This is a genomic window from Saccharospirillum impatiens DSM 12546, assembly GCF_000423605.1.
Taxonomy (GTDB): Bacteria; Pseudomonadota; Gammaproteobacteria; order Pseudomonadales; family Natronospirillaceae; genus Saccharospirillum; species Saccharospirillum impatiens.
Genome location: NZ_AUIH01000010.1, coordinates 57304 through 114974, shown reverse-complemented (window position 1 = coordinate 114974; position 57671 = coordinate 57304). Strand labels below are relative to the sequence as shown.

Below are 57671 nucleotides of genomic sequence, written 5' to 3'. Positions count from 1 at the left end.
GTGCAGGTCCGTTAACGGGGTCGTTTTCAAAGAGTCTGTGTTATCAGTCATAGATCACCTGTTGGCGGTTGAGCAGCCCGGAAGCCCATTCAAAAAAGTAGAGTGAACCGCATAATGCAACAACAACACCGTGTTTCCAATAGGAAACTCGAGAAAGTCAGTGGCAAGCTCCGGAGTTCGTTATATTCAGTGCCAGTGGTCCGTGCGAGATGCCGGGTATCCCTCTCTGGGGTCGGCGTAAATCCATCCATGGAGCCTAGACCACAGCATCCATGCTGTGGACTACCCCAGAGAGGGATACCCGGCACCACGCACTCAATCCTGTGGGAACTCCTTTGATCGACAGCCCCAATGAAAACTCATTTAATCCACACTGAATTAAGGTCCATCAGACCAGCGACGGCGGGTGGGTAATGGTTTGGCGGGACGTCGGTCCCCATGGATGGGGACCGCCGAGCTTACACGGACGTACTTGCAGCGACCCGCCAAACCATTACCCACCTGCCATAGCGGACTCCTGGCAAAGTAGGTTATTCAACCCGCCCCAATGAAGCCTCCCAGCCACCCATTAGGCAGTCACCCACAACACCTCAGCATCCTGCTCGCTGGTAGAGACCAGGGCGTGGCCCATGGTGCAGTCGTAATAGGCGGAGTCGCCTTCGTTGAGGGTGACGGGTTCGTAGAACTCGGTGTAGAAGAGGATTTCGCCCGACAATACGTAGAGGAACTCTTCGCCCTCGTGACGGATCCATTCATCGAATTCATCAAAGGTGCGGGTATGCACCCGGGTGCGAAACGGCACCATTTTCTTTTGCGTCAGCTGGGTGGCGAGCAGTTCGTGCTCATAGGTGGGCGTGGGGTGCGGTTTGCCCTCACCTTTGCGAGTGATGTCGCGCCGGCCCCCGGCACTGGCTCCGGTGCGTGGCTGGGCGAACAGTTGCGGAATATCGATGCCCAGGCCGTGTACCAGCTTGTTGACCGCGCTGAACGTTGGTGAAATCTGTTCGTTTTCGATTTTCGACAGCGTCGACCGGGCCAGTCCGGTGCGCTTGCTGGCTTCTTCCAGAGTCAGGTTCTGGCTGAGGCGAATTGCGCGCACACGCTGCCCCAGCTGCAAGGGCTCCAGTGTGGCTTCAGTCGCGCTTTTACGCGCAATGCGCATGGCTTTGGTCTCGCTCTCGTCGGCTGTTGCCTGCTTGAGAAAATGAGGTTCGTCTGACATGCGCTTCGGGGCTCGCTGCAAAGGTGGGTGGTTAGCGGTATGGCGTCGAGTATCGCACAGGCACCTCAGGCAGGGAACGCTCGGTCCCCGATGCTCTGCTCTTGTTTCCTATAAGAAATATTTGTTGTCAACGCGAAAGGCCGTTGCTACCCTTTAATCAAATTATTACTGGCAACCCCAACTACTGAATACGGGTTACCTGCGCAAACCGGCGTCCGCGCCGGTTTTGTGTTTCCGGGCTTGCCAAACCTGACCTTCAGATCAACTTTCGAGGATACTCCGATGACCGCCATCCCGACCGAACTGAGATACGCGAAAAGCCACGAATGGGTGCGCGATAACGGCGATGGCACCGTCTCCGTGGGCATTACCGACCATGCACAGACTCAGCTCGGCGATGTGGTGTTTGTGGAATTGCCGGAAGTCGGCCAGGAACTGAGCGCCGGTGGTGAGTGTGCCGTGATCGAATCGGTCAAGGCGGCCAGCGATATCTACAGCCCCATTTCAGGCACTGTGACCAGCATTAATGAACAGCTTGAAGACGCGCCCGAAACCATAAACGAAGCCTGCTACACCGATGGCTGGATCTTTACCCTGACGCCCAGCGACGATTCAGAACTGGACGCCCTGCTGACGGCGGATCAGTACCAGGCAAGTACTACTTCGTCGGACGCTTAGCCGCGTCCGATTTGGAGGTTGGTTTTACTATGGTGCCTGGTTCCCGTGTCAGGCACCGGGTATGCCGCTCCGGGGTCGTACGGGATGCCGCCCACTCAACCCATCCATGGGGCCTAGACCGCAACATCCATGTTGCGGAATTCCCCGGATCGGCATACCCGGCACCTGACACTCAGTTGATTGCAAAGTCAGAACTTAACATCGACAGGCACTTTTTTTACTGTCAGTTCCACTCTCTTACCCCGAGGCACCCTCATGAACGCCAAGTTGCCACTTACCCGTAAACCCCTCGCCCAACTGGTCGGTGCCAGCTTTACCCAGCGCCATATCGGACCGGATGCGGCTGAACAGGCTTCCATGCTGAATACACTCGATCTGGCGACCGTCGGTGAACTGATCGACCAGACAGTCCCGGGTGCCATTCGGTTGCAACGCCCGCTCGCCGTCGAGGCAGGCCTCAGTGAAGTCGAGGCGCTGGCGGAATTGAAAGAGATTGCCGGGCAAAACCAGGTGTTTCGTTCTTACATCGGCCAGGGGTATTACAACACCCAACTGCCAGCCGTGATTGTGCGTAACGTGCTGGAAAACCCGGCCTGGTACACCGCCTATACACCCTACCAGCCTGAAATCTCCCAGGGTCGGCTCGAATCGCTGCTGAATTTTCAGCAGATCATCATGGATCTGACCGGGTTGGACCTGGCCAACGCCTCCCTGCTCGATGAAGCCACAGCCGCCGCCGAAGCGATGACACTGTGCCAGCGCGCCAACCGCCGCTGCAAGAGCAATGTCTTCTTTGTGGCCGACGATGTGCACCCGCAAACACTGGCCGTGCTGGAAACCCGCGCCGAGCATTTCGGGTTTGAACTGGTGGTCGCGCCGGCCGCTGCCATCAGCGAACACAACCCCTTTGGCGCTTTGTTCCAGTACCCCGGAACCGACGGCCAGATTGCCGATTTGGGGACGCTGATTGCCAGTGCCAAGGCACAGGGGGCCATGGTTGCAGTGGCCAGTGATTTGCTGGCGCTGATGCTGCTCAAATCACCCGGTGAGCTGGGCGCTGACATCGTATTGGGTTCCGCGCAGCGCTTTGGCGTGCCCATGGGCTACGGTGGCCCGCACGCGGCTTTCTTTGCTGCCCGTGAAGACCTGAAACGCCAGGTGCCGGGGCGCATCATCGGCGTGTCGGTCGACACCCGGGGCAATACTGCCCTGCGCATGGCGATGCAGACCCGTGAGCAACACATTCGCCGTGAAAAGGCGACGTCGAATATCTGTACCGCTCAGGCATTGCTTGCCAACCTGGCTGCCTTTTATGCGGTGTATCACGGCCCGGAAGGCCTGACCGCCATTGCTGAACGGGTGCATCGCCTGACCGGTATTCTGGCGCTGGGTTTGCAGCAAAAGGGTATTAGCGTGCCGACTTCGTACTTCGACACTCTGGCGCTGACCGGCTTCGATGCCAGCGTTCATGACCGCGCGCGCGGCAAGTCGATGAATCTGCGTGACTTTGGCGACGGTCGTATCGGCATCAGCCTGGATGAAACCACGACCGAGGCCGATGTGCTCGACCTGTTCCGGGTGTTGCTCGGCGACAACCACGGGTTGTCTGTCGCTGAACTGGATGCGCAGTTGCTGGCGGACACTACACCTGGCACGGCACCCGGTATCGACCCGGCCCAGCGCCGCAACGATGCCGTGCTCAGCCACCCGGTGTTTAACCGTCACCACAGCGAAACCGAGATGTTGCGGTACATTCGTTCGCTGGAAAACAAAGATTACTCGTTGGTTCACGGCATGATTCCGCTCGGCTCCTGCACCATGAAACTGAACGCCACTGCCGAAATGATTCCGGTGACCTGGCCGGAATTTGCCAACATGCACCCCTTCGCGCCCGTCGACCAGGCACAGGGCTATGCCCGCTTGCTAGCCGACCTGGAGCGGGACCTGGCTGAGATCACCGGCTACGATGCCATGTCGCTGCAGCCTAACTCAGGGGCCCAGGGTGAATACGCTGGCTTGCTGGCGATACGTCGCTACCAGCAGGCCAATGGCGAAGGCCAGCGCACGGTGTGTCTGATTCCCGCCTCGGCCCATGGCACCAACCCGGCCTCCGCCGCGATGATGAGCATGGACGTGGTGATCGTGAATTGTGACGATGAAGGCAACGTCGACCTGGCCGATTTGCGCGCCAAAGCCGAAGCCGCGGGCGATAAGCTCTCGGCCTGCATGATTACCTATCCCTCTACGCATGGTGTGTACGAGGAAGGTGTGCGTGAACTGTGCGACATCATTCACCAGTTTGGCGGCCAGGTGTATCTCGACGGTGCCAACCTGAACGCCCAGGTGGGCCTGACTCAGCCCGGGTTTATCGGTTCTGATGTCTCACACCTGAACCTGCATAAAACCTTTGCCATCCCGCATGGCGGTGGCGGCCCGGGTATGGGCCCTATTGGCGTAAAAGCGCATCTGGCGCCTTACCTGCCGGGCCACAGTGAAACCGAAGGCTCGGGCGCAGTCTCGGCGGCACCTTACGGTTCGGCTGGCATTCTGCCGATCACCTGGATGTACAACCGCATGCTGGGTCATGAAGGGCTGCGTCAATCGTCTGAAATCGCCATTCTCAATGCCAACTATGTCGCAGAGTGTCTCAAAGACGACTACCCCGTACTGTACCGGGGCCGTAACGGCCGGGTCGCCCACGAGTGCATTCTGGACATTCGCCCATTGAAAGCAGACACCGGCATTACCGAGGAAGACATTGCCAAGCGATTGATGGACTATGGCTTTCACGCCCCCACCATGAGCTTTCCGGTGCCAGGCACCTTGATGATCGAGCCGACAGAATCGGAATCACAGGCTGAGCTGGACCGGTTTATCGAAGCCATGAAAGGCATTCGCGCTGAAATAGAGGCGGTCAAATCGGGCCAGTACAGCGAAGAGCAGAGCCCGTTGCGTCACGCGCCGCACTCGCAACTGGATCTGATTGGTGAGTGGGACCGGCCCTACAGCCGCGAGCAGGCGGTATTCCCGACTGCGGCCACGCTTGCGGCCAAATTCTGGCCTGCCGTAAACCGGGTCGACAACGTACATGGTGATCGCAATTTCATGTGCAGCTGCCCGAGCATCGACAGCTACCGCACACCCTGATAGTAAATGGTTAAACTCACTAAATGCAGGCCGCAGCTGCGGCCTGCATGAATCGATGCTACATTAGATAGACACTTGATTATTGCAGTAATCTGCTTTGTGTCATGCCTGAACCGTTATCGCCCTTCTCGCCTGGGCTGAACAAGCCCAACCCCGATTCATCCGGTTTATTTCTGGCGGTTTCTCACGCGGCTCGCTATCTGGGTTCCGAGCGGGGGTGGCGACATGGTATCGCCGATTTCCTGGCGGAACTGGGAGAGGCCACGTCGTCTAATCGGACCTGGATGTTTGAAGTACTCGACCAGGGGCCGAACCATTACGTCACCAGCTTTCTTTATGAATGGGCGTCAGAACCACAATATTCCGAAATTAATGACCCGCGCTTTAATGAGCATCGCGTGGAGGTCGGCAATGAAGACATTCGCTCGCTTTATCAGTCGCGTTTGAACGGTGACGTGCTCAGGCACAACATCGCGACGGTGGGCCCTTTTTTACAGTACGAGTTCGAGGTTCAGAACATTAAGTCGATGCTGACCATCCCCATCATGGTCGATGGTGCCTGGTGGGGAATTCTCGGTTTCGACGATTGCGACGCCCCGCGCGACTACTCCGACAGCATGGTCGCCGCCCTCGAAGTTGCTGCCACTCTGATCACCAACGGCATACTGCGCGAGCGCCTGGAATGGGAGGTCAATCACGATCACCTGACCGGACTGCACAACCGCCGCGCTCTGATTCAACGCATTGAACGTGCGTTGAAAACGTCGCCGGATCTCGGGTCACTGATCATTATCGACCTTGATGACTTCAAGCGCATCAACGATACGCTCGGCCATCAGGCCGGTGACGCTGCCCTTAAATCAGTGGCCACTGCGTTGAAGTCAGCGCTACCCAAAGAAGCGACACTGTCACGATTTGGGGGCGAGGAATTTGCGCTCTGGTTACCGGCAGATGGAAAGACGGCAAGCTCACTGGCCGAAACGCTGCGTGAAAAGCTCGAACAGCACAGCATCACCTGGAAGAACACCCGGCTAGCTATCCGTGCCAGTTTTGGCGTTGCGCAAATGCGCCCCTGCCCTCACCACGAAACTACTCAGACCTTATTCGACAAGGTCTTCGCCCGGGCCGACCAGGCCTTGTTTGAGGCCAAAGCCAGCGGGCGAAACCGGGTCGTGTATCACGACTGACAACTACCTCGCCGAGCCCAGCTTGAACTGGCTGGCCAATTCCTGCAATTCGACGCCCAGACGACTGAGCTCCTGATTCGACTGCAACGTTTCTTCACTGGCTGTTGCCGCTTGACCGACGATACCAGCGATCACGCCCAGTACCGACCCGGTGTTGTCGCTGTCTTCTTTCAGTTCAACAATCGCCTGAGCAGCCTCTTTCACTTCATCGGCAAGATCTTCGGTCTGCTTGATGTTGTTGCGCACCAGGCTGCCGCCTTCGCGAGTAAGCTGTTCGCACCCTTGCGCCGAGCCGGAGGCTTCCTCGGCATTCTGCGCGCCTTCCCGGGTCGTGGCTGTCATTTCATTCATGGCCGACGCGACCTGGTCCGTCTCATTTTTTTGTTCGGTGATAATTTTGGTATTCTCCTGGGCGACCGCCGACATCTGCTCACTGGCTGATGCCAGTTGGGCAGTGCCCGACCCAAGACGAGCGATCTATTTCACTCGTTTCTATTTTTTCGAAGTTCAATAACGAATACTCTTCTTAACGTAAAAAGCCTTTGTAGAAAGGACTTCAGTGACATCAGTGATGGTGGACAGCCAAAACGCGCAGGGCAAGGCGCTGTGTTCGCTAACTCACATTACGCGCCTACCTCACCCTTGCCTTAGTCCAGCCATAAACAGTGCGGCAAGCGAACCTGGCGCTCAACTTAGCGCTTAAACCGATTGACCAGCTCGTCCAACTGCTGGGCAACCTTGTGTACCTGCCCGATTCGTTCAGCCGCGTGGGTCGACAAATCGCTGTTGCTGGAAGCCAGGTTAGAGATCGTCACAATTTGCTGGTTAATTTGTTCCGACACCTGTGCCTGCTCTTCAACGGCGGCGGCCATTTCCTGAGACATGCTCGCTATGCCATCTACCGAGGCGGCAATGCTGTCCAGTTTATCTGACGAAATAGCGACCTGTTTCAGCCCTTCTTCCGCGTCTTTCTGGCCTTCACTGGCAACCGTAATGGCCTGTTTCGCCCGGTTCTTAAGCTCTGCAATAATAGAGTGAATTTCCTGGGTCGACCCCTGCGTCCGTTGTGCCAGTTGACGCACCTCATCAGCCACAACGGCAAAGCCGCGACCCGATTCACCCGCCCGCGCGGCTTCGATTGCCGCGTTAAGCGCCAGCAAGTTGGTCTGTTCAGCAATTTGCTCAATGATTTGAGCAGCGCCCATGATGGTTTCGGTTTGTTTCGACAAGTCGCCAACCGCCTGGCTGATGCCATCGACCTTGGCTTTCAAATGCTCAATCGCCTGATGCGTTTTACGCGAGACCGATGCACCCTCTTTCGCCAGACCCCTGGCTTCTTCGGCTTTATGAGCCGTTTGCTGCACATGGTCGGAGACTTCATTAATGGTCGCTGTCATCTGGTTCATTGCGGCGGCAACCTGGTCAGACTCGTCCTGTTGCTTGCGCATTTCAGCCTGGGCCTCACTGGCCATACTTAAGGCTTCAGAGGCATCTTTCTCTGCTCGAATCGACGCATCCTGTATCCGCGTCAAAACGGTATCGAGGTGCGCCTGTTCACTCATAATGGCGACTTTCAGGCGACCCAGATCGCGGGCATCGTCTGTGTAACTTTTAACAGCCAGATCGTGTTTGAACGATTTTTCCAGCAAGGTGTTGAGCCCTGCCATCAGCGAACGTCTGGACAGCACCCACCATGCAGATAAGCTAGCCAGTGCCCCCACCACCAAACCATAGGCAATCGTAGGCTGGCCCGAGGCAAACAGTGCCAGTGACGCCAGAACAACAGCAGCCGTCGCGATGGTTTGCCGGGGTGGAAACGCCGGCCCTGGTTTAAAGCCTGACTTTTTGATCCGGCCGTAGAGTTTTTCAGCTCGCTCTATGTCGCTGCGCTCTGGAACCCGGCGAACCGATTCATAACCAATGACAGTACCGTTGTCGGTGACGGGTGTGACATAGGCATTCACCCAATAATAGTCGCCGTTTTTACAGCGGTTCTTAACCAGACCCATCCAGGGTTGATTGGCCTTCAGGTGCGACCACATAACCTCGTAGGCTTCAGACGGCATGTCGGGGTGACGGATGATGTTGTGGGGCTGGCCAATGAGTTCTTCACGGGTAAAACCACTGACGCGTTCGAAGGCATCGTTGCAGTGCTTAATTCGACCTTTCAGGTCGGTAGACGAAATCAGTTTTTCGTCGGTTGAAAAAGTGATTTCCTTATCGGTAACCGGTTGATTGTTTCTCACAGCACACTCCGTTGCACATTGCAGACTGATACACTATAGGTTTCGGCACTCCGAAAAACGGTGTTCTGATGCCAAAACCCGGGTTGAAATATCCTACAAACCGTCGAACTTGCCCTGAGAATCATCTACATAGTTCAAGATACGCACAGCACTGAGACTCGACGACCTCTGGGTTTTCGGCGCGCCTGTTAAAACCTTAAACAGACGATAGCTCAAAGCACGCGCTTTTCTTGCGAAACTCAAAAAGCCACCGATTAGGCACAAGCAGTAACATGTATAGATCAGGCTACAGCAATGCGCAAAGGTGATTAGTCGGCTGACCAGGATTAAGGGTAATGCGGGAGAAGTGACTCTCAAGAGAAGCGGGTGCCTTATCGTTCGGGACTTGGGTTCAGGGTTCGGACCCCCTCACGATACCCAGCCGCGGAGCAATAGAGTAGCCTGCGTTGACAGTGCCAACTCCACCTCCTTCGGCTTGAGTACCGATAAAACTTGCATAAAACACGACTAGCTCGACCCGAGTTGAAATTTGCCGGAAAGCTCCTGCAGGTCGACACCCAGTCGACTCAGTTCCTGATTCGCCTGCAGGGTCTCCTCACTGGCCGTTGCTGACTGATCGGCGGATTCCGAGATGGTCAGAATGCTTCTGTTGATCTCTTCGGCTACGGCGCTTTGTTCCGTGACCGCCGCCGCTATCTGCTGGTTCATTGCCTGTATCTGAGTAACCGCCGCAGTAATCGACTTGAACGCCTCACGAGCTTGGGTTGCCGGGCCTTTGGTCGCCTCAGCCCGCTCGGAACTTAACTTCATTTTCTCAGCCGTTTGCTCCGCATTTTTCTGCAGATTGTTGATCAGCGCTTCAATCTGCTCGGTAGAGTCCTGGGTACGCTTAGACAGCCCGCGCACTTCATCCGCCACTACCGCAAAGCCTCGTCCGGCTTCGCCAGCACGGGCCGCTTCAATGGCCGCGTTCAACGCCAGCAAATTCGTTTGCTCGGCAATGCCGGCGATCACATCCAGCACCGTACCGATCTTATCGCAGTCAGCCTTAAGCTCTATGATCGCCTGAGTGGCAGCGGCAACCTCGTCGGCCAGTTCTTCGGTCTGCAGAATATTGTTGCGCACCAGCTCACCGCCTTCACGAGTCAACTGCTCGCATTGCTCGGCAGAACTGGAGGCCTCTTCGGCGTTCTGCGCGACTTCGCGCACCGTGGCCGTCATCTCGTTCATGGCCGTCGCCACCTGGTCAGTCTCATTTTTCTGCTCGGTAATCAGGCGGGTATTTTCCTGGGCAACCGCTGACATTTGCTCACTGGAAGAGGCCAACTGAGTGATGCCCTCTCCCAGTCGTCCGATCAACTGCTGCAGACTCTGAATAGTGGCATTGGTACTTGTCATCAAAACGCCAATCTCATCGGATCGTTTGGTAACCAATACCTGATCGAGATTGCCGGCCGCCAGCTCCTTCATTACTGCGACCAGCTGCGAGAGAGGTTTGCTGATCATCGCGGTGATCACAATGGTAATGAGCACCCCCAGCACAAGCGCGATCAAAGCCGCTGCGATAATCACTAATTCAGCTCGCTGAATGATCTGAGTGATCTCAAACTCCCGCGCCTGCGCGTACTCGTTGATGACCTCCTCCAAATCACGTGCACTGGTGAGCAACGCTTCGTTAAACTGATCCATTTCAGCGTCACTGGCGTTGTTTTGCATACCTTCAATCAAAAGTTCGAAGTCAGCTTCATAAGACTCCAAATCTTCAAAAACCGTCATCATGACTGTTCGGGTAACTGGATCATCCGTTGTATCCAACATGAAATTCGCTTCGTTACGAATATCGTCCAGCAACACTTCCTTTTCATCGAGATAACGCTGTTGTTGCCGGATAATATAGTTCTTTTCGGCAATCCGGGCATTGGCCATGCGTGCGCTTAATGAATCCAGCAATCTCAATCGCTGGTATTCTTCAGCAACCACATTGAGGTTCTGGAACCCGGTAACCGCAATACTGACGGTCAGCAGAAGGATTAATCCAAAACCGGCAAAGAGTTTCATGCGCGTTGACAGGTTATATATAGGCTGGGTTAATCGATCGATCATCTCTTCTGTCCTGCTTAATAATCTGGTGAAACACCTTGATTCACCTACTCTTTTAAGCCTATCAGCTAAAAACACACAGTGGAGGCTAGGCTAATGGGTCACATTTTACGCTGGACAGTCTTACCGACATTTTCCTGACGATCGAAACTCAGCAAGGGTTCAAAAATGTGACAGTTTTTGCCCGGAACTCAACTAAGAGTCTCCAGGCAATAAAGAAAGTCTCATTTATCGATACTCAGCAACCCCTTCCGAGCAGCTGGAAAATCGCTGTGTAAATTAGTAATCCAAGGTGATTTAAGTCTTATAATGTGATCTGGTTCACATTTTTAATGGGATTTAATGCAGAAGTGAGCTATCGATCACGCAAGAAGCATGCGCCATTTCGGTGCGCGGCCTGGGTTTTACCTTAAATTCTCGGGGCATGATTGACCCATCAAACATCCGTTTCTTCGAAACAGTCAGGTCACTGCCTGCACAACGAATTTCAAAGCCCCTTATGGGAGGTAACGACTAAACAGGTGAACGTATTAACCTGACTCATCAGACAATTTATCTGAGCGATCTTTGGTTGTTGGGTAACCGCTTGAAATTCCAGAAGTATGCCGTAGAGTAAAAAGTGGTCCAGCAGCCCCAGGAGTCAGCACGCCACGTCTCAGCTACAGGCAAACAGCTCACCTCAGAATTCTGATTCAGCATTAGGGTCACCGAGCAAGCCGACGTAGATGTTCAATACTAAACCTGATCAGATAAAGCGAATGGTCAACCGTTCCAGCCTGACGTTTCATGCAGCACAAATCGCCATGATCGTTTCTCTACTAATGCCAGGTAGCCTCTGTGCTACTCTTCTTTCGTGGTCAGCGTGGGAACGCCCAATGGTCTAATCTGGAAGCGGTGATCAGGCTGTTATCGCAGTTCTGTGCGCGGATTATCAAGGCTGGAGCAAGTTGATGTCTATATCCTTCAAGGTAACCACCGCGATAATTTGTATGGCTTTGCTCCTTGGGCTTTCGATGTATGGGCTACAGCGATTGTTGGTTTTCGCGGAGTTCAAGCAACTTGAGGATCAATACGCCCGCCTGAATGTCGACCGGGTTTCCAACCGGTTTTCGGTTGAGCTGGCCCGGATCGACGCAACCGTTTATGACTGGTCTGCCTGGGACGATACCTACGCCTTTGCCGAAAATCGAAATACCGCCTATGTGGAATCCAACCTATACTCGGAGAACTCCGGTGACGAGCCGCGACGAGGTGGGCCAATTGGCCATGGAGTTTAATGCGCTCATGAAAACGGTTGAGCATAAAACCCGGGCACTGCATGCAACCAACCATCAACTTGAAATTAAGCATCACCACCTGGTCGACGCTCAAGCCCATTTGAAACAAGCCAATTGGGAGCTGAAATCGTTGTCGGAGAAAGATGCTCTGACTGGCCTCTATAATCGCATGGCATTGGAGCGCAAACTGACGCGAGAGTGGAGCATACTGCGCCGCAGGCAAGCGCCCATATCTATCTTGCTGATCGACATCGACCGGTTTAAGGAATACAACGACCAATATGGGCATCAGGCGGGTGACGATTGTCTGCGCCAGGTAGCTTTCGTTTTCTCCTCCATCACTCAGCGAGCTTCAGATATGGCGGCTCGCTATGGCGGTGAAGAGTTCCTGATCATTCTTCCGGGTACGGAACGTGAAAACGCTGTCCAGCTTGGCTTGCAATTAATGCGCAAAATTAAGGAAGAACACATAGTGCATGCACACAGCGAACACAATGGTTGGCTGACCATCAGCATTGGTGTCTCTTCTATCATTCCTGAGGAGGCGCTATCGGTCCGTGACCTGATTCAGAACGCTGACGAAGCCCTTTACCGCGCCAAGAAACTTGGCCGCAACCGGCTGTGCGACGGCAGCAAAGAGTTCAGTTGACCTGCCGGCAGTGAATACGGCGAAAAACGAACAAGGAAACGGGTAGCAGAGTCAGGGTTGCCGGGCGCGCACCGCGGCCCGGCAACCGCTCTCGCATCAAGCCGTGGCGGAACTGCGCGAGCGCGCAGGTCTTGGTTTGCGGCGTACGCTGGGCTTGCTGGTAGAGGAATCAGTACGGCGATCATTACGATCACCGGCTGAACGCCCCTGGCCATTGTTGCCAGACTGCGGACGCTTGGGCCGCGAGCTGCTGGCTGGGCGTTTGCTGCTGGCGCGGCCTTCGGGAACCCGCTGATCGGGCTCGAAGCCTTCAACTTCTGTGCGTTCGATACGCTGACTGGTCAGCTTCTCGATACCCGCCAGAAAATCCGCTTCGTCGGCGCTGACCAGCGAAATCGCTTTACCTGACGCGCCGGCGCGGCCGGTGCGACCGATGCGGTGCACGTAATCTTCGGCGATGTTGGGCAGGTCGAAGTTGACCACTTGCGGCAGCTGGTCGATGTCCAGACCCCGGGCGGCGATATCGGTCGCGACCAGAATGCTGACTTTACCGGCTTTGAAATTTGCCAAAGCTTTGGTACGAGCACCCTGGCTCTTGTTGCCGTGGATGGCAGCAGCACGGATGTCGTTCTTTTCCAGAAACTCAGTCAGCTTGTTGGCGCCATGCTTGGTGCGAGTAAACACCAGAGCCTGTTGCCAGCCACCGTCGTGAATCAGCTTCGCCAGCAGGGCAGGCTTGCGCTTTTTATCCACCGGGTGAACTTCCTGTGTCACCGTTGCCGCTGTGGTGTTGCGCGGCGTTACGGAGATTTCGACCGGGTCGTTCACCAGGCCTTTGGCCAGTGTGCGAATTTCCGGAGAAAATGTCGCAGAGAACAGCAGGTTCTGACGTTCTTTTGGCAGCACGGCCAGAATTTTCTTGATGTCGTTAATGAAGCCCATGTCGAGCATGCGGTCGGCTTCGTCCAACACCAGCACTTCCAGTTGCTTGAAGTTGACGGCACGCTGGTTAAACAGGTCGAGCAGACGACCCGGTGTTGCCACCAGGATGTCAGCGCCTTTGCGCAGCGCCATCATCTGTGGGTTGATTTTGACGCCACCGAAGACAACGGTTGAGCTGAGGTTCAGGTGACGGCCATAGGTGACCACGCTTTCCTGAATCTGAGCGGCCAGTTCACGAGTTGGGGTCAGGATCAGCGCACGGGTGCTGTTGCTGCGGGCACGTTCGCCATCGGCAAGACGTTGCAGCAGAGGCAGGGTAAAGCCTGCGGTTTTGCCGGTGCCCGTTTGGGCAGCGGCCATCACATCACGGCCGGACAGTACGGCGGGAATCGCCTGGGCCTGAATGGGTGACGGGGTATCGTAGCCTTGGTCAGCAACTGCTTTTTGCAGCGGCAATGACAGGCCGAGAGAGGCAAAGCTCATAGTTCGGAGGTTCTCTATTTAAAAGAAAAGATGGGTGACCCATCCTTTTAACAGGCAGGTCGCGGCGCCCGTTTTCGAGCGGCGGTGCAGCTTACAGGAAGCGACGTTACAACGCCATGATTGGGTAGTAATTAGCCAGGTGGCGTCATGAGTTAGAAATTCGCAGGGTAATTCAACCAGGTGGTTACCATAGACCAGGTGGCTGTCGGACCACCAGGTACGCCTGCTGAAGGTACGCCGTAAACCCTTCCATGGGGGCTCGAAGACAGCATCCATGCTGTCTCACGACCTCCAGAAGGCGTACCTGGTGGTCCTAAGTAGCCCCGTGGTTAACTATTCGCGAATTCCCAACTCATGTTGTTCGACTCATGAAATAGCAAATATACCCTCGCCCTTGTTAAAGGCGAGGGTTAGCCAGTGGGTGGTTATTCCTGGCAGGCAAAACTCGCCGCAGAACTCGCACGACCGCCCTGATACCGGGCTACCTGGGGGTAGGGGCATAGCTTGCGTTCGACGTCACCGAGGCGTGCCACGGCTTCTTCATTACCGGGCATTACGCTGGCGATGATGTCTTCCGGAGCGTTGTCCTGTTCAACCCAGTCGACCAGGGCGGTGAAGAAGTCGAAATCATCCACCGTAGGTCCGCCGGCACCGTGTGGCATACCGGGTACGCGGTAATATCGCGCGAAATCTTCTGCCTGGTCGTTGTTGTTGGCGTCGAGCTTCTGGTACCAGTTTGTGGTGTCATTGACCGAGAACACCGGGTCGCTGACTCCGTGGAAAATGACCATCTTGCCGCCCTGCGCCTGAAAATCGGTCAGCATTGGGTTTTCCGAGTCGGGCGGGGTCATGTAGTCCATGGCGGATTCTGAGTAGCGCTCGGTGGTGGCGTAAATTTTGGGCGCATCGCTGTCGAAATCGAAGTCGAGCAGGTACTGCTCAAGTGCCTGCGGCGTTCCGGCGACCTCGGTTGGCGGGGTGGTAAACAGTTGTGCCAGAGAAGCGGCACCCATGACGCCGATCAGTGGTTGGTTATTCCAGGGCGGGATCGGCGTTTCCAGTTTCCAGAAGCGCCAGTCACCGGAGCCGATGCCAGAATCCCAGGGCCAGTCGCTGTACAGGGGTACGCCCTGAGAGTTGGTTGGTCCGGCGTGAATGGCTTTCAGGGCTGCGACCTGGGCGGCGCTAAGGCAACCTTCGGCCATGGCGGCATCGCACTGCAATGATTCGATGTTGAAGGCTGTTTGGCAGGCGTCTGTGTCGCCGATGTAGCCGTCTTCGAGTCCGTCCAGGTCATCGCAAGCGGCGAGAATGCCGTCGGCTACCCGGGTTAGATCGTCGCGTGAATAGGCGGTTCGTACGTCGCCGTTGATGGCTTTGAATGCCTGGATATCCCAGGCATGTTGCACGGCGGCCCGCGGCAGGTTCAGACCGGGGTAGCCAACCAGGAAACCATCGAATGCTTCGGGCATGCGCGTCGCAGCGACCAGGGCGTGACGACCGCCGTTGGAGCCACCAACACCGTAGGCGTATTCAATGGTGTCGTCGTAAAACCTCTCAACCATGGCTTTGGCCAGCGGGTCCAGCTTGCTGACGGCCGAGTAGCCGTAATCACGACGGGCTTCGGGATCGAACCCGAACCGCGCGCCTCCGGCCAGGCCTGCCTCGGGATTCGCATCACCGCTGTGCCCGGCATCACTGGAGACGACGGCATAACCGCGGCGCAAAGCGGTGTCGGATTCATCACCGCCTTTCAGCTCACCCACGGCAGGAACGACGGAGCCATCGTTGCCGCCATTGAACTGGTGCACAAACCGCTGGTTCCATTGTGAGGGCAAGCGCAGTTCGAAGTTGATGGCGTAGTCGTTGCCGTCCACGCCGGTATGGGCGTGAGTGGCACCTGTTATGTGGCAGTGTTCGATGCCAAACGTTTCACTGTTTGCCACAAACTCGATTCCGGTGACGGTTAAGTCTGCCGTGTCGAGTGCCGCAGCGCTGTTGTCAGTGCAGGCCAGACTCGCCGCAAAGGCGGGGGCTGAACCGGCCAGACACAAACCGGTTATCAGGGTTTTGGTCAGTTTCATACTGTTGTCCTTTTGTTTTTATTGAGTGGGGACTTCCATCGAAAACAGATCAGCGGTTAAACGCCTCTATTACTTCACGGGGAATCGGCTGAGACTTGATCTTGTCGCTATCGTCCGGATCACGCCCAACCCAGACCCGGGTTTCAAACCCTTCTACCGCCAGGGCATCGCCTTTGAGGATACGGTGGTGCACATCGAAACTGCTGCGCCGGAATTCGGTGATGGTCGATTCAATCACCACCTCTTCACCGAAATGCGACGGGATATAGAATTTCGAACGGGTATCGACCATGGGAATGCCGACCATGTCGAACTGCTTGAGCATGTTGAATTTCGGAAAGCCCGCTTTGGCGAACAACTTACCGGTGCAGGCATCGAAGTAGGCAAAATAGCGCGGGTAGAACACGATACCGGCCGGGTCGCAGTCACCCCATTCGATGGTTTGTGTATGACGATTGATGAGCATGCGGTGATCCTTTAGTCGGTCAGCCGGATTACAGCCGGTGAAGGGGTGGGTTGATAAAGGTCGGCGACCGTTTGTGCGCGATTTTCCAATACTGAGCGCTGGTTGATGGAGCCTTTATCGGTGATTTCGTGGGCATCGAGCCGGGGCAATTCAGTGAGCAAAACCAGCCGGTCAACCCGGGTCGAACTGCCGGTGCTGCTGGCTTTGAGGTCGCGCAACAGTTGCCTGAACCGTTCAACGACAGCCGGATGATTCACAACCTCGCTGATATCAGCATCCGCTGGCAAACCGGCAAGCGCCCGGCACTGTTCCCGCTCCGGAAACACCATGGCTGACACAAACGCCTGATCCAGACCGGCAATAACAACGTCTTGAACCACCGGGGCTCCGGCATCGATAATGCGAGCACGCAAGGGGCCAACACTGACCCAGGTGCCGGTGTTGAGTTTGAAGTCTTCAGAGATGCGGCCATCGAATTTCATGCCGCGTTGCGGTTCGTTCGGGTCAATGAATTTGGCGGCATCACCCAGGCAATAGAAGCCTTCTTCATCAAACACCTTGGCCGTCACATCTGGCTGGCGCCAATAGCCGGGCATCACATTCGGCCCTTTGACCCGACACTCCAGCTTGCCGCCATTGGGCACCAGTTTGACGCTGACGCCGAGCGCTGGCAGACCAATCACCCCGGATTGGGATTCTTCCAGCGAGGCAAACATGGCCGAAGGTGCCGTCTCTGTCGCACCCAGGCCGGTGAGCATGCCGACCTTGGCGCCAATCGATTGAATGGCCAGGCTGTCGAGCTTGTCCCACACGTGCTGGGCCAGGCCGGCACCGGCAAAGAACATTAGATTCAGATCGCGGAAAAAACGGTCGCACAGGGCTTTGTCCTGTTCGAGTCGATCGGCCAGTAATTCAAAGCCCTTGGGCACGTTGAAATACACCGTCGGTGAAATTTCCTGCAGGTTGCGAATCGTGTGCTCAAACAAAGCCGGTGTTGGCTTGCCATCGTCGATGTATAAGGTGCCACCGTTGTACAACACGATGCCAACGTTGTGGTTACCACCGAAGGTGTGGTTCCACGGCAACCAGTCGAGCAATACCGGCGGTTCCTTTTTCAGAAACGGCATCACCGCCGCCAGCATTTCCTGATTCGATGCCAGCATCCGGTTGGTGTTGATCACCCCTTTGGGCATGCCGGTTGAACCGGAGGTAAACAAAAACTTGGCAATGGTATCGGGCGTTAATTCGGCATGCGCCTGATCAACTGCATCGGTAACCGGTGTCGACATCAGGCTGCTGAACGGTCGTGCTGCGCCGGTGTAACCGGTGTCATCCAACGCTATCACCTGGGCATCATCTGCGGCGATGGCGTTGAGTGCGTCGCCATAATCGCTGGCGGTATCGACAAAAAAAGCGCCGGGCGTCAGCAGTTCGCAGATGTATTTGGCCTTGCCAAAATCTTTGCTGATCAGGCAATAAGCGGGCGACAGTGGCGCATAGGGAATGCCCACATACATGGCCGCCAGGGCCAGCAGCAAATGCTCGGTGCTGTTACCACTTAAAATGGCCAACGGCCGCTCTGGCGTAAGATTCATATCCAGCAAAGCCTGAGACAATGCACGAACCCGGTTCAGCGTTTCACGATAGGTAACGCTCTCCCATTCACCATCGGCATTGCGTTGGGCAACAAACACCCGGTCAGGCGCAACGCTGGCCCAGTGATCCAGTCGTTCAATCAGGGTATCGGGATAATCCGGCAGTTGCTCAACCGTCTCCAACACCTGAGTACCATCCGGACGCTGCGACAGCTTCGCCGTCGTCTGACCAATTTCTATATCGCGGTAACCTGTTGCCATGGTCTCACCTTCTTGTTTTATGTCTCACGGCTCTTTTTTGATTTGGAGCGAGAGTGTTTACTGTGGTTGACGTTGAATTTTATTCGGTGGCAATGGTTCGGGTTGCAGGCCCGCTTCACTCCGTACCGTTTTGGAGGCACATCCCTGTGCCGCCAAACGGCACGCGGGCGTCCTGCCCGCTACTGCGTGAAACGCCCCTGCAACCCTCTATTATTGCCGCCTTTAACTTTTTTTATCCAGTCACGAAAAACCAACTAAATGAACTGGGCCACTAAATTTCTCTATTGTTTTGCGCAAAGAAACCACCTGCCCCAATTGCTCAAGTATTGGAGTTGGCACCACTTTGAGTGCTGGCTACCGGGTAGACCTATCCGGGGTAGTCCGTAGCATGGATGCTACGGTCTAGGCCCCATGGATGGGTTTACGCCGACCCCGGATAGGTCTACCCGGTGGCTGGCACGAACTCACGGCACCGACGCCAAACTGAACTCCGATACTTGAGCAATGACTCATGGCGTTGATGCTAACCAAACTCATACTCGCGGATGCCTTTGTCCGCATGTTGAACGCGGTCCAGGTGTACGCGTATTTCTGGTAAATGGTGGGCGCAGTAAAACGCCAGCAGTGCCTGGATGTTGTTTTTTTCTTTGGCTGTTACTGTCTCGTTGTCGGCGGCCAGTACTGACAGGGCCAGTTGCCAGCCGAGGGCCAGAACACCGGTGGCTTCCAGCACGGCGACGGAGGCTGCATGCATTAACGTTGCGTTGCTTGATTGTTGTTCCAGCAAGTCACGGACGGTGTTGCGTAACAAATCTGCCTTGCGCGTCAGCAACGCCCAGTCCGATGAACCGGTCGCGTGGTCGCTGAGCGGTTGAATGCTCGTTTTTACCCGGTTCAGCCAATCGAAAAAAACCTCGCCGTTGTCGCGCTGCAGTTTTCTGAACAGGAAATCCTGCGCCTGTATGCCAGTGGTCCCTTCGTAAATGGTGCTGATGCGAAGGTCACGGTAGAACTGGGCAACGCCGGTCTCTTCAATGAACCCCATGCCGCCGAAAATCTGAATCGCATCACCGGCCAGACGATTTGCCAGTTCCGTGACGTGGGCTTTAAAAATCGGCGTCAGCAGATCGAGTTCCTGTTGCGCCTGCCGGGTATTCGGATGACTGCTCTCGCGAGCGCAATCGACCTGGTAGCCCAAATGCAGACCGAGCATTCTTGCGGCGAACAATCGACTGCGCATACCGAGCAACAGACGACGGATATCCGGGTGTTCGACCAGCGCAACCGGGCTTTCGCCGGTTTCCACATGGCGACCTTGCTGACGATCCTGCGCCCATTCAAGCGCGGCCTGGTAAGCACGCTCGCCGACGGCGACGCCCTGCAAGCCGACACTCAGCCGGGCTTCATTCATCATCACGAACATCACCGCTAGGCCGCGATTGGGTTCGCCAATCAATTGGCCCCAGGCGCCCTGTTTTGCGCCCAGTTGCAGTGAACAGGTCGGGCTGCCATGCAGGCCAAGTTTGTGTTCGATGCCCGTGCACAGCACCTCGTTCGGTTGCACATCGCCGTTGTCTGAATCGAGATGACTGGGCACGGCAAACAGGGAAATGCCTTTGCTGCCGGAAGGTGCATCCGGCAGGCGGGCCAGCACCAGATGCAACTTGCGTTCGGTAAAATCGTGTTCGCCGTAGGTGATGTACAGCTTTTGGCCGAACAGGCGGTAACCGCCGTTTTCATCGGGCACGGCTCTGGTTTTCATCAGGCCGAGGTCCGACCCAGCGGCCGGTTCCGTCAGCGCCATGGTGGCCGTCCAGTCGCCACTGACCAGACGCTCGCCATACTGTTCCAACAGCTTGGTGTCGCCACTGGCCAGCAGAGCTTCAACGGCGCCCTCGGTCAGGGGTTGAATCAGACTGAACGCCAGGTTGGCGCCCTGCCAGGCTTCGGTGACAGCCGTTGCCAGTACCTTCGGCAGTGCCTGACCGCCCAACGATTCCGGTAAACAGAGGCCGGGCCAGCCGGCTTCGCGAAATTGCGCGTAGGCATCCGCCCAGGCATCCGGAGTCGTAACGCGACCCTGGTCGAGCCGACACCCCTGACGATCGCCCGGTGCGTTTAAAGGGGCCAGAACCTGCTCGGCAAACCGGGCGGCTTCATCGACGATGGCGAACATCAACTCATCATCAAGTGCGGCACAGGCTGGCAATTGATTCAGCCGATCCCGGCCGATCAGGTGCTGCAAGCCGAAGCGAATGTCATTAACCGGAGCGTGATAGGCCGTCATGAGGTTACCTCGGTGCCATGCGCAGCGCGCCGTCGAGGCGAATGGTCTCGCCATTGAGCATGGGGTTTTCCAGAATATGGGCGGCGAGCGCGGCAAATTCTTCCGGCTCGCCCAGGCGCGCGGGGAAGGGCACTGAATCGCCGAGTGATTGCTGCACCTCTTCCGGCAACACCGACATCATCGGGGTTTTGAACAGGCCCGGTGCTATGGTCATCACGCGGATGCCAAAGGCCGACAGCTCCCGCGCCAGTGGCAGGGTCATACTGACGATGCCGCCCTTGGAGGCTGCGTAGGCGGCCTGCCCGATCTGGCCATCGTAGGCTGCGACCGAGGCTGTGTTGATGATGACGCCCTGCTCCAGCCCATCGTTGGGTGGCGCATGCTGCATCGCTTCGGCGGCCAGCCGAATCACGTTGAACGTTCCGATCAGGTTCACCTGAATCGCACGCTGGAACGTCTCCAGCCGGTGCACACCCTTGCGGCCCAGCACGCGTTCAGCACCAGGAATGCCCGCGCAGTTGACCAGGGTGTTCAGCGGCCCCCAGTGCTGCTGCAGTTCGGCGATGGTGCTGCTTACCTGAGCCTCGTCGGTGATGTCGGTGTGTACGAAGAATGCCTTGTCGCCCAGTTCAGCCGCGAGCCGTTCGCCGGCTTCATCGTTCACGTCTGCCAGTAAGACCCGGGCTCCGGCTTTAACCAGATGCCTTGCGACGGCCTCGCCAAGCCCGGAACTGGCGCCGGTAACCAGGGCGTTGATGTCTGATAGCTTCATAGTCGCCCCTTAGCCCGCGTTTTCCAGCAATACCGAAATGCCCTGGCCACCGCCGGCGCAGGCCGAAGAAATGCCAAACTGCTCGCCGCTTTCTTTCAGTTGGCGGGCAACGGTATGGGTCAGACGCACGCCGGTTACACCCAGTGGGTGGCCAATGGCGATGGCGCCGCCGTTGACGTTTACTTTGGTGCGATCCAGCCCGAGTTCGCGTTCGCAAGCCAGGTACTGGGCCCCGAAAGCCTCATTGATTTCGATACGACCGACATCGGTCAGTGACATTTTCTGGCTGGCCAGCACACTGCTGATCGCCGGGGCCGGGCCGATGCCCATGATTTCCGGCGGTACGCCCACCACCGAACCGCCGACAATGCGCGCCAGTGGTTTCAAACCGTGCGCCCGCACGTAGTCGCCCGAGGCAACCAGCACCGCCGCAGCGCCGTCGACAATGGCCGAAGAGTTGCCGCCGGTCTGTACGCCGCCAAAGGCCGGGCGCAACTTGCTCAGGATCTCGAGCGGGCTTGGGCGAACGTGGCCGTCACGGTCGAAACTTTGTTTCCGGTCCGACAACTTGAGGCCGCGATTTTTGTAGCCTTCCAGCGGGAAGTCAGCGTTGGTTACCGACACCACTTCATCGTCGTAAAAGCCCCTGTCCCAGGCATCGATGGCCGCTGCAAAACTGCGCGCGGCGTAGTCGTCGACTTCGGCCCGGCTGATGCCGTAGCGCTTGGCGAGTTCTTCGGCGGTGTGGCCCATGGCCATGTCCGGCGCGGTATCGATCATCGCTTCCCAGAGGAAATCACCGAACCCGACCTGACCGAGCTTGAAGCCGGCGCGCTGGGTGTAGGACGCCACCGGGTTGCGCGACATCGACTCAGCCCCGGCGCAAAGCACCAGCTTCGCCTTGCCGAGCTTGATCTGGTCGGCGGCCGTCAGAATGGCTTCGAAGCCAGTGGCGCATAACCGGTGCACCAGCAGGGAGGGCGCGGTCTGTTTGACGCCGGAATACAGGCCAATGTGGCGTGGCAACATAAAGGCATCGAAACTGGCCTGGGCGACGCTGCCGGCGATCACGGCATCGACATCGCTCGCCGGAATGCCGCTGTGCTCGAAGGCGGCACGAGCGGCATAAATGCCCAGATCGATCGGTGAGACTTCACGCAGTTCGCCGCAATAGTCAGCGAAGGGCGTACGTCGGCCGTCGACCAGCCAGATGTCGTCGTAGCTGGATAGCAGCGCATCGCGCTCGGAAGCCTGATAGGTGTTGTTGGTCATGATCATTTCTTCCTGTTCAGAAATTGGCCTATACGGGCCTGAACCTCGGGATTGGTCTGGGTCATGCCCGCGACCAGCGATTCGGTAAAAAGCCCGTCGTCCATCGACATGCTGTCGATGCGGCTCATGGCACTGACCATGGCCCAGTTCGACAGCGCGGAATTCTGGGCGATGCTCTGCGCCAGTTCCATCGCTTTGGCTTCGCCCTCACCCGGGCCAACGCGATAGTGGGCCAGGCCGAGGCGCTCGCCTTCATCTGCGCTCAGGGTGCGGCCGGTGAGCATCATTTCCGTCATGCGTCCCGAACCGATGACACCCGCCACTCGCACTGACGCACCGCCACCCACAAAAATACCGTGACGGCCTTCGGGCAGGCGGAAAAAGGTGGAATCTTCGGCAACGCGCACGTGGGCGGTAGCCGCAAGTTCCAGACCGCCCCCGATCACCGCGCCTTTCAACACAGCAACAATGGGAATGCCGGCGTTGGTCATCTTGCCGAATACCCGATGCCACATTTGTGAATGACGCACCACCTCAAAGGGCTCCCGGGCCTGGTGTTCGGCCAGATCCAGACCGGCACAGAAGTTGTCGCCCTCGCCGGTCAGCAATACGACCCGAACCGAGTCGTCCAACGGGCTGAACAGAGCTTCCAGTTCAAGCAGCAGGGCATCATTGATGGCATTGTGTTTAGCCGGACGGTTGAGACGGATGTGCGCAATGCCGTCGTTTATAGCCAGCGTTACCAGTGCGGTGTCGGTCATCGGTGTCCATCCTGTTCGGGCTGGCAGTGCCCGGTGGTGAGTCGTCACCGCCCGAACCTGTCAGATGTATAAGATGGCTCAAGACTACCGATTAATTGTTGTGTTTGTAAACAATTTATTTTTAAGCATATTTGGCGATAAGCCGGGATTTGATTACAACAAATCGCTCTATGGAGGGGCATAAAGCCGATTCTACGGGCTTCCGGGCATCAGACTTCAACAAGGCCAGTCACCGTTACCCACCGAATTAATGTTGATAAACACAACTATCTATGACATAAACAACACAGATTTTGCACAGCGCCTGACCGCGCTGCTCGAACCACACGCAAACTGCACGACGCACCACCCACAAATACAACAAGATACAAATGAGGTTAACCTGATGCGTACTCCCCAACTGATTGCCACCCTGACCCTGAGCGCCGCTGCGCTGGCGTTTGCTGCTCAGGCCAACGCCGAATCCCTGCGTCTGGCGCCAGGCACACCCCCTGCCCACCCGGGGCACACTCCGCTGTTCACCAGCTTCCAGGACCAGATGGCCGAGAAAACCGGCAGCCGCATGACCGGGTCCATTCTGGGCACCGAAGTGGCCAACCTCGGCAACATGCGCAACGCCGTCACCAGCGGCCTGGCTGATGCTGGCATGTTCCTGCCCGCTTATTTCCCGGCAGATCTGCCTGAAATCAACCTGGTCGGCGACCTCTCATTCAGCGGCACCAACTCTCAGGCCATGGGCGCAGCGATGACCGACTACATCGTTAACTGTGCCGACTGCCAGGACAACCTGAAAAACCTGGGCGTGGTCTATACCAGCAGCCATGCGTCTGACCTCTATCAGTTACTGACCACAGAACCGGTCAGCGACGTCGATGACCTGCAGGGCCTGCGTCTGCGTGCCGGCAACCCGCAATATTCCCGCTGGGCCAGCTCTTTGGGTGCATCACCGTCGAACACCTCGGTCGGTGAGACCTTCGAAGCCATCTCCCAGGGCATTCTGGACGGCACCATCGCCTCCTCGGCGGATCTGATCTCCTTCCGTCTGGACGATGTCATCACCCACATCACCACAATCCGTTTGGGCACCTACCACTCCACCATTTCGCACGCCTTTGGCCGCAATACCTGGTCGCGCCTGAGCGAAGCCGATCGCAAGATGCTGGCGGAGTCATCCAGCCTGTCGAGTGCCCTGGCGACTCAGCGTTGGGCTCATGAAATGCCCGCTGAGGCCGAGGCACTGGCCCGCAGTGAAGGGATCGAATTTGTGCAACCCAGCCAGGGTCTGCTCGATGCAACCGCCGCTTTTGCAGAGGCCGACATGGCTCAGGTTATCGCCGATGCCGAGTCGCGCTATGGCCTTGAAAACGTGGAAGCCAAGCTGGACCAGTTCACTACCCTGGTCGACAAGTGGACCGCTATCGCCATTGAACTGGATAACGACCCCGAAGCCATTGCCGCCCGTGTGAACGACGAAGTCTGGGCAAATGTCGACTTTTCCACCTACGGTGTTCAGTAACCGGTTGTTGTCTTAAGCACTTGGCGAGGTCTGGTCAACCGGACCTCGCCTTTTTTAACTGTAGGTGAGCGAATAACCCAATGTCGATTTCCGGATTGAATCGCCTGGCCGATCAGTTGTCCCGGGCTCTTGCGTTACTGGGCACGCTGGGCATTGCGGCCATGCTGATCCACGTAACCGCCGATGTAGTGCTGCGCAGCACCCTGTCGTACTCCATTCCCGCTACGCTTGAACTGGTGACCCGCTACTACATGATCACACTGGCGCTACTGCCACTGGCCTGGGTGGAGCATCAGCGCAATATGATCGCGGTCGAAGCCGTCAGCGATGTATTGGGTGAGACGTTCAAAGCCTGGACTGATGTGCTGGTGGCGGTAATTTCATTAGTGATCTATTTCATTTTCATGGTGGCGACCTGGTCCAAGGCCGTCGAACAGTTTGAACGCGGTGCCTATATCATGTCCCTCGATTTCCCCATGCCTGTCTGGCCTACCTACTTCATTATTCCGATCTCGTTCGGTCTCGCTTGCCTGGTGTGTCTGATTCGTCTGGCCACAACCCTGACCAACCCCTCACAAAACGCCCCGGAGTAAGGATTTACCATGTCGGTAGAAATCGGTTTTTACGGTCTGGTTGCTCTGTTGGCGTTGCTCGCCCTGCGGGTCCCCGTTGCACTGGCGCTGATGGCGGTGTCACTCGGCGGTGTCACCTGGATGATCAACTGGGATGTGGCCATCGGCATGCTGGCTGGCACACCCTACGACTTTATCGCCAAGTGGACGCTGAGCGCTGTCCCCATGTTTTTGCTGATGGGGTTCGTCAGTTACCACGCTGGCCTGACTGCCGGTCTGTTTAACGCAGCCAAAGTGGTATTTCGCTGGCTGCCCGGTGGCCTGGCCATTTCCAGTATTGTGGCCAGTTCGGGCTTTGCCGCCGTGTCCGGATCAAGCCTGGCCTGCGCGGCCGCTATGGGTCGCATCGCCATTCCGGAAATGGTGAAAAGCGGTTACAAGCCAAGCTTTGCCTGCGGCACCATCGCCGCCGGCGGTACCATCGGCGCGCTGATTCCGCCGAGCATTCTGATGATTGTGTACGGGGTATTCGCCCAGGTATCGATCACTCAGGTATTTCTGGGCGGTATTACCATCGGCTTGCTGACGGCGTTCAGTTACAGCATTGTCATTTTGCTGGTCAGCTGGCGGCGGCCAGACATCGTGCCACGCCGCGCCATCGGCGCCGATGACTACACGCCAGTTCAGGCCATTCGTGAGATATGGCCGGTTTTGTTGCTCGGTTTCATGGTATTTGGTGGTTTGTTCAGTGGCCTGTTCACCGCCACAGAGGCCGGCGCGATCGGCGCGGCCGGCGCCATTATTATTTCTGCGATGCTGGGTAAATTGAGCTGGAAGCTGATCAACACCTCACTGCTGGAAACTCTGTCGACGACGGCTTCACTGCTGATCATCGGTGTCGGCGCGAGCATGTTTACCGTTTTTCTCAGCCTCAGTGGCCTGGCCGGTTTTATTTCCCAGGCGGTATCGGGCTGGGACCCCAGTTACCTGCAACTGATGTTGGTGGTGGTGCTGATCTATCTGTTTCTGGGTCTGTTTATGGAACCCTTCGGTGCCATGCTGGTCACCCTGCCGATTCTGATGCCCATTTTCGAGCAATACGACATCAGCCTGATCTGGTTTGGCGTCTTGCTGGTAAAACTGCTGGAGATTGGCATGATCACGCCGCCGGTGGGCATGAACATCTTCGTGATACGAGGGGTTGCCAGCCAGTACGCCAGCCTGGTCGATATTTTCAAGGGCGTCAGCACCTTTCTGGTCGCCGACCTGGTCGTTGTCGCTCTGGTGATCTTCTTCCCGTCGATAGTGCTTGTGTTGACCGGTGGCTAAGAGTTCGTGCCGCCCACCCGCTGGCCAGAACTCTGCTAGAGGCAATTTCAACTGGTACAAACACGGTTTAGTCTGTGTGTTGTGAACTGAAAAACCTAAGGTGGTAATATGGACGCTTTGTACAAAACCCGGCCGATATCTGATGCCGCCGCTGGCGCAACCACTGGAGCCCCGATGACCGAGACCACCCAGAAAATTGATGCCACCTTGTTGAACAGCCTGGTTGGCTACCGGTTACGACGGGCGCAGCTTGCCTACTTTGAAAACTTCACCGCCACCTGTACCGAACAAGGCGTGACCCCGGGCCTGTTCGGGATTCTTTGTGTGGTTCGGGATAACCCCGGGCTGACGCAAACGGCCGTCGCCAAGGCGATAGACACCGATCGCTCGGCGATGGTATCGGCAGTGGATAAACTGGAAAAGCAGCGGTTAATAGAAAGACGCCAGTCAGATTCAGACCGACGCTCCTATGCCCTGTTTCTGACTGAGGATGGCATTCACTTCACGGAGAATCTGCACAAGAAAGTACTGGCACATGAAGCGCATTTTGAGCAGGTAATGAACAAGGGTGAAAAGGAATGGCTGCTGGGCATGCTGGAACGCATCATTGATCTCGACCACCCAGACGGCTAAACCTGCTGCCCCCGGTCGGTAGTAGTGGAGCGTTAACATTATGTGCCGGATCATCAACCGCCCTGACAGGGAACCGCTCAGGAGTGACCATCAGCCAGTATACAGCCCGCTCCCGCTCCGCTAACCTATCTGCCGACGATTTCATATTAACCGTGTCATAAAAGGATTTCACATGATCACACTGGTCATCGGCCTGGCTATTTTTCTCGGCATTCATTCCATTCACATGCTGGCCCCACAATGGCGCGAATCGATGATTCGCCAAATGGGTCTGATGCCCTGGAAAGGCTTGTACAGCATTATATCGCTGGCGGGTTTCGGCCTGATCATCTGGGGCTATGGTTTAGCCCGGCTCGACCCGGTCTGGGTCTGGTTTGCACCCGGCTGGACGCGCCATCTTTCTGCGCTGCTGATGATACCGGCGTTTATCTTCCTGGCGGCTGCCTACGTACCCGGCAACCGCATCAAGGCCCGATTCGGTCACCCCATGGTGCTGGCGGTTAAAACCTGGGCGATCGCTCACCTGATCGCCAATGGTACGCTGGCCGATATCCTTCTGTTTGGCGGTTTCCTGGCCTGGGCGGTGGTTTATTTCATCCACGCTCGCCGCAAAGATCGGGCAAACAATACGCAGTACCCGGTAAAAGGCCTCAAAAGCGATATTTCTGCCGTTGTCGGCGGCCTGATCGGTTATGGCGTCTTCGCCTTCTGGGCCCACTTGCTGCTGATCGGCGTCCCTCCCTTCGGCTGATGCGTCCAAGCTCGGCAGACACTCTGCCGAGCTGTTAAACTACCTCCCACATTACCCACTCGCTCACACTTAGAGTAAGGGTCTGCCCATTCGGCTTTGGTCCGTGCTGGCCGCCGGGCACGCCTGTCCGGGGCCAGCGTATACCCATCCATGGGGCCTAGACCGCAAGATATGAATCCCATCCGTGGGATTCACCCTTCGGGCTCGCTTCGCTCATGCCAATACGCTCCTGGCGTTTTGGTCCATGTTGCGGACTTCCCCGGACAGACGTACCCGGCACCCAGCACTTGGTATGGTGATTACTCCACCTTTAGAGCGACTCAGTTAGGGCACTTTTATGATGCAGAACGACGATCTCCACCTTCACCTACGCAATCTTGTCGAAGGCGACTACCCCCAACTCAAGCGCCTGATGGACCGGGTTTACGATGATATTGGCGGCGCCTGGCCGGAAGAGACGATTAACCGGTTGATCAGGGAGTTTCCGGATGGGCAAATTGCCATCGACGACGATGGTGAACTGGTCGGCGTTGCCCTGAGTGTGCTGGTGGACTACACCACGTTTTCCAACCCGCATAAATACGACGACCTGATTGGCCAGCGTGAGATCATTCTGAACAATAGCACGGGCGACGCCATGTACGGCCTCGACGTGCTGATTGACCCGGATTACCGCGGCCACCGTCTAGGTCGCCGCCTGTACGATTCGCGTAAGGAACTGTGCCGTCAGTTGAATCTTCGCGCCATACTGGCTGGCGGGCGGATCCCCAACTACCACGAACACGCCGAGGAGCTGAAACCGACCGAGTACATCGACCAGGTTGCGCGCAAGGAAATTCACGATCCGATTTTGTCTTTCCAGCTGGCCAATGATTTCCAGGTCAAACGGCTGATGCGCCGGTACCTGCCGGAAGATGAAAAGTCTCTTGGTTTTGCCACCCTGCTCGAATGGAACAACATTCTGTTCGAGCCTGCCGACCGTGTTTTGGATAACACCCGCAACCATGCCCGCGTCGGTGCCGTGCAATGGCAGATGCGGGAGTTTGCTTCGGTTGAAGATGTGTTGCAGCAGGTCGAGTACTTTGTTGATGCGCTGTCCGGTTACCAAAGTGATTTTGCTGTGTTCCCGGAGCTGTTCAACGCGCCTTTAATGGGCCTGACCGACCAGGTCGAAGCAATTCGGTTTCTCGGTACCTTTACCGAGCGGTTCAAAACCGAAATGAGCCGCATGGCCGTCAGTTACAACATCAACATCATTGGCGGCTCAATGATTGAAGCCGATGAAGACGGTTACCTGTATAACATCGCCTACCTGTTCCGGCGCGATGGCACTCAGGAACGCCAGGCCAAGCTGCACATTACGCCACAGGAAAGACGCGACTGGATCATCGAGGGGGGCAATGAGCTGGCGGTGTTCGACACCGATGCCGGCCGCATTGGCATGCAGGTCTGTTACGACGTCGAATTCCCGGAGCTGAGTCGCCTGCTCGCCGACGACGACATGGACATTCTGTTCGTGCCGTTCTGGACCGATACCAAGAACGGTTACTTGCGAGTGCGCCATTGCTCACAAGCCCGGGCCATCGAGAACGAGTGTTACGTGGTGCTGTGCGGCAGCGTCGGCAACCTGCCCTCGATCGAAAACCTCGACATCCAGTATGCCCAGAGCGCGGTGTTCAGCCCGTCGGATTTTGCCTTCCCGCACGATGCGGTACTGAACGAAACCACGCCCAACACAGAGATGATTTTCTTCTCGGATCTGGATTTCAACAAGCTGAAACTGGTGCGCAGTGAAGGCTCAGTTACCAACCTGAAAGACCGGCGCAAGGATCTGTTCAGTTTGACCCGGCGCAATCCGACCTAACTTCGGAGTTCGATTTGACTTGGTCGACAAGAGTCCGTGTTAGCGACCGGGTATGCCTCTCCGGGGTCGGCGTAAACCCGTCCATGGGGCCTAGACCGCAACATCCATGTTGCGGACTACCCCGGATAGACACACCCGGCAGCTAACACTCTGCAGCTAGCAAACTTCAAACTTCGGGGGACTGTTTATATATTCAAGTTTCGGAGTTCGCTGCAGATTAGCGACGTGCGGCAGAGCTCATGGCACTGCAGCCAACTCTAATTCCGAAACTTGAGTTATATAAAATCGACCCGCGCATTAAACGCCACAACAACCCGATCCTTGCCACCAAAATACGGCAGAGCCGAGTGCTTCAAATAGGACGGGAAGATCACCACCTGGCCCGCAACGGGCTGGATGTCGTAGATGCCCTGGCCATTGAGGTAAAGACTCCCCGCATCCAGAAAATGATCGGCATTGACCCTTGGGTCGTAGAATCGGTTAACGCCGCTGCGCCGGTCGAAATCCGCATCGCCTGCCTCGAGGTAGTAAATACCGCACCAGGAGCAATTTGGGTGGGAGTGGGCGTCGTGGTAGCCGCCGGTTTGTGTCAGGTGATACCAGCTTTCGGTGATGGTCACTTCCGCGCTCGCGTCTTCCGGCCAGTGACCTTCGTTGGCGTAAGCGGCGATGTCGAGCACCAGCGTCGACAGTGACTGGTTCAGTACCTGCACGTCGAGGTCGTCGCCGTCGAGGAAATTCAGCTCGCTTTCGAACAGGTTCTGTTTGGCACCCACGGCCACCTCGCTGGCTACCGCTGTTTGGTGTTGAGCGTGGTGTCGGTAGATGAGCGACGTCAGTTCACCGGCAATTAACGGGTGCTCGGCCAGCGTCGCGATGAACAGTTCGCTGCCCCAGAGTGGTATGGGTTCTATGGTCGGTGAGTCACCTTCATCGGGAGCGGGAAAGGTGTCTGGCTGGGTATCATGGCTCATAAGCAGGCCTGAAGTGAACAACGGGAACGGCCCAGTTTACGGTCAGGGCCGTACTCATACAAACGCAATGCGATGTTGCACTGACGGAACATAGCGGTCGCCCCCGATCGGCCTTGCCGTGGTATTCTGAAACGATTTGCAACCCTACCCAATCCGGAGATTTGAATGAACGCTGTTACCCAATTACTGCAGTCCCACCGATCGATTCGCGCTTTCACCGATAAACCGGTGCCGCAAGCACTGGTTGAAGACCTGGTCCGCTGCGGTCAGGGCGCTGCGACATCTAGCTTTATTCAGACGACCACCCTGATTCAGGTCACCGACCCGGAAAAACGCGCGAAACTGGCTGAATTGGGGAACAATCAAAAGTACATCAACGAGGCCCCGGTGTTTTTCGTGGTCTGTGCCGACATGAACCGGCACAAGCAAGCCTGTGAAATGCACGATGCCCCTATGCTGAGCGGCTTTACCGAGCAATTTCTGACCGCCTCGGTCGATGCGGCTCTGTTTGCGCAAAACCTGGTCGTCGCGGCTGAGTCCCAGGACATGGGCATTTGCTACATCGGTGCATTGCGCAATAATCCACAGGGCGTTGCCGAGGTATTGGACCTCCCCGATCTGGTCTACCCGGTCTTTGGCCTGTGCATTGGCTACCCGGACCAGAACCCCGAGGTCAAACCCCGTTTGCCGGTCTCCGTGGTGCTGAAGCAGAATGGCTATGAGCCGGATGATGTGGCCACCGTGAAAGACTACGACGAGCACGTCCGTCATTACTACGCGACCCGCAGCGGCAACCCCAAGAGCCAGAGCTGGAGCGAGCAGATCTCCGGCATGCTGCAAAAAGAGGCACGGCCCCACATGTTGCCGTTCCTGCAGAAGCGCGGTTTTTTGTTGAAGTAAACTGAGGTGTGTTTAGGCACGAGCGACTGGCACTGGTTATATTTAACCAACTAACCGCTCCCTCTCCCGTCACACGGGAGAGGGCTGGGGAGAGCAACCGTGTTCACCGTCAACCCATTTCGGGCATCCACGGGCTGTTATTTTTTAACATGGCATTCATGATAGTCAGTAGTTTTCTCATGCAAGCTACAATGACTACCTTGGGCAATTTACCGGCTTTTTTGAGCCGTTCGGCAAAGGCTTTGATCGGTGCGTTGCACCTCATTGCCGTGAGTGCTGCCATGTATAGAACGGCTCTGATCTCCGCTCTTCCGCCCCATATAGAGCGTTTTCCGCGATGTTTGCCACTGTCGTTGGCCATTGGGGCTACCCCCACCAGGGCCGCGATCTCGCGGCGATTAAGCTGACCAAGCTCAGGACACTTCGACAACAAGGTCATTGTGGTCACGGAACCTATGCCAGGAATGCTCTTCAGCAGGTCCTCCTTGGCTCGCCATACATCCGACTCACGCAAGCGCCGTTTCAGATCGCCATCGACGTCGTCAATTTGCCGGTCCAGCCATTTGATGTGTTTCTTCAGGCTCTGTTGCATCGGCTTCGTGACGGCCGTACCAAGTCTAAGTACCTCTTGAACTCGCATGCCAATCAACTGCCGACGTCGATCCACCAGATCGTCTAAAGCCTGTGTCTCTTCATCTTTTAAAGGGCGTACTTGAGGTCTGATCGCTTTAGCGAAGGCCGCCAGGACTGCTGCATCTATCTTGTCGGTCTTGGCCAGTCGACCCGTTGCCTTAGCAAAGTCGCGCACCTGGCGAGGGTTTACGACCGCCACAGGCAGCCCTTTAGCCGCCATGGCTGTAGCCGCTTGAACTTCCAGACCTCCTGTCGCTTCCATGACAATCAGCGTTGGCAGGGCCTGTTGCAACCGCGTGATGAGTTTGTCGACTTCAGCGCTCTCATAGTTAATTTGGAATGCCTCTCCACTGGGCTCCAAACCAACGTCCAGAGTAGATTTGGATACATCAATACCCACAAAGACTTCAGTGATGTTTTCGCTCATGATTCCCAACCTTGCAAATAATACGGGCTCTTTGGCCCAAGCAACCGTACGGGTTATCTACGAAGGATCGGCACGGCGCTCATCGCTCTCCCACGGGCTTGATGTCCCAGAGGGCTGTCGAGCTGCCGTGCCGCACTGAACAAAAATTTGCTATCTTTTAACGCTTTTGTCCAGTGTTCCTAAACATACAAGGGTTCTCTTCTGGTTTCACCGCACGCCAATCGAAACCACAGAACAAACGGCTGCGCCGCTCCCCCTCTCTCTAGCTCTCTCCCCCAGGGGTGGAGAGAGGACTGTTGTGTCCGGTGCTGCGAGCGACTGGCACTGGTTATATTTAACCAACTAACCGCTCCCTCTCCCGTCACACGGGAGAGGGCTGGGGAGAGGGTTCAACTCCGGTTTACCGCACTCCACTAGTTTGAACCAGCATCTTCTAAACCATCCACAACACCATATCGTTCGGCTGCTCCAGCATGGCTTTCCAGTCATTGCAGAAGCGGGCAATCGTGCCGCCGTCCAGTACCCGGTGATCACCGGACCAACTGACCTGAATAATATCGCGGATCTCGAGTTCATCCCGATCATTAGGCCTTGGCAGGCGTTGCAGTCGACCAATGCCAACGATGGCCACTTCCGGCGCGTTGACGATCGGTGTGGTGACGGTGCCGCCAATGGAGCCGATGTTGGAGACGGTGATGGTGCCGCCTTTCAAGTCATCCGGGCTCAGGCGCCCGGCCCGGCCCGCTTCTGTCAGGCGTTTAATGTCCGTTGCCAGATCGAGCAGGCTCAGGTTTTGTACGCCCTTGATGTTCGGTACCAGCAAGCCCATCGGTGAGTCCACCGCCATACCGATGTTGTGATCGGCAAACTGATGGATCTCATCGCCCGCGTCGTTCATGTGGCTGTTTACGATTGGGTGGCGTTTCAACGCCAAAGACAGGCTCTTGATGAACAGGCTCATCACCGTAAGCTTGATCCCCTGGCTTTCCAGTCGCTGGTTCAGCGAACGCCGCAGCCGGGTTAATTCGGTGACGTCGATTTCTTCCGAATAGGTGAAGTGAGGAATGGTTTGCGCTGAGTGGGTCATCTGCCGTGCCATAGCGGCGCGCATGCCCTTGACTGGAATGATCTCGACATCGCCCTGGCTGGCGGCTTTGGGTTTGGCGGCGCCTGAATCGGTCTTGACCTGCTTGGGTGCGTCTTCCAGCTCGCCCATGAAGCGCAGCATGTCTTCTTTCAGCACACGGCCATTCTTGCCAGAAGCTGGTACCTGACCCAGTTCGATGTCGTGCTCGCGCGCGATGCGTCGCACCGCAGGCGTTGCCAGTACCTTGCGACGATTCTCGTCGGTACTGCCGATGTGCTGGCGCGTTTGAGTAACCGCTTCCGGCGCTTTTGGCTGGGCTACCGCTGGCGCTGTTGGTGCATGGCCTTCGTGATCGCTCAGCGCCAAGCGGAACAGCGGTGAATGCACTTTGGCAATCTCGCCCTGTTCAACGTACCGTTTGACCACCCTGCCAGCGTGTTTTGCCGGTATTTGTACCAGGGCTTTGTCGGTTTGCACGTCGGCTACTGGCTGATCTTCAGCAACGGTATCGCCTTCTTCGACCAACCATTCGACCAGTTCACACTCAACGATGCCTTCGCCAATGTCCGGCAGAATGAAATCTTCCTCATAGCCCGACTGGCCACTGTCACTTGCTTGCGAACTCCCGGTTTTTTCAGGCTTGGGTTCCGCCTGAGGGGCGGGTGAATCATCGGCAATCTCCAACGCAAACAACGGCGCATGCACTTTGGCGATCTCACCCTGTTCAACGTAACGCTTCAATACCCGGCCAGCGTGCTTGGCCGGGATTTGCACCAGGGCCTTGTCGGTCTGAACATCGGCTACGGGCTGGTCTTCAACCACGATATCGCCTTCTTCGACCAACCATTCCACCAACTCGCACTCGACGATGCCTTCGCCGATGTCCGGCAGGATAAAATCTTCTTTCATGGTCCTGCTCCTTAGTAATTCATCGTGGTGTGAATGGCTTCGAACACTTTGGTTTCATCCGGCATGTATTCAGCCTCATGCGACAGCGGGTATGGCACATCCAGCCCGCAGACGCGACTGACCGGCGCTTCCAGATGCAAAAATGCTTGCTCCTGAACCGTGGCGGCGATTTCGGCGCCAAAGCCACTGGTCAGCGGGGCTTCGTGGGTGACGACCAGGCGGCCGGTTTTCTTCACCGAGGCAATTACGGTATCGACATCCCAGGGCAGAATGGTGCGCAAGTCGATCACTTCACACTCGATGCCTTCTTTGGCAGCGCGTTCAGCCGCTTTGCTGGCGACTTCCATTTGCGCACCCCAAGCCAACACGGTGCAATCGCGCCCTTCGCGCACGATTTCGGCGACGCCAATGGGCAGTTCATAATCTTCTTCAGGAACATTGCCCACCGAGGCACGATAGAGCCGCTTTGGCTCAAAAAAGAGCACCGGGTTATCGTCGCGAATCGAGGCCAGCAACAGACCTTTGGCCTGGTGCGGGTTGCGCGGAACCACAACCTTGAGGCCGGGCGTGTGCGCAAAATAGGCTTCCGGGCTTTGCGAGTGATAATGACCGCCGCGTATGCCACCACCGTAAGGCGTACGAATGGTCAGGCCGCCCACATTAAATTCGTTACCACTGCGATACCGAAACTTGGCCGTCTCATTCACAATTTGGTCGAACGCGGGAAAAATGTAATCGCTGAACTGGATTTCAGCCACGGCTTTATGCCCTTGCGAGGCAAGGCCATTGGCAAACCCGATGATGCCTTGCTCCGTCAGCGGAGTGTTGAAACACCGGGCCCGGCCAAAGCTTTCCTGCAGATTACTGGTTGCCCGGAAGACGCCCCCGAAATGCCCTACGTCTTCACCAAAGCAGACGACTTTGTCGTCTTGTTTCATGGCGGTGATCAGGGCGTTGTTAATCGCTTGCAACAGGTTCATCTGACTCATGCGTCCAACCTCCCGGATGTTTTCGGATACTGCTCTGGATACTTGCGCATGTGTGCTTTCAGCTGTTTCAGTTGCTGGCGCAGGTGCGGCGTCGGTTCGTCGTAAACATCGGTGATCAGATGATCGATGGTCGGCACCGGCCGCTTCTCGGCCGCTTTCATCGCCGCCAGAATATTCGCCCGGTGTTCTGCGTAGAGGGTTTTTTCCTGCTCATCACTCCACCAGTCTTTTTGGGTCAGCCAGTGTTTGTAACGCAAGATTGGATCTTTCTTGGCCCACTGGGCTTCTTCGTCTTTGGAGCGATAGCCGGTTGGGTCATCGGAGGTCGAATGTGCCCCCAGCCGATAGGACATCGCTTCGATCAACACGGGTGCATTATGCTCCAGCGCGTAAGCCCGAGCCGCCGCCGTGGCCGCGTAAACCGCCAGCAAATCGTTACCATCGACACGCAGTGTCGCAATACCATAGCCAATACCGCGCGAGGCAACGCCGTCGCCACTGAACTGTTCGGCAGAGGGTGTGGAAATCGCATAGCCATTGTTGCGGCATAAAAAGATGGTCGGGCATTTCAACACGGCGGCCATGTTCAAGCCGGCGTGGAAGTCACCTTCACTGGCGGCGCCTTCGCCAAAATAGCAGATAGTACAGGCGTCGAGCCCATCCAGTTTTTGACCATAGGCATAACCGGCGGCCTGCGGAATCTGGGTGCCCAGCGGCGATGAAATGGTGTTGTAATTGAGCGCTTTGCTGCCGTAATGAATCGGCATCTGACGGCCCTTGCCCAGATCGCGGTCGTTGGAAAAACACTGATCCATAAACTGGTCGACGGTAAAGCCGCGGTGGCGCAACGCCCCCTGCTCCCGATACTGCGCAAAGATCATATCCTGAGGCTTCAGAGCACCGGCACTGCCAACGCTCGCCGCCTCTTCGCCCAAAGAGGCCAGATAAAACGGAATTCGACCCTGACGCTGCGCACCGACCATGCGTTCATCCAGTACACGGATAAACACCAGATCGTCATACAGTTTTAACGCCATCTCTTTGTCGAATTCAGGTTCCTGCGCGCCTTTGTACAGCGTACCGTCCTGCTTCAACACTTTAAATGTGGGGATATCGAGGGCATCACCCAGCACAAAGCCCGGCTTATGGATGCTTTTACTCATAGGACCCGTTCCTGTTCTTGTTAATCGTTCAGACCGCCTTTTGGGCGCTCCCGGTTCAAATCATTCTTGGCCCCGGAGGATCACCCCGGTCCCTGTTAGCTTAGGGGCTAATCGTTTAGTTGGCAGCCACCGCTGTGTTTCTGCCGCGGGTCACCCTGTTGGGCTGGGTTTACGGTTGTGGCTTTGGGCCGCGATGGGCGCCGGGTACAGCCTTGGCGGGTCGCTGTAAATACGTCCGTGTAAGCTCGGCGGTCACCATCCATGGTGACCGACGCCCCGCCAAGGCTGCACCCGACACCCATCGCTGGTCTGAGGTGGTTAATCCCAACACCAATTCTGAATCGCAAATTATCTTCATCAGTGCGCTCAGTTTGGCACTACTGATCGTTCCTTTTCATACTTGCAACCATGGAAAGCGCAAGGGAGTGTCGGGTATACCTTTTATGGGCCGTTAGACCGCATGGATGCGGTCTCCGAGCCCCCATGGACGGGTTTACGGCGTGCCCTTAAAAGGTATACCCGACACTCCCCACCCAACCTCCCAGGCAGCTATACAACTTGCCAAAGAACTCAACTCATAGCCTGGTTAACCTTGGAGGGCACCGGCTTGCCCAGCTTTTCGAATAACCACCTGCCCGTCGCCGCCAGTTCCTTAAGGTCAACACCGGTGTCGAAGCCTTCGTTTTCAAGGAGGTAGACCACTTCTTCGGTGGCGACATTGCCGCTGGCTCCGGGGGCATAGGGGCAGCCGCCGGCACCGCCGACACTGCTGTCGAAGGTTCGGATGCCCAAGTCCAGACCGGCCATGATGTTAGCGGCAGCCATGCCGTAAGTATCGTGGCAGTGCAGGGCCAGTTGATCCGCATCGTGTTCGGCGAGCAACGCCGACAATACGGCTTTTATCTGGCGGGGTGTGCCGCGGCCGATGGTGTCGCCCAGGCTTACCTCATAGCAGCCCATGTCGAACAAAGCGCGTACGACCGGGAGTACCTGAGCCGGGGTGATTTCGCCCTCGTAGGGGCAGGCGACCAGGCAACTGACGTAACCGCGTACTCGAACGTCTGCCGCCAACGCCTGTTCAGCGACCGGCCTGAACCGCTCAAGGCTTTCTTTGATTGAACAGTTTATATTCTTTTGGCTGAAGGTTTCGCTGGCGGCACCGAAGATCGCGATGTCTCTGGCACCGCAGGCCTGCGCTGCTTCCCAGCCTTTCAGGTTGGGGACCAGTACCGGGTAGCGCTCGACATCATTGAGGTCGAGCCCGGCCAATACCTGGTCTGTACCCGTCATCTGCGGCACCCACTTGGGTGAGACAAAACTGCCAGCCTCCACCGTTGTCAGGCCCGCATCGACCAATTTCCGGATCAGGGTCAGCCGGTCTGCAACCGATAACGGCGTCGCTTCGTTTTGCAGGCCATCGCGTGGGCCCACTTCCACCAGATTTACGGCTGGACGACTCATGCGGCATCCTCCTCGTCGGCTTCCACCACAAAAACGACCTGACCATCGTCGACCCGGTCACCCACTGAGAGCGAGCACTGCACCAGAGTGCCATCTGTGGGTGCCGTCAGAGTGGTTTCCATTTTCATGGCTTCCATCGACAGTATTTTATCGCCACGCTTCACCCGGGTACCGGTGGTTTGATGAATCGCCGTCACCGTACCCGGCATCAGCGCTTTCACCAGGCCATCGCCGCCCGCGCCATCCTCATGGGCGGCCTCGGCCTGCCACCAGAGCTGAAGCCATCGGCTGTGACCATCGTCAACTTCGATTCCACCAGCCTGTGGCCAGGCATCCAACTGGCGGCGACGCTGACCGGCGCGGCCGTGTACCCGATAATGCCCGGCACCCAACGATTCGACGGTGACGTCACTGAGCGTCAGCGTCTCGGTTCCACAATGCGCTTGCCAGACGCCTTGGTGCTCAGTGACCACACATTGCTCCGTCTCGCTGCGGTTATACAGCCAACGCCGTTGTTGAAACCGTCGCCAGCCCGAGAGTTTCTGCCAGGGGTCTGCATGGCCCGAGTCCAGCGTGTGTTGAATTGCGCTGGCCGCCAGGGCAGACCAGCAAGCGGGTTGCTCCGCCCGGGTTTCCCACTGATCGCGATGCGTCTCGATCCAGTGGGTGTGAATAGTGAACTCGGCCAGATCGGGCGCGGCGCAGAGTCGGCGCAGAAAGTTCAGGTTGGTGGTGAGGCCAGCCAGCCGGGTATCGGCCAGCGCCCGGTTCAACCTGGCCAGCGCTTCGCGTCGGTCAGCGCCGTGCACGATCAGCTTGGCCAGCATCGGGTCATAGAAGGGCGAGATTTCACTGCCGCTTTCCACACCGGTGTCGACTCGCACGCCTGGCCCTTGTGGCCATACCACCTGACTCAGCATGCCCGTTGTCGGGCGGAAGTCCTGTTCCGGGTCTTCGGCGTAGAGTCGCACTTCAAAGGCATGACCGACAGGCTCAGCCGGGCGCTCTGCCGGTAAAGACTCACCTTCGGCAACGCGCAGCTGCAACGCGACCAGATCAAGCCCGGTAATGCATTCGGTAACCGGGTGTTCGACTTGCAGCCGGGTATTCATTTCCAGAAAGAAAAAGTCGCCGCTGGCATCAACAATGTATTCCACGGTACCGGCGCCCACATACCCAATGCTGGCTGCTGCGATCTCTGCAGCCTTCCACATGGCCGTGCGGGTGTCGTCATCAAGCGCGGGCGCAGGTGCTTCTTCGACCACTTTCTGGTGGCGCCGCTGCAGCGAACAATCGCGTTCAAACAGAGACCACACAGCCCCATGCTGGTCGGCCATGACCTGCACTTCCACATGCCGCGGGTTAACCAGATAACGCTCCAGCAACAAGCGGTCATCACCAAAGGCATTGCGTGCTTCACGGCGGGCACTGGCCAGGGCATCAGCCACCTGATCGAGGCGTTCAACCACGCGCATGCCCTTGCCACCGCCCCCGGCCGAGGCTTTGACCAACAACGGGAAACCGATGGTTTCGGCTTCGGCCAGCAGGCGCTCATCGCTCTGATCATCGCCATGGTAACCGGGGATCATGGGTACCCCGCGTGGTTCCAGTGTTTGCTTGGCGGCGGCTTTTGAGGCCATGGATCGCATCGCCTCTGGCGGTGGACCCACCCAGATAAAACCGGCGTCGATCACGGCTTCTGCAAAGTTGGCATCTTCCGATAAAAAGCCATAGCCCGGGTGCAGTGCATCGGCTCCGGTATCTCGCATCGCAGCCAGCAAGGCATCGCGATTCAAGTAGCTTTGGCTTGCCGTGGCGCCGCCCAGGCAAATCGCCTGATCGGCCTCGCGCACGTGCAAGGCGTTGTGATCGGCCTCGGAATAGACGGCGACGGTTTCTATGCCCAGGGCGCGAGCGCTGCGTTGTATGCGGCGGGCAATTTCACCCCTGTTGGCAATCAATAATCGGTGTATGCGTTTCATGAGGGTTCTATCCAGTTTGGATTACGCTTGTCGAGAAAGGCGGTGAGCCCTTCCTGACCTTCAGCACCAACGCGCTGTCGCCCGATGCGCTCGGCCAGTTCGTCCATCAGCCAATCATCTACCGGGCGCTGGGCAACGTCTTTGACCAGAGTCTTCGCCATCGCCTGCGCTTCGGGGCCACCGGCGGTCAAGTCACTCAGCAGTCGACTTAGCTCTGCGGCCAGATCTTCTTCATCAATCACTTCGTGCACCAGCCCCATCGCACTCGCTTGCTGCGCGGTAAACCGTTCGCCGGTCTGAAAATAACGACGCGCCTGGCGGGCACCCATGGCTCTGACCACGAAGGGCGAAATCGTTGCTGGTGTGAGGCCGAGTCGCACTTCACTTAACGCAAAAAAGGCGTTCTTGGTCGCCAGCACAATGTCGCAACAGGCGAGCAAACCCACACCGCCCCCCATGGCCGCTCCCTGGGTAACGCCCACCAGGGGTTTGCTGCAGGTATCGAGTGTTTGCATCAGGGTGGCGAGTTTGCGGGCATCGTCCCGGTTCTCGGTTTCGGTGCGGTCTTTCATGGCCCGCATCCAGTTCAAATCCGCCCCGGCACTGAAGTGTTTGCCTTCGGCCTGCAATACCAGCACACGCACCGACGAATCTGCATCCAGCGTTTTTACCTGGTGAGTCAGTTCAGCAATCAGTTCCGCGCCGAAGGCATTACGAACCTCGGGCCGGTTCAATGTCAGGTAGGCAATGACGCCTTCCTGTCGAACAGTTAATGCCTGCATAACGACTCCTGTTTCATCCTTCGGGGTTCAGAGTTGGCTAATAGCTGAGTGCCAGATGCCGGGTGTGCCTATCCGGGGAAGTCCGCAACATGGATGTTGCGGTCTAGGCCCCATGGAAGGGTTCACGCCGACCCCGGAGAGGCACACCCGGCGTCTGGCACGGACTCCTGGTACATCACCAATTGAAACTCCAAAACTCGCGTCAGTTACATCCTGAACACGCCATAGCGTGTCGGTTCACTCGGTGCGTTGCGACTGGCCGACAGCGCCAGGGCGAGAACAGCCCGGGTGTCAGCCGGATCGATAATCCCGTCGTCCCAGAGGCGACCAGTTGCGTAATAGGGGTCGCCCTGGGTGTCGTATTGCGCCTGAATCGGGGCTTTGAAATCAGCCAATTCTGCTTCGCTCATCGGCTCACCCGCTGCCGCTTTCTGATCGGCTTTTACGGTGGCCAGAACGTTGGCCGCCTGCTCACCGCCCATGACCGAAATGCGCGCATTGGGCCAGGTCCACAGGAATCTCGGGTCGTAGGCACGACCACACATGCCGTAGTTGCCGGCGCCAAAACTGCCGCCAGTGATGATGGTGTATTTGGGAACTTTAGCGCAGGCCACTGCGGTGACCAGTTTGGCTCCGTCTTTGGCAATGCCGCCGTTTTCGTATTTTTTGCCGACCATAAATCCACTGATATTCTGCAGAAACACCAGTGGAATATCGCGCTGATTACACAGTTCAATAAAATGCGCACCCTTCAGCGCAGACTCGGAAAACAGAATGCCGTTGTTGGCGAGAATGCCAACCGGCTGGCCTTCAATGTGGGCAAAGCCACAGACCAGGGTTGTGCCATACAGCGCTTTGAATTCATCGAGACGGGAACCATCAACAATGCGGGCAATGAGTTCGCGGGCATCAATCGGCGTGCGGGTATCGTCGGGAATCAGGCCGTACAGTTCATCGGCCGGGTAGGCCGGTGGCTCGGCCGGTTGCAAACCGCGCTCGGGTTTGTCGGGCCAGTTAAAATGGCGCACGGCTTGACGCGCCTGCACCAGTGCGTGATCGTCGTTGTCGGCCAAATAATCCGCCACGCCACTGGTGCGCGCATGCACATCGCCACCACCCAGATCTTCAGCCGAGACTTCTTCGCCCGTGGCGGCTTTCACCAGCGGCGGGCCGCCCAGAAAAATCGTGCCCTGATTGCGCACGATGATGCTTTGATCACACATGGCAGGCACATAAGCACCCCCCGCAGTGCACGACCCCATTACCACGGCCAGTTGGGGGATACCCTGGGCTGACAGATTGGCCTGATTAAAAAAGATACGGCCGAAATGTTCGCGATCCGGAAACACTTCATCCTGCAGTGGCAAGTAAGCACCGCCACTGTCGACGAGATAAATACACGGCAAACGGTTTTCAGCGGCGATGGCCTGGGCCCGCAAATGTTTCTTAACCGTCATCGGGTAATAGGTGCCACCTTTTACGGTAGCGTCGTTGGCGACGATCAGGCAATCGATGCCTTCCACCCGGCCAATCCCGGCGATCACACCGGCGCTGGGCACGGCGTTGTCGTATAAACCCCAGGCGGCCAGTGGCGCAATTTCCAGAAAGGGAGAGCCGGCATCCAGCAAGCGCTCAATGCGCTCACGCGGCAGGCGCTTGCCGCGGGCCAGGTGTTTGCCGCGTGGCCCTTCGCCACCGCCCAGTTCAACCTGATGCAGGCGTTTCTGCAACTGATCGCGCAGGTCGCGGTTCGCCCGATCCTGTCGTTGAAACTGTTCGCCGCGCACGTCAATGCGCGATTGAATCCGACTCATGCGCCACGCTCCTCTATGGATCGAACAATGATTAGGTTTTGAATGTCGCTGGTGCCTTCGTAAATTTTGGTCACTCTCACATCCCGGGCGATTTGCTCCAATGGGAAGTCACTCAGGTAACCATAGCCGCCCAGTGTTTGCAGCGCATCGGAGCAGACTTTTTCGGCCATCTCACTGGCAAACACCTTGGCCATCGCGGCTTCGCGCAAGCAGGGCAGCCCGGCATCTTTCAAACGCGCGGCGTGCCACACCAGTTGCCGCGCTGCTTCGATCTGCGTTGCCATGTTCGCCAGTCGAAAACTCACGGCCTGAAAGGTCATCAGCGGTTCGCCAAAACTGGTTCGTTCGCGCGCATAGGCACAGGCGACTTCATGCGCGGCCTGGGCCATGCCCACACACTGGGCCGCAATGCCAATGCGACCGCCTTCAAGATTCCCCAGTGCAATCGAGTAGCCCTGACCTTCGTTGCCCAAAAGCGCATCGTCGGGCAATGCCAGATCATTAAAGGTCAATTGCGCGGTATCCGACGCTCGCTGACCCATTTTTTCTTCAACCCGACTGACTTCATAGCCGGGCAAATCAGTTGGCACCAGAAACGCACTGATGCCTTTCTTACCAGCTTCCGGATCGGTCACGGCAAACACGATGGCGAGGTCGGCAATCGCGCCATTGGTAATAAACTGTTTGGATCCGTTCAACACCCAACCGGAGTCTGTTTTAATCGCCCGGGTTTTCAATGCGGCGGCATCCGACCCGGCTTGCGGTTCGGTCAGACAAAACGCACCCAGTTTTTCACCACTGGCCAGTGGCACCAGCCAGTCGTTTTTCTGTTGCTCTGAGCCATAGCCAAGCAAGGGCCCACACACCACTGAGTTCATAACCGAGGTAATGGTCGACAAGGCGCCGTCGCCCTTCGCAATTTCTTCAACCACCAGCGCCAACGTAAGATAACCTGCGTCAACACCCCCCAAGGCTTCAGGGACGGTCAGCCCATAAAAACCCTGCTGACCCATCTCCCGGATCACCTCAACCGGATGCTCACCACTCTTATCCCAGACAGCCGAATTGGGTTTCAGCCGCTCACGGGCAAAGGCCCGCGCCGCATCGCGCATCATGATCTGGGTATCGCTTAAACCAAAGTCAGTGTGTGCTGTCATGTTAGTGCCTGTCGTTTTTATTCTGGTTGCTTGGTTGGGCTTACTTTCGGTACCAAGCGTTTGTGACCGTGGCTGGTCAGTCCTGGTACGGTGCCAGTCGTTCGTGCAGGGCGCCAGGTAGGCCTTTCAGGGGTCGGCGTGAACCCGTCCATGGGGCCTAGATCGCAACATCCATGTTGCGAACTACCCCGGAAAGGCCTACCCGACACCCTGCACTTGCTGATCGGCTTCATATACTTTGTCCAACCCGTTGTTTCGACTACTCAGCCCCCTGACAGCATTTGTAAGTTGGCTTAATTCAACTCCCGCGCTAGGAACTCTTCTGTTCTTGGGCGTGGTTAATGCAACCAACGCAGACCAGCTCAGGAGGTCGGGTGCGGTGCTGGCGGGGCGTCGAGAGCCATGGATGGCTCTCGCCGAGCTTACACGGATGTACTTGCAGCGACCCGCCAGGGCCGCACCCGACCTCCTGAGCGACTTCTGCCAAAGTACAATGAGAAGCCACCCGTTCAACCACCAAGCCAACTCACACCACCAAACCTCACCGGGTTTCGTTGAACAGCTCGCGGCCAATGAGCATCCGGCGAATCTCGCTGGTGCCGGCGCCGATTTCGTAGAGTTTGGCGTCGCGCAGCAAGCGACCGGTTGGGTACTCGTTGATGTAGCCGTTGCCGCCGAGCACCTGGATGGCATCGAGGGCAGCCTGTGTTGCGTTTTCGGCGGCGTAGAGGATGGCACCGGCGGCGTCTTTGCGGGTGGTTTCGCCACGGTCGCACGCCGCTCCGACTGCGTAGACGTAGGCGCGGCAAGCGTTCAGGCGGGTGTACATGTCGGCGACTTTGCCTTGCACCAGTTGGAATTCACCGATGGGTTGCCCGAACTGTTCGCGCTCATGTACGTAGGGCAGCACAACGTCCAGACACGCCTGCATGATGCCGACAGGGCCTGCCGCCAGAACGGCACGTTCGTAGTCGAGGCCGCTCATCAGGATTTTTACGCCGTCGCCTTCGGCACCCATGACGTTTTCGACCGGGACCTTGCAGTCGACGAAGACCAGTTCACAGGTGTTGCTGCCGCGCATGCCGAGTTTGTCGAGCTTTTGGGCGGTGCTGAAACCGGGGAAGTCTTTTTCGATCAGAAAGGCGGTGATGCCGCGTTTGCCACCGGCCGGGTCGGTCTTCGCATAGACCACCAGTACGTCGGCATCGGGGCCGTTGGTGATCCACATCTTGTTGCCGTTGAGCAGGTAATGATCGCCCTTGTGCTCGGCTTTGAGCTTCATGCTGACCACATCGGAACCGGCGCCGGGTTCGCTCATGGCCAGGGCACCGACATGCTCACCGCTGATCAGCTTGGGCAGGTATTTCGCTTGTTGCCCGGCATTGCCATTGCGACGAATCTGGTTAACGCAGAGATTGGAATGGGCGCCATAGCTCAAGCCCACCGAGGCGGACGCCCGGCTGATCTCTTCCATCGCCACCATGTGCGCCAGGTAGCCCATACCGGTGCCACCGAGTTCTTCATCGACGGTAATGCCCAGCAAGCCCAGGTCACCGAACTTTTGCCATAGGTCGGCCGGGAAGAGGTTGTCGTGGTCGATCGCCGCCGCGCGCGGGGCGATTTCCTTTTGCGCGAAATCACGGACGGTGTCGCGCAGCATGTCGAGGGTCTCGCCCAGGCCAAAGTTTAAAGCGGGGTAACTGTTCATAGCGGGTCTGCCGTCCTGTTGGATTTCTTGTATTTGGAATTATCGTCACTGGATCAGTCCCTGCAGGCTAATTAACGTTGACGTTAACGTCAACTTAGACGCAAACGAAGGACAGTCAAGAGATGTTGACGCTTCACGGCAACCGCTGGCCGGACCAGGGCCTGTAAAAGATCGGTCAGACAGGCTGCCCAGTGCGAAAGCAATCGGGTATTGTAGCGCCGACACGATTAACCACGGGTTCTCTGATGAAACACATTCTAGTACTGCTGACCGCACTCACACTGGCGGCTTGTTCTTCCAACGCCGTGAAAGCCCCATACGCTGGCGAGAACGAAGGGCTCGTCATATTTGCCGCAGACATCGAAGTGCGTGGCGACACTGAGCTGGAGTACGACTTCATGTTCACCGTTGAAAACCTGGCCAGTGGCGAACAGCAGCGGGTGCGCATGCCAGTTGAGGAAAACAGGACCTATGCGGTCATGGGTCGTTTGGCACCGGGCGAATATCAGTTCGTGAAGCGCGAAGACGTTCGTCGTGATGGTCGGGGCATTCGCCTGTTCGATATCGACGGCGAATTCAGTGTTGAAGCGGGCCATGTCACTCTGCCCAAGCAGGTCATGGTTGAGAAGAAGTTGTTTACTCGCAAAGTGGAGATCACTGATCTGGACAGCGATGCGGCAGAAGTGCTTTTTCTAACCGACATTCTGACCGACGATACCTACGAAGGCTGGTCGTTGTTGCGCCCGGCCGAGTAACGGCTGCGCCATCCGGGCTACTGATCCCCAACGCGCCGGTCTATCACCATGCCCCGGCGCTGGCATTCGCTGATCAGCAAGTCGGCATCCCATGGATTCAGAAACTCAGCGAATGCCTGCTGATCGTCGCGGTAGGCGAGTGCCAACCGCGGTGACCCCAGCGGGTGTTTCGGGGGTGATATTACCAACCGGGTGTAACGTCTTGGTCCCTGCCAGTGGCGCTGGCGGCGATAAACACCCTGCTCCAGCCGAACCTGATCCTCTTCGAACCAGAGCACCTCCTGCTGCTGGCACCGCCAGGCGGTGATGATCAGGCCCGCAGCAACCGCCAACCATTCCAGACCGGCAAACGGCAACACGACCCAGGCACCGATCCAGACCATGCCGATCACGATCAGGGTCGAAACGGCCAGCAGAGCGCCCAGCACTTTCATGGTGCCTTGCCAGCTCATCGAGCGGTTAGGCTGGAGGACCAGGTAGAGGCCCTTGTCTGACTGATTGACGATGACCAAGCGGTATCCCACTCCTCTTTAACGCACTACAAGATCGGCCAGGCACAGATCAGTTTGCTGACCGCTGTTATCAGAATCGGCCATTAACCCGATGGCGTCAAAATGGTCGGGCCGGTCACCAAAGGCCACCTCCCAGTCATCCAGAATGCCTCGTTCGATGCTCTGCCAATTGCCCGACTCGCCGTTGCTGACCACCCACATGTGGAACTGGCCGGTAAAAGGGTTTGGCCAGTGCGTATCAACGGGCAGTTCACTGGCATGCACGTAGGCCAAAACGCGCGAGCGCCAGAAGAACAGGGGGTGTTCAACGGCCACGTAAATACGACCGGCAAAGTCGTCACCGGGCTTTTCCTGCCGGGCTACCGAGCTGATGTCCTGTTCAGCCCGCCAACGCCAGCTCAGTTGCGTGTCGTCCTCGAGTTCGACTTCCTGCTCCCAAATCCGCGCCGAGGCGGTGCCGTCTGACATCATGCGCAAACATTGGTCACTGGCTTGCCATTCGAACCGGGACTCACCTTCGAAGCTGTGGTGTTCCCAACTGTCTATATCAGTCAGAGGTAGTGATTCAGCCGTCACTGCTCCGGTTATCAGCGTACCGAAGTAAAGAGCCAGCAAAAGTGTGACTCCGTGCCTTGGCTTAGCTGCTAGAGGGGGTATCATAAAAACGTTACTCCATATCATTTTGCGGGCTAACTCGCCAAAACAGGGTCACCATCTTGTCAATCTCACAGGTTATCGCTTCACAACGTTCTTCGCGCCGACTTTCAGCATCTGCCCTCACTCTAGCAGCGGCTTTTGTACTGGTCGCATGCCAAAGCGAAGATGAGGCTTCCGTGGCTGATATCGCCAATCGGCCCGCCGAAGCTGTGGTTGTCGAGAATGCCCCGGTGGACCCTGGCCAGTCGCTGACACCCGACGAGCAGTTACTGGAACCCCCAGAAGGGTCTGAAGTCGCTCCGATGTCAGTGGCACCGGGCGATGACCTGGCGTTTCAGGAGCTCTCTTGGGATGACCTGCTGCCCGCCGATTTTGACTTCAACACGCTGCGCGACCAGATCGATCTTGAAAGTTACGAGATCTACGACCTGACGGATGACGACCCTGAAGCCCAGCGCCTGTATTCCGACCTGCAATCGGTCATGGCCGATGTCCCTATGGTCGAGGCTCTTGATGGCGTCGAAGCCCGCATTCCCGGCTTCCTGGTGCCGCTGGAAATGGCGGCTGACGAGGTTCGTGAGTTCTTTCTGGTCCCCTATTACGGGGCCTGTATTCACTCACCGCCGCCGCCTGCTAACCAGATCGTGCACGTGGTGCTGGACGAACCCGTCGCGTTCGACAATATGTTCGAGCCCTACTGGGCCCGGGGCACGATCGACGTGATCTCGACCAATACCGATATCGGTACGGCCGGTTACCGGTTGAATGTGGCGTCTATTTCACCTTACGAATGAAGGCTGCCTGAATCGTCCAGGTTGAGTTCAAAGTCGAGGTTCAGTCGGCTGGCGAACGCATCGTCGTGAGTGACCACCACCAGGGTTCCCCGGTAGTCATTAAGCGCCTGTTCCAGCAGGTGCTTCGAATCGAGATCCAGATGATTATCCGGCTCATCGAGCAACAACAGATCGACCGGGCTTTGGTGGCTAAGTAACGACAACAGCGCTACCTTCAAACGCTCGCCCCCACTGAGCGTCGACACCGGTTGCAGCGCCTGATCTGCGCGCAGACGAACGCTGGCCAACTGGGTTCGCAACTCGGATGCCGAACGCTCCGGTTGACCGCGCTGCAGGTTGTCCAACGCTGAAACCGCCGGATCGAGCGCTGAAAAATGCTGATCCAGATAGCGCACTGAGCCGCGAACGTCGGGCTCACCGGAAACCGGCTTCACCCACCCCACCAGACTCTTTAGCAACAGCGACTTGCCCCGCCCATTGGCGCCGGTCACTCGCCAGCGCTCGCCGCCGTGCACCGTCCAGGTGAGTGGTCGGTGAGTAACGAACGGTAAGGTCAGGTCAGCCAGATGCAGTTGTACCGCTCCGCTCACCTTGGGTTGCGTGATGGACAACCGCTGGGTGCGCAATTGCTCCAGTTCGGCCTGGGCCGACTGACGCTCATCACTGAGCGCATCACGTCGCTGCGTTTGCTGCTGGCTCAGGCGGGCCTGGGTTTGTTCCGACCGGTTCTTCCGTGCATCCAGTAACAGCTTGCCCTGCGATCCGGACCGTCGTTGCTGAACACCCTGCTGGCGACGACTGGCCGCTTTTTCGAGCGTCGCCTGCTGTTGCTGATGAAGCCGGCGTTGTTGACCGGTCACATGGTCAAGCTTGTGCTCCTGAGCGGCCAGTTGCGCATCACGCTGGGCCTGATAGAGCTCGTACCCACCACCGTATTCGACAAGGTGGCCATTGCGCAGCTCCAGAATTCGGTCAACGTCGTGCAATAAGGTCTGATCGTGGCTTGCTATCAGTGCGCCGCCCGGGTGTGCTGCCAGCGACTGCAACAACCAGTGACGGCCCGAACGGTCCAGATGGTTACTCGGCTCATCCAGCAACAGGCAATGATCGGTCTGCATAAACGCCCGGCACAGGGCCAGGCGAGTGCGTTGCCCGCCGCTCAGGGAGGCGACCGGTCGTGCCAGGTCCGGGTCCAGACCGGCACTGGCCAGTTGTTTTGTCCACTGTGCAGGCAGGTGCCACTGGTCGGCGACCTGTTCGAGGTCGGCAGGCGTCGCGAGCCCGTTTTCCAGCCGGGTAAAGGCGTCGAACAGATGAGCGACGCCCAGCGCTTCAGCCACCCGCGGGCCCGCCAGAGGATCCAGCTGGGTTTGATAATAAAACGGCACCGACCAGCTTACCTGGCCACTTGTCGGCACAGTCCGACCGGCCAATACGCTCAGCAGCGCCGATTTGCCATGGCCGTTGGGGCCCACCAGAGCGTTAAGCCCCAAAGGCAACGACACATTAAGATCTGACCACAGCGGTTCGCTGCCCCACTGCAAGGTCAGGTTATGGGTAAAGCAAAGATGATCGGACACAGACACCCTCCCGGGATACGGGACCGATGACGTGCGACGCGGACTGTCCGCTAAAGAGAATTGGGGTGCAGTAAAAAACCACCCCTATTACGCCACCTGTCCATCAATACAACATGTGCCAGACCGACTGAATACCTTTAACTGACGAGGTGTTCGTCGATGATTGGCTGCAACTCAATTTACGAGTTCATTCGTTGATGACAGGCTTACTTCATTGGCGTAGGGCTCGCTGTTTGGAAGGGGGTTGCTTCGAATCGAGTGACGCTGTGTTCACCCGATTCGCCAGTAAACTACGTCAGTCGACGTTTTATTTCAACCCAGGCGGGTCAGTTCCAGCGGTGTTACGCCGGGCAGAGACCAGACAAAATCGGACCCCATCAATGCTGAGGGCGTGGTGCTGCCAGAACCGGACACCCGATCTTCCAGCACCGCCGAGACAATCGCCAGCGGGGCCGTGATGGTCAGATCGTAGCCATTGGGCGTTTCAAACCGGCCCTCGACTTTTTTGCCCGATGCATTGCGGGCCTCGCCCCACAGATAGGTGCGACTTTTGGCGCGCTGCTCGGCGGTCGGCCCGGGTACGTTTTTCTCGATACGCCGCTTCATGAAGGACTGCACCCAGGGCTGACCCATCAGCCAGCGCATCGACTGCAGCCGTTTCATACGCTTCACGGTGCGATCGGCCACCGGCACGTAAACCACCACATTTTCCACGCCAATGCTGTGATAGGCCGTGCTGACATCGCCCCAGGGAATGCTCATCGCAGTACGTTCACCCTGCCCCATGTCCAGGCGGCGGGTTTTTAAGGGCGTTTCAACAATGCGCCCGTTGCTGCGAATACGGCTCAGGCCGGCCATGCCCTCCACAGAGGTTTTTGCCGTCCCCGGACTCATTGGGCCACCGGCTTTGAAGGCGAGGTCGAGTTCAGTCAAGTCCGGCAGCGCCTGTTTGAGTTGCGCGGCCAGACAATCGGTTGGCACCACATCGAACCCCACGCCCGGGCAAACGATGATGCCGGCCGTTTGGGCACGTTTCTGGATCTGAGCACTGTGTGCGTGTTCGAACACATCCATCTCGCCGGTGATGTCAAAATAATGCGCCTTACTGGCCAAACACCCTTCAAGCATGGGGGCACTGGTGGCGGAGAACGGACCGGCGCAATGCAGTACCAGACTCATGTCTTCCAGCTCGCGCTTCACGGCGGTGGCATCCGACAGATCAAACACCCTGAACCCGAGGTTCAATTCGTGGGCCAGTACACGCAGCTTATCTTCATTGCGTCCGGCCAGCATTGGAGCCATACCGCGGGCAACCGCTTCGCGTGCAATCAGTTCACCGCTGTACCCGTAAGCACCGTAGATCATCCAGTTCTGTTTCATGCATCACTCCCTATTGAGCCCGAACAAGGCGGGTTCATTCAGACAACAGCCTAGCGTATGCGGATGATGAATGAAGCGTTGAATCCCTAAATGATGGGGGTTTTTGAATTGTATTCAAGAATGACGGCATGACGGCCAGCATGAATGGCTCTGCATGCGTGCAGTGCTATGCCGACCCCAACCCGGCCAAAAACTGGCGACCAACGCCCGTTCCGTTACTGAACCACACATGTCAATCCAAACGGACGGCATAAACTTCAGACAATGGAATAACCCCTTTGCGGGCCAGCATCAGCGCATGCCGGGTCAGCGGAATCATACCGTCCAATATGGCTTGTTCTTCCAGTGCCTGGGCCGAGACACCGGGTTGAATGAGCGCGCGCAAAGCGGCAGAAACCGTCAATAATTCATAAACAGCCGCGCGACCTTTCACACCCGTATGGTGGCAATGATCACACCCCCGCCCTTTGTAAAAAACTTCCCGCGGATCTGCACCCAGCAGTGAACGAACCTCATCAGACACCGATTCCGGCTCTTTGCACTCCTGGCAATTCTTGCGCACCAGCCGCTGTGCCAAGACCCCCAATAGCGCCGCGTTGACCAGGTAGGGTTCGACGCCTATTTCCAACAGACGAGTCAGTGTTGTGGTGGCACTGTTGGTATGCAGCGTACTCAACACCAAATGACCGGTCAGCGAGCTTTCAACAGCCATTTTGGCCGTTTCCTGATCGCGCATTTCACCCACCATAATGATGTCCGGGTCGTGACGAAGGATATGGCGCAACGCCCGGGCAAAGGTGTAACCAATCTCGGCTTTGGTTTGAATCTGGGTCAGGCCATCGAGGTGATATTCCACCGGGTCCTCGACGGTGATGATATTCCGACGGGTGCGCATCAACTCGGTCAATGCGGTATACAGAGTGGTCGACTTGCCAGAACCGGTCGGTCCAGTCACCAGGAACATGCCCTGATTTCTGCTCAGCACATGATGCAGCCGGCTTTCATCGTTAGCCGAGTAGCCCAGAGATCCCAGGTCTTTGAGTGCAAAACTGGTATCGAGCAACCGAATCACCACACTCTCGCCGCGAATGGACGGTATGACCGACAATCGCAGGTCGATGGTTTTCCCGTGCTGCGTGGTTCGGTACCGACCATCCTGAGGCAGTCGATGCTCGGCAATGTTCATGTTACCCAACACCTTGATGTGACTCACCAGGCGCGGCATCAAGCGTTTATTCAGGCTGCGGATGGTCGTTAGCGTACCGTCGATGCGATACAGCAAATCCAGACGATCTTCGCGGGGCCGAAGATGAATGTCCGAGGCGCGCCGGGTCATAGCATCCGAAAGGAGGTTCTGCACCAGTTGGATAATAGGACCGTCTTTTTCGCGGTTTTTCGCGGATACATTGTGTTTGTGAGGCCCAGCCCCGTGTGTCTGTCCCTCGGCAGGCAGCTCTGCCAACGCCTCTTTTTCTTCGTTTTGATCGTAGTGTTCACTGATGGCCGTATGAATGGCGTCTTCTGTAGCAATGGCCAGTTCGACCGTCTTACCGACTCTAAAACGCAACAGATCAATCAGCTCAACATTGGTCGGGTCACTGGCTGCCAGGTAGAAGTGATCTTCATCTTCAAGCAGCGGAATAACAGCATGATCACGAGCAAATTGGGCAGGAACCCGGCTGATTACGGCCGGGTCTATATCAAATGTTTCCAGGTTGACCTGAGGCAGAACCAGTAACTGCGCCAGCGCCGACACAATATCGATGGGGCGAACCCAGCCCTTGTTGCTGAGAATGGCGCCGAGCCGTTCGCCCGGATGCTGCAGCTGCTCGGCCAAGGCGCTGGCCAGCTGCACGCGACTGATCACGCCCGCTGTAACCAGCACATCCCCCAGGTGATGATGGCTAAAATCACCGTGACGCAGCAGATTGAAAGCACCCAGTTCTTCCCGGGTATGAATGACTCGATTGGGCTCAAGATCCGGCCCGGACGTTTGGTAATGCACCGTTGACAACTGATAGGCTCCTATCCAGCGGGCTCTTGGTGATCGTTCATCATTACCACGATCACTTTATCGATTAGTTAAGCACAGTCTAATACATATCCGTCGAAGGAATGCACCGGTCAGGTCAATAAACCTGGCTTCAGTAACGTGTTCCATTAAACAGGCTCACACTAAAGATCGAAGATCCAGCGTGCCCGTCTCCAGTGGGAAGTCCGAACCGACTTCTTCTGCGCCAGCCCAGTAACGCAACAACTGTTGCAAGTGAGCTGGCAGAATGATCGAGGCACTGCTGTCGTTCGGGTCCGGGTTCAACGACAGGTCACTGTTGACACCGAGCGATTCAAACGACCCCGTTGTGCCGCCCACCGTATTCGTCGCAAACCCACCGTCGCGCATCAAAATGGCGCTGCCCAGTGGCCAGTGATCCTTACCTTCGCCATCGTTGTACCAGGGTGTACGCCCAAAATCAGACGCCACAACGAGGCGCAGCCTGCCAACCAGGTTGGTCCCATACTGCTGATCCATACGCGCCGCTTCCTCCCACAGATAGATCAGACCATCTGACAGTTGCGTCAGCGCCCGGCCCTGATCGGTATCGTGAGTCGCGTGGGTATCAAAACCCCACTGCACCAGATCGGCCGATACCGTCAGACCAGCGGCTGCCGATACCAGCGCTAGCTGAATTTGGCGTAACAGAGGGTGCCAGTTACCGTCGGCGTCGGTCACCGGTGCGAGTTCATCGGGCATGAATTCATTCAGCGCAGCGAGCTGGTCCCGGCCAGCCCGGCTGCTTTCCAGAAAGTGGGCCGCCTGGGTCAGGCGACGCGTCAGCGCGGTGCGGGCCTGAAGACGATCGAGCCGCGCCTGGCGCGCCTGTTCAATCAACGCCAGACTGTCGGTCCGGTGGAATTGGGTATCGATCCAGGTGGGGTGGAACCGGTTTGGGTCGATCAGGTCGCGCAGGGCGTTCGGGTCTTGCATCAGGGTGAACTGAGTCAGCCCTGCCGTTTCCCGATAGCCACCATTACTCAGAAACGCCAGGGGCAAGCCCTGACCATGCTGGGTGGCCGCCAATGCGGTCACCGCCGGATAACCGTCGGCAAAGCGGCCGCTGAAAGTATGGCGCACGCCAGCACTGTGGGCATTGGTTTGAGCATCGATGCCGTTTATGACCATCATCCGCTCGCCCAGGGTATCGAACAGCCGGGCGTTGTCAGCGAAGGGCGCGTAATCGAGCCCGCTGGCGGTCGTTTGCACAGAACCGCCCTGCTCTGCCCAGTGATTGATCCAGACCGTGTTGCCGGTATTGGGATCCACGCGGGTACCGCCCTTGGGGTCACACAGGCTGGTCACGTCCCAGCCACCTTCGGCAAATACGGTAAAATGAATCGGCCCTTCATAGCGGGTGGTTTCGGCTAGAGCCCGGCGGCCAAAGCCGGTCGCCATGGGCAGCAGGCCGGCGGCGATCATGGCTTTCAAAAGGTCGCGGCGATGCATGGCCTTACTCCGTCAGAAACTGAATGTCGGTAAGCAGATAAATCAGCACACCCACCCAGGGGCGCAGTGTCTGCTCGGGGTTGTAGTAGCTGCCCAGACTTTCCCGGGCAGTCTGCGGAGTCGACCAGTCGACGTTTGACCAATCAACGGCAATGGCAACGCTGTCATCCGGGTTAAGATCGCGTATACCGCAGTACTCTTCCTCTGCCGGAGCTGCGTCGTTCCAGAGCGCTGTCCATTCCAGGTAATTCTGCGGTTCATCCCAGCCCATGCGCTGGTCATACAGCGCTTTATATAACGACCAGGCTGCATCAATTTCCGCGTCGTCGGTTACCCCCCAGAGCCGCCATATCAGGGATCGCAGCGTGTCTCTAACCGCGGCTTCCCCGGCCTCTGTTCCCGGGTCGGTGGTGATGGTGACGCCGCTGAACAACGTTGGCGACACCCCCGGCCAGAACTCATTCAATACAATAGAGCAGGCCATTTCGTTGGCTAACCGCATTGAAACCGACGTCATCAGGCTGTTCAGTTCAGCAGGCCGCTCGGTGATGCCATCGGAATCGATACCGCCGTAAAACAGGTAGTAGTTTTCCAGCAACTGGGGGTCATTCTGCCAGTCGAGCTTCCAGGAATAACCGGTGGTGGCTGTGAACTTTCGATCCAGTTGTTCCGGTGTGAGCAAGCGGCCTACGCCCAGAGTATTCAGCGCGGCCTGACGACCGGCATCCAACGTTGAGAACGTCTCGGCCCTAAACAACGGCGACATCATCATCTCGACCAATAGGACTTTTAAATCGTAATCGGAATGACGGAAGCTTTGTGCCCAATCAGACATCAGGGCTTGCTCCGCTTGCCAGGCGACTCGCCGGTCGTCGTAATCGGCGTCGCCGGTCGCCAGTGGTTGCAGCAACGGATCACGCCCAAACACCCCCTGAAACCAGAACTTCACGGTACCCTCAGCAAACCGGGGGTCGGCGACGATGCGTTCGGCCAGCCAGGTGAGGCCATCGTCATGACCGTTGGCAGGGCCGTAGGGTGACAGGGTCGGCAGGGCTTCAGTGCCGAACCCCGGTGCCAGTTGACCGCGATACCAGCGATCACCCTCGACATAGTCTTCGGAATCAACGTAGGTCTGGGGCAGTGCGTCGTAACCGCGCCGGTCGAGATAATGGCCGTTGTTGCCCCAATTCTGGAAGGCCCCGGCGACCGGATCCATGATCGAATGACACCCGAAACAGCTGCTGCCGGGCGCGCCCGGATTGGTCACGCTTTGCAGCTCTTCCGGGTCCATGGCGCGCACGGCCAGGCGTTCAATGTCGACACCCAAAAAGAAATTGTAAGTCCAGCGCGCCCTTGCCCGGTTGCGATTGGTTTCGGTCGAGGGAAAGCGAAGCTGGAACACCGGCGAACTGAGAATGCCAGCACTGGGCAAGGTGTTCCGGCCGGTTCGGGCAGCCAGCGACACCCCCCAGTCGACCCGATAGCGACGAACCTGGCCAGGCCGCCAGTCGTCCGGGTCCATGGCATCGTAGGGCGCGACCCAGGTTTCACCGTCCAGAACCTCATACGTGAATGGGTTCATCATCCGGTAATCGGCCGTTAAGACGTCGGAATAGGGGCGATCAGTAGTGACTACGTGGCGAATCAGCTCCAGCGGTTCTTCAGCAATGGCCCGCTGAGTTTCCCGGAATATGACGCCCGCCGTTTGCTGCAGTGCGTTCGCCTCAACACATTCCGCTGAGCTGGGGTCTCCTGAAGACTCACAGGCCAGTCGCGCCTGATCCGACGCCTCAAATGCCACCGATGTCCGGTCGTACAAGCCCTCGTAGTAAGTACCACCCAGCGCCTCTTGTGCCTCGGTCATCCCGGTGAGGTATTTGCGGGTCAGCAAATGATCGTTCGCACTGGTTTTCAACCAGGCTTCAAACACCGGGCCGGCCATCAATTCACGCAAGGCAGAACGCAGCGCTGTGTCGTCTGCCCGCACCGCATCTGCGGCCGCCAAACCCGGCAGTTCGCCGGCCAGCAGCAATGAGGCTTTGCGCAAGGTTCGCGCCCGGTTGATCAGATTAACATCGTCATACCCCGACTCGCGGCTTTCTACCGTTTCATCGCCGGAGCACTGGGGTGCGTTAGCCCCAAACCGAAGCACGGCCTCGGCCAGCACCAAGGCGTCGTCACTGTCGGCATCGAAAAAGCCACCACCGCCGTGGTTCATTTGGTATTCCGTCGGTTTATGCACCAGACGGTCACCCGCCAGAGCGACATAGTCCCGTACCGCCGCCAAACTGTTCGTAGAACTGACCGGATCGAGTACCAGTCGCGCTCCCTGTGCTGGTGCCGAACCACCCGTTTGATGGCAGGCCGTGCATTGAGTGAGTACGGGCCAGACTGACTTCTCGAAAAAAGCT

The 57671-nt window shown here is 57.3% G+C and carries 44 protein-coding genes and 1 pseudogene (2 of these 45 only partly in view); 14 read left to right on the top strand and 31 right to left on the bottom strand.

The annotated features are described in order from the left end of the window. Together gcvT and G565_RS0109280 are read right to left on the bottom strand one after the other, a co-directional pair. Positions 1-51: the 5' end (the start) of a glycine cleavage system aminomethyltransferase GcvT gene (gcvT, locus tag G565_RS0109285; RefSeq protein ID WP_028670675.1), read on the bottom strand. Its footprint begins 1077 nt before the window's first position; only the first 51 of its 1128 coding nucleotides appear in the window; its start codon is at positions 49-51; its stop codon lies beyond the left edge, outside the window. Positions 52-568: 517 nt separating this feature from the next. Further along, positions 569-1162 carry a helix-turn-helix domain-containing protein gene (locus G565_RS0109280; protein ID WP_037338540.1) on the bottom strand — a complete coding sequence of 198 codons (594 nt, stop codon included), beginning with the start codon at positions 1160-1162 and terminating at the stop codon, positions 569-571. 342 nt (positions 1163-1504) lie between these two features. On the opposite strand from G565_RS0109280, the gene gcvH reads away from it, so the two are divergent. From gcvH to G565_RS0109265, 3 genes are all read left to right on the top strand, one after another. Continuing rightward, on the top strand, positions 1505-1900 hold the full coding sequence (gene gcvH / locus G565_RS0109275; protein ID WP_028670673.1) for a glycine cleavage system protein GcvH: 396 nt from the start codon (positions 1505-1507) through the stop codon (positions 1898-1900). A 255-nt stretch (positions 1901-2155) separates the two neighbouring features. Continuing rightward, on the top strand, positions 2156-5047 hold the full coding sequence (gene gcvP / locus G565_RS0109270; protein ID WP_245584159.1) for an aminomethyl-transferring glycine dehydrogenase: 2892 nt from the start codon (positions 2156-2158) through the stop codon (positions 5045-5047). 104 nt (positions 5048-5151) lie between these two features. Next, the gene (locus G565_RS0109265) at positions 5152-6234 is read left to right on the top strand and encodes a GGDEF domain-containing protein (protein ID WP_028670671.1); all 1083 of its coding nucleotides are present in this window, start codon (positions 5152-5154) and stop codon (positions 6232-6234) included. A gap of 3 nt (positions 6235-6237) precedes the next feature. On the opposite strand, the gene G565_RS0109260 is transcribed toward G565_RS0109265, so the two are convergent. The 3 genes and pseudogenes from G565_RS0109260 to G565_RS27705 all read right to left on the bottom strand — a co-directional run. Then, on the bottom strand, positions 6238-6585 hold the full coding sequence (locus G565_RS0109260; RefSeq protein WP_157600039.1) for a hypothetical protein: 348 nt from the start codon (positions 6583-6585) through the stop codon (positions 6238-6240). A 341-nt stretch (positions 6586-6926) separates the two neighbouring features. Then, positions 6927-8480: a methyl-accepting chemotaxis protein gene (locus G565_RS0109255; protein WP_028670669.1), complete on the bottom strand. Its 1554-nt coding sequence runs from the start codon at positions 8478-8480 to the stop codon at positions 6927-6929. Positions 8481-8987: 507 nt separating this feature from the next. Further along, positions 8988-9983 (bottom strand): annotated as a pseudogene (locus G565_RS27705) (methyl-accepting chemotaxis protein); the annotation flags it as partial. 1586 nt (positions 9984-11569) lie between these two features. Between G565_RS27705 and G565_RS0109245 the strand changes: the two are divergent. Beyond that, complete coding sequence (locus tag G565_RS0109245) at positions 11570-11857, top strand: CHASE4 domain-containing protein (RefSeq protein ID WP_169579634.1); 288 nt, start codon at positions 11570-11572, stop codon at positions 11855-11857. Then, complete coding sequence (locus G565_RS23625; protein WP_169579633.1) at positions 11814-12506, top strand: GGDEF domain-containing protein; 693 nt, start codon at positions 11814-11816, stop codon at positions 12504-12506. The genes G565_RS0109245 and G565_RS23625 overlap by 44 nt, the downstream gene beginning before the upstream one ends. A 96-nt stretch (positions 12507-12602) precedes the next feature. Here G565_RS23625 and G565_RS0109235 read toward each other — a convergent pair whose 3' ends face one another. The 8 genes from G565_RS0109235 to G565_RS0109200 all read right to left on the bottom strand — a co-directional run bounded on the left by G565_RS0109235 (position 12603) and on the right by G565_RS0109200 (position 23429). After that, positions 12603-13931, bottom strand: a complete 1329-nt coding sequence (locus G565_RS0109235) for a DEAD/DEAH box helicase (RefSeq protein WP_028670666.1) — start codon at positions 13929-13931, stop codon at positions 12603-12605. 425 nt (positions 13932-14356) lie between these two features. After that, entirely contained in the window at positions 14357-16015 is a 1659-nt protein-coding gene (locus tag G565_RS0109230) for a tannase/feruloyl esterase family alpha/beta hydrolase (RefSeq protein ID WP_157600038.1), read from the bottom strand. A gap of 49 nt (positions 16016-16064) precedes the next feature. Continuing rightward, positions 16065-16481: an acyl-CoA thioesterase gene (locus tag G565_RS0109225; RefSeq protein ID WP_028670664.1), complete on the bottom strand. Its 417-nt coding sequence runs from the start codon at positions 16479-16481 to the stop codon at positions 16065-16067. A gap of 11 nt (positions 16482-16492) precedes the next feature. Next, complete coding sequence (locus tag G565_RS0109220; protein ID WP_028670663.1) at positions 16493-18337, bottom strand: feruloyl-CoA synthase; 1845 nt, start codon at positions 18335-18337, stop codon at positions 16493-16495. Between the two features lie 523 nt (positions 18338-18860). Further along, positions 18861-20624, bottom strand: coding sequence for an acyl-CoA dehydrogenase (locus tag G565_RS23620; protein ID WP_051207685.1), 1764 nt, complete (start codon positions 20622-20624; stop codon positions 18861-18863). 4 nt (positions 20625-20628) lie between these two features. Continuing rightward, positions 20629-21396, bottom strand: coding sequence for a 3-hydroxyacyl-CoA dehydrogenase (locus G565_RS0109210; protein ID WP_028670662.1), 768 nt, complete (start codon positions 21394-21396; stop codon positions 20629-20631). A 9-nt stretch (positions 21397-21405) separates the two neighbouring features. Next, the gene (locus G565_RS0109205) at positions 21406-22668 is read right to left on the bottom strand and encodes a thiolase family protein (protein ID WP_037338530.1); all 1263 of its coding nucleotides are present in this window, start codon (positions 22666-22668) and stop codon (positions 21406-21408) included. A gap of 2 nt (positions 22669-22670) precedes the next feature. Further along, on the bottom strand, positions 22671-23429 hold the full coding sequence (locus G565_RS0109200; protein WP_028670660.1) for a crotonase/enoyl-CoA hydratase family protein: 759 nt from the start codon (positions 23427-23429) through the stop codon (positions 22671-22673). A gap of 385 nt (positions 23430-23814) precedes the next feature. Between G565_RS0109200 and G565_RS0109195 the strand changes: the two genes are divergently transcribed. From G565_RS0109195 to G565_RS0109170, 6 genes are all read left to right on the top strand, one after another. Continuing rightward, positions 23815-24945, top strand: a complete 1131-nt coding sequence (locus G565_RS0109195; RefSeq protein ID WP_028670659.1) for a C4-dicarboxylate TRAP transporter substrate-binding protein — start codon at positions 23815-23817, stop codon at positions 24943-24945. 80 nt (positions 24946-25025) lie between these two features. Further along, complete coding sequence (locus G565_RS0109190) at positions 25026-25538, top strand: TRAP transporter small permease (RefSeq protein WP_157600037.1); 513 nt, start codon at positions 25026-25028, stop codon at positions 25536-25538. A gap of 9 nt (positions 25539-25547) precedes the next feature. Beyond that, positions 25548-26846 (top strand): TRAP transporter large permease, encoded by a 1299-nt coding sequence (locus G565_RS0109185; protein WP_028670657.1) that lies wholly within the window; start codon positions 25548-25550, stop codon positions 26844-26846. Positions 26847-27020: 174 nt separating this feature from the next. Continuing rightward, complete coding sequence (locus G565_RS0109180; RefSeq protein ID WP_028670656.1) at positions 27021-27479, top strand: MarR family winged helix-turn-helix transcriptional regulator; 459 nt, start codon at positions 27021-27023, stop codon at positions 27477-27479. A gap of 172 nt (positions 27480-27651) precedes the next feature. Then, positions 27652-28230 (top strand): NnrU family protein, encoded by a 579-nt coding sequence (locus tag G565_RS0109175; RefSeq protein WP_028670655.1) that lies wholly within the window; start codon positions 27652-27654, stop codon positions 28228-28230. A gap of 340 nt (positions 28231-28570) precedes the next feature. Next, the gene (locus tag G565_RS0109170) at positions 28571-30094 is read left to right on the top strand and encodes a bifunctional GNAT family N-acetyltransferase/carbon-nitrogen hydrolase family protein (protein WP_028670654.1); all 1524 of its coding nucleotides are present in this window, start codon (positions 28571-28573) and stop codon (positions 30092-30094) included. Positions 30095-30369: 275 nt separating this feature from the next. Here G565_RS0109170 and G565_RS0109165 read toward each other — a convergent pair whose 3' ends face one another. After that, positions 30370-31068, bottom strand: a complete 699-nt coding sequence (locus G565_RS0109165; RefSeq protein ID WP_051207681.1) for a putative 2OG-Fe(II) oxygenase — start codon at positions 31066-31068, stop codon at positions 30370-30372. A 165-nt stretch (positions 31069-31233) separates the two neighbouring features. On the opposite strand from G565_RS0109165, the gene nfsA reads away from it, so the two are divergent. Then, a complete protein-coding gene (gene nfsA, locus G565_RS0109160) occupies positions 31234-31968 on the top strand; it encodes an oxygen-insensitive NADPH nitroreductase (RefSeq protein ID WP_028670652.1) in 735 nt (244 codons plus the stop codon). A gap of 109 nt (positions 31969-32077) precedes the next feature. Here the strand turns inward: nfsA and G565_RS0109155 are convergent, their stop codons facing one another. From G565_RS0109155 to G565_RS0109105, 10 genes are all read right to left on the bottom strand, one after another. Continuing rightward, the gene (locus G565_RS0109155; RefSeq protein WP_028670651.1) at positions 32078-33028 is read right to left on the bottom strand and encodes an IS110 family RNA-guided transposase; all 951 of its coding nucleotides are present in this window, start codon (positions 33026-33028) and stop codon (positions 32078-32080) included. Positions 33029-33461: 433 nt separating this feature from the next. Further along, positions 33462-35024, bottom strand: a complete 1563-nt coding sequence (locus G565_RS0109150; RefSeq protein ID WP_028670650.1) for a dihydrolipoyllysine-residue acetyltransferase — start codon at positions 35022-35024, stop codon at positions 33462-33464. Between the two features lie 11 nt (positions 35025-35035). Beyond that, positions 35036-36013 carry an alpha-ketoacid dehydrogenase subunit beta gene (locus tag G565_RS0109145; protein ID WP_028670649.1) on the bottom strand — a complete coding sequence of 326 codons (978 nt, stop codon included), beginning with the start codon at positions 36011-36013 and terminating at the stop codon, positions 35036-35038. After that, the gene (locus G565_RS0109140) at positions 36010-37176 is read right to left on the bottom strand and encodes a thiamine pyrophosphate-dependent dehydrogenase E1 component subunit alpha (RefSeq protein WP_028670648.1); all 1167 of its coding nucleotides are present in this window, start codon (positions 37174-37176) and stop codon (positions 36010-36012) included. Before G565_RS0109140 ends, G565_RS0109145 begins: the two co-directional genes overlap by 4 nt. 570 nt (positions 37177-37746) lie before the next feature. Then, a complete protein-coding gene (locus G565_RS0109130) occupies positions 37747-38637 on the bottom strand; it encodes a hydroxymethylglutaryl-CoA lyase (protein ID WP_028670646.1) in 891 nt (296 codons plus the stop codon). Next, a complete protein-coding gene (locus G565_RS0109125; protein WP_037338489.1) occupies positions 38634-40619 on the bottom strand; it encodes an acetyl/propionyl/methylcrotonyl-CoA carboxylase subunit alpha in 1986 nt (661 codons plus the stop codon). The genes G565_RS0109130 and G565_RS0109125 overlap by 4 nt, the downstream gene beginning before the upstream one ends. Further along, positions 40616-41401 (bottom strand): enoyl-CoA hydratase/isomerase family protein, encoded by a 786-nt coding sequence (locus G565_RS0109120; protein ID WP_028670644.1) that lies wholly within the window; start codon positions 41399-41401, stop codon positions 40616-40618. Before G565_RS0109120 ends, G565_RS0109125 begins: the two co-directional genes overlap by 4 nt. Positions 41402-41607: 206 nt before the next feature. Beyond that, positions 41608-43215, bottom strand: coding sequence for a carboxyl transferase domain-containing protein (locus G565_RS0109115; RefSeq protein WP_028670643.1), 1608 nt, complete (start codon positions 43213-43215; stop codon positions 41608-41610). Continuing rightward, positions 43212-44372 carry an acyl-CoA dehydrogenase family protein gene (locus tag G565_RS0109110; RefSeq protein ID WP_028670642.1) on the bottom strand — a complete coding sequence of 387 codons (1161 nt, stop codon included), beginning with the start codon at positions 44370-44372 and terminating at the stop codon, positions 43212-43214. Before G565_RS0109110 ends, G565_RS0109115 begins: the two co-directional genes overlap by 4 nt. 541 nt (positions 44373-44913) lie before the next feature. Further along, positions 44914-46080 carry an isovaleryl-CoA dehydrogenase gene (locus G565_RS0109105; RefSeq protein WP_028670641.1) on the bottom strand — a complete coding sequence of 389 codons (1167 nt, stop codon included), beginning with the start codon at positions 46078-46080 and terminating at the stop codon, positions 44914-44916. A 245-nt stretch (positions 46081-46325) separates the two neighbouring features. Between G565_RS0109105 and G565_RS0109100 the strand changes: the two genes are divergently transcribed. Then, positions 46326-46835, top strand: coding sequence for a hypothetical protein (locus G565_RS0109100; protein WP_028670640.1), 510 nt, complete (start codon positions 46326-46328; stop codon positions 46833-46835). 17 nt (positions 46836-46852) lie between these two features. Here the strand turns inward: G565_RS0109100 and G565_RS0109095 are convergent, their stop codons facing one another. Together G565_RS0109095 and G565_RS0109090 are read right to left on the bottom strand one after the other, a co-directional pair. Further along, positions 46853-47347 (bottom strand): DUF2244 domain-containing protein, encoded by a 495-nt coding sequence (locus G565_RS0109095; protein WP_051207679.1) that lies wholly within the window; start codon positions 47345-47347, stop codon positions 46853-46855. An 18-nt stretch (positions 47348-47365) separates the two neighbouring features. Continuing rightward, entirely contained in the window at positions 47366-47962 is a 597-nt protein-coding gene (locus G565_RS0109090; protein WP_028670638.1) for a DUF3047 domain-containing protein, read from the bottom strand. Between the two features lie 218 nt (positions 47963-48180). On the opposite strand from G565_RS0109090, the gene G565_RS23615 reads away from it, so the two are divergent. After that, positions 48181-48798 (top strand): DUF3299 domain-containing protein, encoded by a 618-nt coding sequence (locus tag G565_RS23615; protein WP_051207677.1) that lies wholly within the window; start codon positions 48181-48183, stop codon positions 48796-48798. Here the strand turns inward: G565_RS23615 and G565_RS0109080 are convergent. From G565_RS0109080 to G565_RS0109060, 5 genes are all read right to left on the bottom strand, one after another. Then, positions 48789-50378, bottom strand: coding sequence for an ATP-binding cassette domain-containing protein (locus G565_RS0109080; RefSeq protein WP_051207675.1), 1590 nt, complete (start codon positions 50376-50378; stop codon positions 48789-48791). The genes G565_RS23615 and G565_RS0109080 overlap by 10 nt on opposite strands. Positions 50379-50690: 312 nt before the next feature. Beyond that, positions 50691-51758, bottom strand: coding sequence for a saccharopine dehydrogenase family protein (locus G565_RS0109075; RefSeq protein WP_028670636.1), 1068 nt, complete (start codon positions 51756-51758; stop codon positions 50691-50693). A 232-nt stretch (positions 51759-51990) separates the two neighbouring features. Continuing rightward, on the bottom strand, positions 51991-53763 hold the full coding sequence (locus tag G565_RS0109070) for a GspE/PulE family protein (RefSeq protein WP_245584160.1): 1773 nt from the start codon (positions 53761-53763) through the stop codon (positions 51991-51993). A gap of 165 nt (positions 53764-53928) precedes the next feature. Then, positions 53929-55260 carry a DUF1501 domain-containing protein gene (locus G565_RS0109065; RefSeq protein WP_028670634.1) on the bottom strand — a complete coding sequence of 444 codons (1332 nt, stop codon included), beginning with the start codon at positions 55258-55260 and terminating at the stop codon, positions 53929-53931. 4 nt (positions 55261-55264) lie between these two features. Then, positions 55265-57671, bottom strand: the 3' portion of a protein-coding gene (locus tag G565_RS0109060; protein ID WP_028670633.1) for a hypothetical protein. The gene runs 128 nt beyond the window's last position; 2407 of the gene's 2535 nt are visible here — the last part of the coding sequence; the start codon falls outside the window, past its right edge — the gene reads right to left on this strand; the stop codon is at positions 55265-55267.

Excerpts from the sequence above, each read along its gene's own strand:
- G565_RS0109280 (WP_037338540.1), bottom strand. The coding sequence starts at position 1,162 with ATGCGCATTGCGCGTAAAAGCGCGACTGAAGCCACACTGGAGCCCTTG.
- gcvH (WP_028670673.1), top strand. The coding sequence starts at position 1,505 with ATGACCGCCATCCCGACCGAACTGAGATACGCGAAAAGCCACGAATGG.
- gcvP (WP_245584159.1), top strand. The coding sequence starts at position 2,156 with ATGAACGCCAAGTTGCCACTTACCCGTAAACCCCTCGCCCAACTGGTC.
- G565_RS0109265 (WP_028670671.1), top strand. The coding sequence starts at position 5,152 with ATGCCTGAACCGTTATCGCCCTTCTCGCCTGGGCTGAACAAGCCCAAC.
- G565_RS0109260 (WP_157600039.1), bottom strand. The coding sequence starts at position 6,585 with ATGAATGAAATGACAGCCACGACCCGGGAAGGCGCGCAGAATGCCGAG.
- G565_RS0109245 (WP_169579634.1), top strand. The coding sequence starts at position 11,570 with ATGGCTTTGCTCCTTGGGCTTTCGATGTATGGGCTACAGCGATTGTTG.
- G565_RS0109235 (WP_028670666.1), bottom strand. The coding sequence starts at position 13,931 with ATGAGCTTTGCCTCTCTCGGCCTGTCATTGCCGCTGCAAAAAGCAGTT.
- G565_RS0109230 (WP_157600038.1), bottom strand. The coding sequence starts at position 16,015 with ATGAAACTGACCAAAACCCTGATAACCGGTTTGTGTCTGGCCGGTTCA.
- G565_RS0109225 (WP_028670664.1), bottom strand. The coding sequence starts at position 16,481 with ATGCTCATCAATCGTCATACACAAACCATCGAATGGGGTGACTGCGAC.
- G565_RS0109220 (WP_028670663.1), bottom strand. The coding sequence starts at position 18,337 with ATGGCAACAGGTTACCGCGATATAGAAATTGGTCAGACGACGGCGAAG.
- G565_RS23620 (WP_051207685.1), bottom strand. The coding sequence starts at position 20,624 with ATGACGGCCTATCACGCTCCGGTTAATGACATTCGCTTCGGCTTGCAG.
- G565_RS0109210 (WP_028670662.1), bottom strand. The coding sequence starts at position 21,396 with ATGAAGCTATCAGACATCAACGCCCTGGTTACCGGCGCCAGTTCCGGG.
- G565_RS0109205 (WP_037338530.1), bottom strand. The coding sequence starts at position 22,668 with ATGACCAACAACACCTATCAGGCTTCCGAGCGCGATGCGCTGCTATCC.
- G565_RS0109200 (WP_028670660.1), bottom strand. The coding sequence starts at position 23,429 with ATGACCGACACCGCACTGGTAACGCTGGCTATAAACGACGGCATTGCG.
- G565_RS0109195 (WP_028670659.1), top strand. The coding sequence starts at position 23,815 with ATGCGTACTCCCCAACTGATTGCCACCCTGACCCTGAGCGCCGCTGCG.
- G565_RS0109190 (WP_157600037.1), top strand. The coding sequence starts at position 25,026 with ATGTCGATTTCCGGATTGAATCGCCTGGCCGATCAGTTGTCCCGGGCT.
- G565_RS0109185 (WP_028670657.1), top strand. The coding sequence starts at position 25,548 with ATGTCGGTAGAAATCGGTTTTTACGGTCTGGTTGCTCTGTTGGCGTTG.
- G565_RS0109180 (WP_028670656.1), top strand. The coding sequence starts at position 27,021 with ATGACCGAGACCACCCAGAAAATTGATGCCACCTTGTTGAACAGCCTG.
- G565_RS0109175 (WP_028670655.1), top strand. The coding sequence starts at position 27,652 with ATGATCACACTGGTCATCGGCCTGGCTATTTTTCTCGGCATTCATTCC.
- G565_RS0109170 (WP_028670654.1), top strand. The coding sequence starts at position 28,571 with ATGCAGAACGACGATCTCCACCTTCACCTACGCAATCTTGTCGAAGGC.
- G565_RS0109165 (WP_051207681.1), bottom strand. The coding sequence starts at position 31,068 with ATGAGCCATGATACCCAGCCAGACACCTTTCCCGCTCCCGATGAAGGT.
- nfsA (WP_028670652.1), top strand. The coding sequence starts at position 31,234 with ATGAACGCTGTTACCCAATTACTGCAGTCCCACCGATCGATTCGCGCT.
- G565_RS0109155 (WP_028670651.1), bottom strand. The coding sequence starts at position 33,028 with ATGAGCGAAAACATCACTGAAGTCTTTGTGGGTATTGATGTATCCAAA.
- G565_RS0109150 (WP_028670650.1), bottom strand. The coding sequence starts at position 35,024 with ATGAAAGAAGATTTTATCCTGCCGGACATCGGCGAAGGCATCGTCGAG.
- G565_RS0109145 (WP_028670649.1), bottom strand. The coding sequence starts at position 36,013 with ATGAGTCAGATGAACCTGTTGCAAGCGATTAACAACGCCCTGATCACC.
- G565_RS0109140 (WP_028670648.1), bottom strand. The coding sequence starts at position 37,176 with ATGAGTAAAAGCATCCATAAGCCGGGCTTTGTGCTGGGTGATGCCCTC.
- G565_RS0109130 (WP_028670646.1), bottom strand. The coding sequence starts at position 38,637 with ATGAGTCGTCCAGCCGTAAATCTGGTGGAAGTGGGCCCACGCGATGGC.
- G565_RS0109125 (WP_037338489.1), bottom strand. The coding sequence starts at position 40,619 with ATGAAACGCATACACCGATTATTGATTGCCAACAGGGGTGAAATTGCC.
- G565_RS0109120 (WP_028670644.1), bottom strand. The coding sequence starts at position 41,401 with ATGCAGGCATTAACTGTTCGACAGGAAGGCGTCATTGCCTACCTGACA.
- G565_RS0109115 (WP_028670643.1), bottom strand. The coding sequence starts at position 43,215 with ATGAGTCGGATTCAATCGCGCATTGACGTGCGCGGCGAACAGTTTCAA.
- G565_RS0109110 (WP_028670642.1), bottom strand. The coding sequence starts at position 44,372 with ATGACAGCACACACTGACTTTGGTTTAAGCGATACCCAGATCATGATG.
- G565_RS0109105 (WP_028670641.1), bottom strand. The coding sequence starts at position 46,080 with ATGAACAGTTACCCCGCTTTAAACTTTGGCCTGGGCGAGACCCTCGAC.
- G565_RS0109100 (WP_028670640.1), top strand. The coding sequence starts at position 46,326 with ATGAAACACATTCTAGTACTGCTGACCGCACTCACACTGGCGGCTTGT.
- G565_RS0109075 (WP_028670636.1), bottom strand. The coding sequence starts at position 51,758 with ATGAAACAGAACTGGATGATCTACGGTGCTTACGGGTACAGCGGTGAA.
- G565_RS0109065 (WP_028670634.1), bottom strand. The coding sequence starts at position 55,260 with ATGCATCGCCGCGACCTTTTGAAAGCCATGATCGCCGCCGGCCTGCTG.